The organism is Paenibacillus agaridevorans, from assembly GCF_018604145.1.
Taxonomy (GTDB): domain Bacteria; phylum Bacillota; class Bacilli; order Paenibacillales; family Paenibacillaceae; genus Pristimantibacillus; species Pristimantibacillus agaridevorans.
Map to the genome: position 1 here is coordinate 5520487 of NZ_CP075889.1, position 57671 is coordinate 5578157.

43 protein-coding genes (2 of these 43 only partly in view) are annotated in these 57671 nt (G+C 53.8%); 13 read left to right on the plus strand and 30 right to left on the minus strand.

All coding sequences use genetic code 11. The features are described from left to right. A protein-coding gene (locus tag KJW29_RS22290; RefSeq protein WP_214626250.1) for a response regulator transcription factor crosses the window boundary here: on the minus strand, positions 1–607 show its 5' portion. Its footprint begins 110 nt before the window's first position; only the first 607 of its 717 coding nucleotides appear in the window; its start codon is at positions 605–607; its stop codon lies beyond the left edge, outside the window. A gap of 124 nt (positions 608–731) precedes the next feature. Then, positions 732–4598, minus strand: a complete 3867-nt coding sequence (locus KJW29_RS22295; protein WP_246608881.1) for a response regulator — start codon at positions 4596–4598, stop codon at positions 732–734. A 267-nt stretch (positions 4599–4865) separates the two neighbouring features. Here KJW29_RS22295 and KJW29_RS22300 point away from each other — a divergent pair, with 267 nt between their 5' ends. Genes KJW29_RS22300 through KJW29_RS22310 form a run of 3 tightly spaced genes read left to right on the plus strand, consistent with a single transcriptional unit; the run spans position 4866 to position 7976 of the window. Then, on the plus strand, positions 4866–6080 hold the full coding sequence (locus KJW29_RS22300; protein ID WP_214626252.1) for a peptidylprolyl isomerase: 1215 nt from the start codon (positions 4866–4868) through the stop codon (positions 6078–6080). A gap of 58 nt (positions 6081–6138) precedes the next feature. After that, positions 6139–7071, plus strand: coding sequence for a hypothetical protein (locus KJW29_RS22305; protein ID WP_214626253.1), 933 nt, complete (start codon positions 6139–6141; stop codon positions 7069–7071). A gap of 23 nt (positions 7072–7094) precedes the next feature. After that, on the plus strand, positions 7095–7976 hold the full coding sequence (locus KJW29_RS22310) for an aldose epimerase family protein (RefSeq protein WP_214626254.1): 882 nt from the start codon (positions 7095–7097) through the stop codon (positions 7974–7976). Positions 7977–8254: 278 nt separating this feature from the next. Here KJW29_RS22310 and deoC read toward each other — a convergent pair whose 3' ends face one another. After that, on the minus strand, positions 8255–8944 hold the full coding sequence (gene deoC / locus KJW29_RS22315) for a deoxyribose-phosphate aldolase (protein WP_214626255.1): 690 nt from the start codon (positions 8942–8944) through the stop codon (positions 8255–8257). Between the two features lie 194 nt (positions 8945–9138). Between deoC and KJW29_RS22320 the strand changes: the two genes are divergently transcribed. After that, the gene (locus KJW29_RS22320) at positions 9139–9966 is read left to right on the plus strand and encodes a purine-nucleoside phosphorylase (RefSeq protein ID WP_214626256.1); all 828 of its coding nucleotides are present in this window, start codon (positions 9139–9141) and stop codon (positions 9964–9966) included. 181 nt (positions 9967–10147) lie between these two features. On the opposite strand, the gene KJW29_RS22325 is transcribed toward KJW29_RS22320, so the two are convergent. Continuing rightward, on the minus strand, positions 10148–11215 hold the full coding sequence (locus KJW29_RS22325) for a Gfo/Idh/MocA family protein (protein WP_214626257.1): 1068 nt from the start codon (positions 11213–11215) through the stop codon (positions 10148–10150). Positions 11216–11252: 37 nt separating this feature from the next. Further along, a complete protein-coding gene (locus tag KJW29_RS22330) occupies positions 11253–12020 on the minus strand; it encodes a sugar phosphate isomerase/epimerase family protein (protein WP_214626258.1) in 768 nt (255 codons plus the stop codon). Between the two features lie 146 nt (positions 12021–12166). On the opposite strand from KJW29_RS22330, the gene KJW29_RS22335 reads away from it, so the two are divergent. After that, a complete protein-coding gene (locus KJW29_RS22335; RefSeq protein WP_214626259.1) occupies positions 12167–13009 on the plus strand; it encodes an AraC family transcriptional regulator in 843 nt (280 codons plus the stop codon). A 118-nt stretch (positions 13010–13127) separates the two neighbouring features. On the opposite strand, the gene KJW29_RS22340 is transcribed toward KJW29_RS22335, so the two are convergent. Beyond that, positions 13128–13820 carry an adenine nucleotide alpha hydrolase family protein gene (locus tag KJW29_RS22340; RefSeq protein ID WP_246608882.1) on the minus strand — a complete coding sequence of 231 codons (693 nt, stop codon included), beginning with the start codon at positions 13818–13820 and terminating at the stop codon, positions 13128–13130. 237 nt (positions 13821–14057) lie between these two features. Here KJW29_RS22340 and KJW29_RS22345 point away from each other — a divergent pair, with 237 nt between their 5' ends. The 7 genes from KJW29_RS22345 to mnhG are packed head-to-tail and all read left to right on the plus strand — an operon-like array spanning position 14058 to position 19840. Then, entirely contained in the window at positions 14058–16454 is a 2397-nt protein-coding gene (locus tag KJW29_RS22345; protein WP_214626260.1) for a Na+/H+ antiporter subunit A, read from the plus strand. Continuing rightward, positions 16451–16873, plus strand: a complete 423-nt coding sequence (locus tag KJW29_RS22350) for a Na(+)/H(+) antiporter subunit B (protein ID WP_108995335.1) — start codon at positions 16451–16453, stop codon at positions 16871–16873. The genes KJW29_RS22345 and KJW29_RS22350 overlap by 4 nt, the downstream gene beginning before the upstream one ends. A 1-nt stretch (position 16874) precedes the next feature. Next, entirely contained in the window at positions 16875–17213 is a 339-nt protein-coding gene (locus tag KJW29_RS22355; RefSeq protein WP_087571939.1) for a Na(+)/H(+) antiporter subunit C, read from the plus strand. Continuing rightward, positions 17206–18681: a Na+/H+ antiporter subunit D gene (locus KJW29_RS22360; protein WP_214626261.1), complete on the plus strand. Its 1476-nt coding sequence runs from the start codon at positions 17206–17208 to the stop codon at positions 18679–18681. Before KJW29_RS22355 ends, KJW29_RS22360 begins: the two co-directional genes overlap by 8 nt. A gap of 43 nt (positions 18682–18724) precedes the next feature. After that, positions 18725–19201, plus strand: a complete 477-nt coding sequence (locus tag KJW29_RS22365) for a Na+/H+ antiporter subunit E (RefSeq protein WP_087571941.1) — start codon at positions 18725–18727, stop codon at positions 19199–19201. Then, entirely contained in the window at positions 19201–19485 is a 285-nt protein-coding gene (locus KJW29_RS22370) for a Na(+)/H(+) antiporter subunit F1 (protein WP_087571942.1), read from the plus strand. Before KJW29_RS22365 ends, KJW29_RS22370 begins: the two co-directional genes overlap by 1 nt. Then, positions 19463–19840, plus strand: coding sequence for a monovalent cation/H(+) antiporter subunit G (mnhG, locus tag KJW29_RS22375; protein ID WP_246608334.1), 378 nt, complete (start codon positions 19463–19465; stop codon positions 19838–19840). Before KJW29_RS22370 ends, mnhG begins: the two co-directional genes overlap by 23 nt. A 24-nt stretch (positions 19841–19864) precedes the next feature. On the opposite strand, the gene KJW29_RS22380 is transcribed toward mnhG, so the two are convergent. The 11 genes from KJW29_RS22380 to KJW29_RS22430 form a co-directional block, all read right to left on the minus strand. Further along, complete coding sequence (locus tag KJW29_RS22380) at positions 19865–20878, minus strand: zinc-dependent alcohol dehydrogenase (RefSeq protein WP_214626262.1); 1014 nt, start codon at positions 20876–20878, stop codon at positions 19865–19867. Positions 20879–20926: 48 nt separating this feature from the next. Next, positions 20927–23182, minus strand: a complete 2256-nt coding sequence (locus KJW29_RS22385; RefSeq protein ID WP_214626263.1) for a helix-turn-helix domain-containing protein — start codon at positions 23180–23182, stop codon at positions 20927–20929. A gap of 55 nt (positions 23183–23237) precedes the next feature. After that, complete coding sequence (locus tag KJW29_RS22390; protein ID WP_214626264.1) at positions 23238–24101, minus strand: carbohydrate ABC transporter permease; 864 nt, start codon at positions 24099–24101, stop codon at positions 23238–23240. Then, complete coding sequence (locus KJW29_RS22395; RefSeq protein ID WP_214626265.1) at positions 24095–25009, minus strand: ABC transporter permease; 915 nt, start codon at positions 25007–25009, stop codon at positions 24095–24097. The genes KJW29_RS22390 and KJW29_RS22395 overlap by 7 nt, the downstream gene beginning before the upstream one ends. Before the next feature lie 80 nt (positions 25010–25089). Continuing rightward, complete coding sequence (locus tag KJW29_RS22400) at positions 25090–26712, minus strand: extracellular solute-binding protein (RefSeq protein ID WP_214626266.1); 1623 nt, start codon at positions 26710–26712, stop codon at positions 25090–25092. A gap of 187 nt (positions 26713–26899) precedes the next feature. Then, entirely contained in the window at positions 26900–33676 is a 6777-nt protein-coding gene (locus tag KJW29_RS22405) for an immunoglobulin-like domain-containing protein (RefSeq protein WP_214626267.1), read from the minus strand. 263 nt (positions 33677–33939) lie between these two features. Further along, a complete protein-coding gene (locus KJW29_RS22410; protein ID WP_214631267.1) occupies positions 33940–35667 on the minus strand; it encodes an ABC transporter ATP-binding protein in 1728 nt (575 codons plus the stop codon). A 137-nt stretch (positions 35668–35804) separates the two neighbouring features. Next, positions 35805–36620 carry a formate dehydrogenase accessory sulfurtransferase FdhD gene (gene fdhD, locus KJW29_RS22415; RefSeq protein WP_214626268.1) on the minus strand — a complete coding sequence of 272 codons (816 nt, stop codon included), beginning with the start codon at positions 36618–36620 and terminating at the stop codon, positions 35805–35807. A gap of 23 nt (positions 36621–36643) precedes the next feature. Beyond that, complete coding sequence (locus KJW29_RS22420; protein ID WP_214626269.1) at positions 36644–39004, minus strand: FdhF/YdeP family oxidoreductase; 2361 nt, start codon at positions 39002–39004, stop codon at positions 36644–36646. 196 nt (positions 39005–39200) lie between these two features. Then, positions 39201–39698 (minus strand): translation initiation factor IF-3, encoded by a 498-nt coding sequence (gene infC, locus KJW29_RS22425; RefSeq protein WP_214626270.1) that lies wholly within the window; start codon positions 39696–39698, stop codon positions 39201–39203. Positions 39699–39750: 52 nt separating this feature from the next. Then, positions 39751–41145, minus strand: a complete 1395-nt coding sequence (locus KJW29_RS22430) for an MATE family efflux transporter (RefSeq protein ID WP_214626271.1) — start codon at positions 41143–41145, stop codon at positions 39751–39753. A 184-nt stretch (positions 41146–41329) separates the two neighbouring features. Here KJW29_RS22430 and KJW29_RS22435 point away from each other — a divergent pair, with 184 nt between their 5' ends. Next, positions 41330–42214 (plus strand): AraC family transcriptional regulator, encoded by an 885-nt coding sequence (locus KJW29_RS22435; RefSeq protein ID WP_214626272.1) that lies wholly within the window; start codon positions 41330–41332, stop codon positions 42212–42214. Between the two features lie 349 nt (positions 42215–42563). Here the strand turns inward: KJW29_RS22435 and nasC are convergent, their stop codons facing one another. From nasC to KJW29_RS22500, 13 genes are all read right to left on the minus strand, one after another. Then, entirely contained in the window at positions 42564–44681 is a 2118-nt protein-coding gene (nasC, locus tag KJW29_RS22440; protein WP_246608335.1) for an assimilatory nitrate reductase catalytic subunit NasC, read from the minus strand. Next, entirely contained in the window at positions 44674–46959 is a 2286-nt protein-coding gene (nirB, locus tag KJW29_RS22445; protein ID WP_214626273.1) for a nitrite reductase large subunit NirB, read from the minus strand. Before nirB ends, nasC begins: the two co-directional genes overlap by 8 nt. Before the next feature lie 215 nt (positions 46960–47174). Further along, entirely contained in the window at positions 47175–47846 is a 672-nt protein-coding gene (locus tag KJW29_RS22450; RefSeq protein WP_214626274.1) for an HAD family hydrolase, read from the minus strand. A gap of 60 nt (positions 47847–47906) precedes the next feature. Then, a complete protein-coding gene (locus tag KJW29_RS22455) occupies positions 47907–49196 on the minus strand; it encodes a class II aldolase/adducin family protein (protein WP_214626275.1) in 1290 nt (429 codons plus the stop codon). A 312-nt stretch (positions 49197–49508) separates the two neighbouring features. After that, on the minus strand, positions 49509–51044 hold the full coding sequence (locus tag KJW29_RS22460; RefSeq protein ID WP_281426278.1) for an MFS transporter: 1536 nt from the start codon (positions 51042–51044) through the stop codon (positions 49509–49511). An 82-nt stretch (positions 51045–51126) separates the two neighbouring features. Next, positions 51127–51795, minus strand: coding sequence for a hypothetical protein (locus KJW29_RS22465; RefSeq protein WP_214626276.1), 669 nt, complete (start codon positions 51793–51795; stop codon positions 51127–51129). Next, positions 51788–52513 (minus strand): hypothetical protein, encoded by a 726-nt coding sequence (locus KJW29_RS22470; RefSeq protein ID WP_214626277.1) that lies wholly within the window; start codon positions 52511–52513, stop codon positions 51788–51790. The genes KJW29_RS22465 and KJW29_RS22470 overlap by 8 nt, the downstream gene beginning before the upstream one ends. A 17-nt stretch (positions 52514–52530) precedes the next feature. Then, the gene (locus KJW29_RS22475) at positions 52531–53154 is read right to left on the minus strand and encodes a YhbD family protein (RefSeq protein ID WP_214626278.1); all 624 of its coding nucleotides are present in this window, start codon (positions 53152–53154) and stop codon (positions 52531–52533) included. Between the two features lie 650 nt (positions 53155–53804). Then, positions 53805–54446, minus strand: a complete 642-nt coding sequence (locus KJW29_RS22480) for a hypothetical protein (protein ID WP_246608336.1) — start codon at positions 54444–54446, stop codon at positions 53805–53807. A gap of 254 nt (positions 54447–54700) precedes the next feature. After that, a complete protein-coding gene (locus KJW29_RS22485; protein WP_214626280.1) occupies positions 54701–55774 on the minus strand; it encodes an ABC transporter substrate-binding protein in 1074 nt (357 codons plus the stop codon). Beyond that, positions 55771–56577: an ABC transporter permease gene (locus tag KJW29_RS22490; protein ID WP_214626281.1), complete on the minus strand. Its 807-nt coding sequence runs from the start codon at positions 56575–56577 to the stop codon at positions 55771–55773. Before KJW29_RS22490 ends, KJW29_RS22485 begins: the two co-directional genes overlap by 4 nt. Next, a complete protein-coding gene (locus KJW29_RS22495) occupies positions 56564–57382 on the minus strand; it encodes an ABC transporter permease (RefSeq protein ID WP_214626282.1) in 819 nt (272 codons plus the stop codon). Before KJW29_RS22495 ends, KJW29_RS22490 begins: the two co-directional genes overlap by 14 nt. Then, positions 57372–57671, minus strand: the end of a protein-coding gene (locus KJW29_RS22500) for an ABC transporter ATP-binding protein (RefSeq protein ID WP_214626283.1). Its footprint extends 924 nt past the window's final position; the window shows 300 of its 1224 coding nt (coding positions 925–1224); its start codon lies off the right edge, out of view; its stop codon occupies positions 57372–57374. Before KJW29_RS22500 ends, KJW29_RS22495 begins: the two co-directional genes overlap by 11 nt.

The following is a 57671-nucleotide window of genomic DNA, read 5'->3' on the forward strand; positions in this document are numbered from 1 at the left end:
CGTCGATGGCCCTATCGGTAACAAAAGAATCGAATCCGCGAATGGCGTTGATGAGCTCCTCCCGGCTGAATACCTTTCCCGGGTGTGCCAAGAAAAGCTTCATCAGCTCATACTCCGAGAACGTCGTCTCAACCAGCTGTCCGCGTACAAGCAACAGTCTTCGCTCGACATCGAGCTGAATCATCTCCGGCGAGGCCATACTAGGCGACTCAGCAGCCACCGCCACGGCAGATTCTCCGTAGATGACGTTCGAGCGGCGAATTAAAGCCTCCGCGCGCGCGGTCAATTCGTGCATGCTAAACGGCTTGCAGAGATAATCGTCCGCTCCCGACTTCAGCGCCTGCACTCGTTCCGAAACTTCGCTTTTCATAGACAGAATCATGATAGGCACGTTCGATGTCTTGCGTACTTCCAGGCAAACCTCTATTCCATCCACGTCGGGCAAAATCAGATCAAGCAGGATAAGGTCGGGCATCACGCTGCCAGCCAGCTGAAGCCCCTCGTCTCCCCGGAATGCTTGGCTGACTTGATAGCCTTCTTCCGTCAGATACATCGACAGCATGTTACTCATCATAACGTCATCTTCAATAACCAATACTTTATACATCGGCGTCACCCTTTAAACATATTGAAGATTTCTGTCGAGCTTATGTAGTATGTGTTACAACCTATTATAGTATCTCTACTATACATTACAGCGGGCTGACGAACAACAAAATGTTAGAAAAATGTTAGACGATTCTGTCGAATTGTTGGTCTGCATCCCGTAATCCTCTCAGAAGAAAACCCATCTTCGCTTCCAATTGATCCAGTGCGATGCCCAGCACTCCTGTATCAGTCCCTCCCGACTTCAGCAAATCGCTGACTTCGTTGACGGCATTGACGAGTTCCTCCGCCGACAAATATCCTGCGGCTCCCTTGAGCGTATGCAGCATTCTAAGCGCCTTGTCCATCTCCGACTGCCCCAGCGCCAGGCGCAGCTGATCCATGAACCGATCGTAATCAATCTTGAATTGCAAAATCATATGCCGTAAAATCGGCAGCTTCCCATTTACTCGTTCCAAAGCGCTCTCCACATTCATACCCTCGATTGGACTAAGCGTAACAGGCGGAGCGGCAGCGCTTGCAGTCTGTCTCTCCGACCAATGGGACAAGGCTTCTTCCCGCTTGCTCAGTTCGCCGCTTTTCTCGGCCAATGCCTTGCGCTCCAGCCAATAGGCCAACACTTCATGCATGCGCTCCACGGAGAGCGGCTTCGTAATGACCTCGTTCATGCCAAGCTTCAAGTAACGCTCATGATCCTTCTTCACGACATTGGCCGTTACGGCGATAACCGGGATCGAGTCGTATTCCCGCTTGCTCCGCATAATGCGAACGGCTTCCGTCCCGTCCATAATCGGCATATGGATATCCATCAGCACAAGATCCCAACGGCCCTTTTCCAGCATGCGGATCGCTTCTTCGCCATTTTCCGCCAGTTGCGCCTCATAGCCGGCATCCTTTAACATCTCCATCGCGACCATCTGATTGATCTTATTATCTTCGGCTAACAATATGTTGACTCGGCGCCGCTGTTCCTTGACAGCCTGCACGGCGTCAACCGTATCGGGAGCGGCGAGCTTCTGGCTCTTCTGTTCTGTCGCGTCCTTAAACGCGCGGAGCAGCGACGTGCGCGTGACCGGCTTGGCGATAATGGCAGCGGGGCGATTCTCGAGGGGAAGCTGCAGCAGCTCGTCTCTGCCAAAGGTAGTCGTGAGCGCTATTACGGGCACGCTCATCTCCGCCGCGACGCCATGCAAGTCAAGCCACGTCTCCGTGCCGTACATATCCGGCATCTCCATATCGGTTAACAGCAGATGAGGTCTTGCCCCCTCGCCGACGATCCGCAGCCGTTCGTACATCGTTTGCCAGCTTCCGAAGGCAATGGTCGTCAGACCCATGCTCTCCAGCAACTGCGTCCAATGTTCGCGCATTCGCCTGCTGTCCTCCAAAATCCATACCGTCTGCTCGTTGCTAAAAGGAGGCTGTTTGTCCACGCTGTCGATGCGTACGGGATCGACTCCGAATGGCAGCGTAAAGTAAAAGCGGCTTCCTGCTCCTTCGACGCTGGATACGTCCAGCGTGCCTCCCATAAGCTTTACGAGATTCTGCGAGATGACGAGGCCGAGACCCGTGCCGCCGAACTTGCGAGTCGTGGAGCTGTCGGCTTGCGTAAACGGCATAAACAGCCGTTCCACCTGATCCTTGCTCATGCCGATTCCCGTATCCGAGATCATAAAGCGAATCCAGATTTGTCCCTCGATCTCCTCTTCCTCTTCGAGCTCCAGCCTGACGATCCCCTTGCCCGTGAATTTAATCGCGTTCATGCACAGGTTTAGCAGCACTTGTTCCAGCCGCAATGAGTCCCCGATCAACGTCTGGGGAATCCGCTCCGGCGTCTGGATCATGAATTCGAACTGCTCCTTGCCGCCCAGGAATACGCTAAGCTGATTTGCAAGTCGGCTCAGCAGTTCCTCCGGCTTGAACGGGAAACGCTCGACCTCGACCTTGCCCGCTTCGATTTTGGAGAAGTCCAGCACATCGTTAATAATACGAAGCAGGGATTCCGACGACAAATGCATTTTGTCGATATAGTCCTTCTGAATAAGGGACAGATCCGTCTTGCGCATCAGGCTGGTCAAGCCAATGATGCCGTTAAGCGGCGTGCGGATCTCATGGCTCATTAAAGCGAGGAAACTGCTCTTCGCTTTGTTCGCTTCCTCCGCTTCCAGCGTGGTCCGGACAAGCTCCTCCTGAACCAGCTTCTGCTCGGATATATCTCTGGCGATGCAGGAGAAGAAGGTTTCGCCGGTATAATCATCCTCTTGCACGACGATCATCATGGATACGAACAAAAGCTCTCCGTTTACCTTTTTCATCTGCAGACTGCCGTTCCAATATCCATGCTCCAGCGCATGTTTGCTGCCTTCCATCATCTGTTCGTGCATGGAAGGGTCGACATAGGAACGAACTCGCGTCGAGTAAGCATCTTCTTCCTTAAGCCCCAACATCGCCTTCCCTGCCCGGTTGACGTAGACGATATGGCCCTCCAGATTAATGGAGGCGATCAAGTCCTGCGCGGACTCCACGATATTAAGAAGCCGGTTGCGCGCGTTCTCCACCAGCTTCCGGTCCGAGATGTCCCGCACCATGCCGACGACGCCCGTGAACTTCCCCCGCCGGTCCCTCAGTCCGCTCGAGCTCTGCAGCATAGGAATGCGGGTGCCGTCCTTATGCACAAACGTCCACTCGCGCTCATAGGAGAACTGGATATCCCTCAGCGCACGGAAGACGTCAAGTCCGGGCTTTACCTCGTGCCCCAGCTCTGCGGTGAGGCGCGAGGCTTCCCGCTCGTTTTCTTCCATATCCATAAATACCAGAGGCGTGGCATGTCCCACAAGCTCCTCCGACTTGTAGCCTAACATTTCCTCCGCCGTCTGATTCAGGTAAGTAACCCGATAATGATCATCCAGCACGATAAAGCCGTACTGATTTTGGTTAATGATGGCGCCCCATCTGTCGAACATCTCTTGCAGATGCTCCATCATCCCGTTCACGGAGTGCGCGAGCTGCCCGATCTCGTCGAACTGGGACGTATCGAGATGCTCCGCTTCGAATTCTCCGGCGGCCGCTTGCTCCGTTACGCTCAGGATCTTCTCCAGCCGTTTGACGATTTTCTCAAAATACAGGAAGAAGAAGACTCCGATAATAATCTCGGAAATCGCGATCGTCGATATGGTTCTCCACAGTATAGGAGTAAGCAGCTTCTCCATTTTGGAGAGGGGTTCCGACATCGCAATTCGCCAAGGGGTTCCATTAACCTTGGAATAGAACACCATATAATCCTCGCCGGCATCCTTGATCTGCGCTCTCCCCTCGTTCTGTTGCAGCATATCCCTTGATTTTGCCGCCAGTACCGGATCCTCCGCAATGAACTTGGGCGGATTAACAGATACTTTGGAGGAATAAATTATTTCCCCCTTGTCGTTATAGAAGCGAACAGGCGTCGTCGCCTGGGCGAAGTCGAAAAACCGGGTAAACGAAGTAAAGGGGATCGAAGCATAGATGACGCCCTCGATATTCGTCCCGCTTCCATAGACCGGCACCACGATATACGATTGATCCACGAGCGAGAATTCCGGCTTATAGGGATCCGTGATCGTAACCGTACCCTTCATGGCGGATTCAAAAAACGGCTCGCCGCTCATATCCCGGTCCGGCCCGTCGCTGCGCACAGCCATCCCGTCCGCCGCGATGAAGCCGATGGTATGATAGGCAAAGCCGCTCCTCACGAGCTCCCGCTGGAAGTAGGTTTTGCGTTCGGAGGCCGTGCCGTAGCGGACCACGTCCGTGCGGCTCATGACCATGACCTCCGCTCGCCGAATTTCCATCCAGGCTTCGATGTTATCCGCCCGAACGCCAAGTTTGCTCCCGATCCTGTCCATCTCCGATCGAAGCATGGCCTTCTTGACCGCCGAATAATTGCCCGCTCCTGCAAGCAACAAGGGGATAAACGATATGAGTACGATAAAAATCAAACCTTTGGTTCTAAGCGACATCTTATTCACTCAAATCATCCCCCATCCGAATCGGCTCCGGAGATCTCCATTATCGTCAAGCCGTTCTTTCTGTCGTGCATAGTGATCAACCGATCCCTCCGCAACGCCTTGTCAGCTATTGTCGTTTTTATTCTAACATTAGAAGCTTCCGACATGAATAGCGGATGAACTGAAAAAAAGCGCTTTTTTTATTTAAGTTTAAGGTTTTTCAGACAAGCTTTTGGTATAGTAGTTGAAGAATTGCAATTTGAAGGGAGTTTCGAGTAAATGAGCAATCAAGACGAAACACAGCCGAACGATAAGAAAACAGAGATCGGCAAAGAAAAAGAAGAACGTTATACGTACGAGACTGGGGAAGCACCTGCCGAAACGGAAGTGCTTGCCGAAGACCGCGTCGACGACGAGCTTTACGTCGAAGACGAGGATGACAACGACGCCCGTAAGGAAACCGCGGCAGCCGCTGCCGCGGTAACGGCGGCTCCAGCCGCTATGCTGGCTTCGACGCCAACGGTACAGCCTGCCCAAAAAGGCGGCCGTATGGGCTGGATTATTTTGTCCGCCGTGCTTGTGGTCGCGCTAATCGTCGTATTGGTCAAGCCTCCGTTCGGAGGCGACAGCAACGGGGCTGTCGCGACTGTCAACGGGACGAAGATTTCGAAGGAGCAGCTGTACGATTTTCTCGTTAATGCAAACGGCAAAGCCGCGCTGGACAACCTGATCGTGGAAAACCTGGTGCAGCAAGAGATGTCGGCTAACAATATCGCGTTCTCCGAACAAGATATTGACCAAGAGATGGAAGCGGTCAAGCTCCAATTCGGCACGGAAGAGGCGTTCCAATCCGCCCTTCTTCAGTACGGCTATACCGAAGACGTTCTCCGCAGCGAGATGAAATTAAGCGCCATGATCCGCAAGTCGCTGGAATCCAAAACCGAAGTAACGGACGAAGAGGTACAAGCTTACTTCGACCAGAACAAGGCGATGCTGGGTTCCACCGAGGAGCAGGTACGCGCATCCCACATTCTCGTGGATACGAAGGAAGAAGCAGACAGCATCCTTGCCGAGCTCAAGGCAGGCGCAGACTTCGCCGAGACGGCTCAAGCCAAGTCGAAGGACGGCTCCGCCGCTAACGGCGGCGACCTGAACTTCTTCGGACGCGGCCAGATGGTTGCGCCATTTGAGGAAGCAGCATTCGCGCTTGAAGTGGACGAGATCTCCGAAGTCGTAAAAAGCGACTTTGGCTTCCACATTATTAAGAAGACGGACTACAAGCCAGCGTACGAGCCTAGCTTCGAAGAGAAGAAAGCCGCTATCCATACCCTGCTTGTAGGTCAGGAAGCTCGCACGCAATCCGAAACATGGATCTCCGAGCTTCGCAACAAAGCGAAAATTACGAATACGCTGGAAGAAGAAGCTCCAGCCGCATCCGATGCTCCTGCAGCGACGGACGCGCCGCCAGCAACGGACGCGCCAGCAAAAGAGTAGTCCATAAACCCAAAAAGGGGCGTTCCGAAGTCACATTTGACTTGCGGGACGCCTCTTTTTGCTGGCAGTTGGCGCGCAGCTCGCTTATGGTCCGGCGGGCTCTGTAGCCCGATTTTCTCGGGCTATTGGCCTCGGCAGCTCCGGCGGCGCTCCTATAGCCCGATTTTCTCGGGCTATTGCGCTCGGCGGCTCCGGCGGCGCTCCAATAGCCCGATTTTCTCGGGCTATTGCGCTCGGGAGCTCCGGTGGCGCTTCAATAGCCCGATTTTCTCGGGCTATTGCGCTCGGCAGCTCCGGCAGCGCTCCAATAGCCCGATTTTCTCGGGCTATTGCGCTCGGCAGCTCCGGCGGCGCTCCAATAGCCCGATTTTCTCGGGCTATTGCGCTCGGCAGCTCCGGCGGCGCTCCTATAGCCCGATTTTTTCGGGCTATTGCGCTCGGCAGCTCCGGTGGCGCTCCTATAGCCCGATTTTCTCGGGCTATTGCGCTCGGCAGCTCCGGTAGCGCTCCTATAGCCCGATTTTCTCGGGCTATTGCGCTCGGCAGCTCCGGCGGCGCTCCTATAGCCCGATTTTCTCGGGCTATTGCGCTCGGCAGCTCCGGCGGCGCTCCTATAGCCCGATTTTCTCGGGCTATTGCGCTCGGCAGCTCCGGCGGCGCTTCAATAGCCCGATTTTCTCGGGCTATTGCGCTCGGCAGCTCCGGCAGCGCTCCTATAGCCCGATTTTCTCGGGCTATTGCGCTCGGCAGCTCCGGCAGCGCTTCAATAGCCCGATTTTCTCGGGTTACAGCTCTCAAAGTCGGGCCGCGGGGCTCTGTAACCCCTTTTTTCGAGCTATTGCTCGCCATCTCGCTCGACCTGTTCTCCTCAAAATTCCTACAAACTGCTCTCCAAGATGCCGACACGACGAAGGCTTTGTCGCAACTTTCTCGCATGGGACAGCAAAGCTTTACTCGCGCGCCGCTTTCAGGCACAATGGGAAGACACTAACATCATGCTGGAGGTATGAGCTAATGTCGCAATTCAAGGTATCTCACTATACGGATACATATGTTATTTATGAACTAGTCGAGACAAGCACGGACTCCCGCGTTCTCGTCTGTCCGGAGCGAGGCGGCATTGTCATTGGCTGCAAGCTTCTGGGCAAAGAGCTTTTTTATCTGGACAAAAAGACCTTCGAGGATCCAGCCGCTAATATTCGCGGAGGCAATCCTGTACTCTTCCCCATCTGCGGACCCTTAGAGGATTCCCAGTACAATTGGGAAGGCGAGAGCTACCGTATGGGGCAGCACGGCGTCGCGCGGAATCGGAGTTGGGATATTGTAGGCACGTCCGAAGACAACGAAGCTTCCATCACGATCCGCCTTCGTGCAGACGAGGAGACCTTGGCGTCATACCCGTTCCGTTTCGAGCTCATATTCACCTATGCGCTGGTAAATGGAGAATTGCATACTCGCCAGACCTATCGCAACATTGGCGATAATAGTCCTATGCCGTTCTATGCCGGCTTCCACCCCTACTTCGCAATAGAAGGCGGCAAGGATATCGCCTACGACACCGACGCCACACGTTATATCGATTATAACGACAATGTCGTGAAACCCTACACGGGCTCCGTGGATCTCGAACCTATGGTGGAATCGTTCTGTTTGCTGGATGCGAAGCGCAGCTCCATCTCGTTCCCTAACGGCAGCGGTTCGCGAGTGCGTCTAACCTACGATCCCCTATTCAAATACGTCGTCATTTGGTCGCTTAAGGACCGTCCGTTCGTCTGCGTGGAGCCGTGGATGGCGCAGCCGCTCGAGATGAACCGTGGCGAGGAGCTCGTGCTGCTGCTTGCTGGCGAAGAGCTTCAAGCCAATATGACGATCAGCCGCGAGAACGTGTCCAGCTAGGAAGAAACAAACCTCTGAATTGCCTGAATAGGCAACCCGGAGGTTTGTTTGCGTGAAGAATTGATGTTCGAAGCCTGCCTGCCAGCAACAGCGGACTTTTTGAACAAACCCTATTAGGGCGTGTCTGAATACTCCGAGGGGAGTAGATTTTGCCGAATTTTCGTTCCATGCAAGGAACTTTTGTGAAGGCGTTACCTAAGGCTACGTCAAGCAAAAGTGACGAAGCAGGGGGCGGAAAGGCGGTGAAAGATGCCCCTGAGCGGGTTTTCAGACACGCCCTAGTACCCTTCGCCCTTGCCGCCGGATACGATGGCCACGCTCGCGCTGGCGCCGATACGGGTAGCGCCGGAAGCGATCATCGCAAGCGCCGTCTCCAGGTCGCGAACGCCGCCGGATGCCTTGACGCCGAGATCCGGACCGACCGTCTTGCGCATGAGCGCGATGTCTTCCTGCGTCGCTCCGCCTTTGCCGAAGCCCGTGGAGGTCTTCACGAAGTCGGCGCCGGCCTTCACGCACATCTCGCACGCGACAACCTTCTCTTCGTCCGTCAGCAGCCCCGTCTCCAGAATGACCTTGAGCGGAGCCTTGCCCTTGCACGCGGCAACAACGCCTTCGACGTCGCGCCGCACATCTTCGAAGTCACCGGATTTTAACAAGCCGATATTCAGCACCATGTCGATCTCGGTCGCTCCGTCTTCAAGTGCCTGCTTCGCCTCGAACGCCTTCGAAGCCGTGCTTGTCGCGCCGAGCGGGAATCCGACGACGGTCGTCACGCCTACGCCGCTTCCTTCCAGCAGCTTGGCCGCGAGCGGCACCCAGCCGGCGTTGACGCACACCGTTGCAAATTTGTACTCTCTTGCTTCCGCACAAATTTGCTCGACTTCGCCCTTCGTTGCGTCAGCCTTCAATATCGTATGATCGATCATCGCAGCCACTTGGGCGGATGAAAGTTTTGTTTCATGACTCATGAAATGGTCCTCCAATAGTGGAATGGTTAGTTGCACGTACCCATTATACGAAGCTTTCAGGCAAACAACAACTCGCCCCCTCGCCGTACTCCCGCCTTGATTTACTTTGCCCGGTCCGATAGGCTATTATTGGAGTGGTTCGGCGCCTTGCTGAACATACTGAGTACAACCCAAGCAAGGGAGATGTGACACGCATGGACAACGTATTAGCCAAAATAAAGGAAGCATCCGCCTATATCGAAAGCAAACTCCCAGCCAAACCGCAAATCGGTCTGATCCTTGGCTCCGGACTCGGCGTAATGGCCGACGAGGTGGAGAACCCTGTCGTCATTCCGTACGGCGACATTCCTCACTTCCCCGTCTCCACGGTAGAAGGACATTCCGGAGAGCTTGTCATCGGCGATCTGGAGGGCAAAAAGGTACTTGTCATGAAGGGACGGTTCCACTATTACGAGGGCTACTCCATGAAGGAAGTCGTCTTTCCGGTCTACGTCAAGAAGGCGCTTGGCATCGGGACGCTGCTCGTCACCAATGCCGCGGGCGGCATGAACCGCGATTTCGCAGCCGGTGATCTCATGCTTATTACCGACCATATCAACAACACGGGCAGCAATCCGCTGATCGGCGGCAACGTCGCGGAGCTTGGTCCTCGCTTCCCGGACATGTCGCAAGCTTACAACCGGGAGCTGCGCGCCATCGTTGCGACCCAGGCCGAGAAGCTGGGTGTCAAGCTTCAGCAAGGCGTATACGTCGGCATCTCCGGTCCAACTTACTGCACGCCGGCCGAGCTGACGATGATGGCTCGCTGGGGCGCCGATGCCGTAGGCATGTCCACTGTGCCGGAAGTGACGGCAGCCAATTACTGCGGCGTGAAAACCGTCGGCATCACCTGCATCACCGACATGGCGATCGGCGACGAACTGGAACCTCTGACTCACGAGCAAGTGGTCAAGGTCGCAAACGAGACTCGTCCGAAATTCATCTCGCTGGTGAAGGCATCCGTCCGAGCGTTTACGGTGTAAACTTTAGCTTCAATGGGCATCTGTGCCACGCTCGCTCTTCTTCTGCGGCTCTACGCAAAGCCGCCAGGGACATCGACTCCCTGGCGGCTTGTTTTGTCTGGCTCGCTGCTTCGCGAGCCCGGCTAATCCCACTGGCGTTTCTCCGGCAACCGGTTTCCCGTTCGCCCTCAATATAGCAAATTTACAGCCTGACTTCTCTGCCGGTTTCCGCCGATTCGTAAATCGCGGCCAAAATTTTGATCATGTCCACACCCTGCTCCGGCGTGATCGTTGGTTTCGCGCGTCCCTCCAGGCAATCGACGAAATGTTTGATGTTCTCGGTATGCATCTTCACCTCGCCGGCGCCCTTAATAACCGGCACGGTATCCGTCAGTTGTCCGGCCGCTTCCGAGTAGATGCCAAGCTTGCCGCCCCGCAGGCTCGCTCCCGCCTTCGTGCCGCGCAGCTCGACGAAATTCATTTCCTCTCCAATGTTAGAGGCCCAGCTGAATTCGATCTGCAGCGTCGCGCCGTTGTCGAAGCGGATGAAGCCCGTTGCCAGATCTTCTACGTCGAAAGTGCCGTCCTCCTGACGATCGCCGAAGGAGCTATGGACAGAATCCGCAATGGTGTCGTTGGCGAACTTCGTGTACTTCGCTCCCGTGACGGATACCGGCTTCGGGTTGCCCATGATCCACGTCGCGAGATCGATGAAGTGCACGCCGAGGTCGATCAGCGGCCCGCCGCCCGACAGCTCCTTCGTCGTGAACCAGCCGCCTTTGCCCGGAATGCCCCTTCTCCGGATCCAGCCGCAGCGGCCCGTGTAGATTTCGCCCATGCCGCCTTCATCGGCCAGACGCTTCAGGAATTGCGAATTCGGGTTGAAGCGGTTGTTGCGCATAACCATCAACAGCTTGCCCGATGCGGCCGCCGCATCCGCCATCTTCTGCGCTTCGACGGGATTGACCGCGTCCGGCTTCTCGCAGAAGGTATTGTATCCCGCTTCCAATGCGGCAATCGCTATCTCCGAGTGATACAGGTTCGGCGTGCAGATATCGACGATGTCGAAGCCGCCATCGCGCAGCATGTCGCGATAATCCGTATAGACGCGGCTCACGCCCAGCTTCCCGGCAATTTCTTGCGCACGCTCTTTCCGGATATCGCATACCGCCACTACTTCTGCTTCCGGATGCTCCAGCCATGCCTCCATATGGGCCGCTTGGAAGATGCCGCCGGCTCCGATGACGCCTACTTTATATTTTGCGCTCATGTTCTGTTCCTCCCCGAATTATAAAAGAATGATTGTTTTATCGTTCAGCTCTCTGTTCCATCAAGCTCAGCAGATTGCCATAGCTCGTTCTCACGCAATCCATGGGAGCCGTCTTGCAGGAATCCTGCTCCACCACGTACCACTCAACGCCGCTAGTCTCTCCCCATTCGATGATAGGAGCAAAATCGATAACGCCCGTACCGATTGGCGCAAACGTGGCTTCCTCATCGTCCGTCATATCCTTTAAGTGTACGATGGGCATTCTGCCGCCGTAAGGCTCAAAGAAAGCAACAGGGTCGTGGCCAGCCTTCTTTAGCCAGAACACGTCGAGCTCCGCCAAAATTTCGTTGCCTGGAACAGGCTCAAGCAGGTAGGACAATGCGTCCTTGCCGTCCACCTTCGTCTCGAATTCGAACGCGTGGTTGTGGTAGCTGATCCGTATTCCACGGTCCTTGAGCTTGGCCGAGATAGCGTTCAGATCGGACCGCACTCCCTTGTAACCGCCTTCGGTCCGGATCGCCTCGGCGATGCCCGGGCATATAATGTCGATCGTGCCGAGCACTTCTGCCTCGTCCGCCACCTGATCCCCGCGTTCAAGCAATTCGTCAAGGCCAACGTGCAATCCCGCCGCCTTAAGCCCGGTCTCGTCCAAAATATCTTTAAGCGCTTTCGGATCGTGACCGTGAAAACCGGCGAATTGCACGCCTCCGTATCCAATTTGACTTATTTCACGAAGCGTTGCCGGAAAATCGCTTGCGCACTCCTCGCGCAACGTGTATAACTGAACTGCAATCTTCTCCCTCATTCTCTTCTTCCCCTTCCATCGACAATTACACCCAGTATAAAATGACGAAATAAGGAAGTGAATATCCGATTCTCCGCTTGTTGACTTATTTTGCAACGGTTATGATAGAGTCAATACTTCCTGATCCAAGAGAGGTGGTTACGCCTGTGGCCTCGCAAACGCAATCATGGACCATTCCCTTATCCGTCGGATATTCCCGACATGTCGTGCCCTTCCAAGGCTACATGAAGCACGACGATTCCGATCACCGCGTGCTCCTGCGCCTTCAAGCAAAGGGACGATGCCGCGTTTCGGTAAATGGCGTCACCTACCCCGTGGAGCCAGGCGATCTCATCCTGAGAAGACCTTGCGAAGAATACCGGCTCGATATCGAAGCGGTTTACGATGAGCAGGATGGCGTGATGCTGCCTATTGACAGCGTGGACTATTATTTGACCTGCGACGGGGAGTGGATCGAGAATTGGGCGCGGCGAAGCAAGGTTCAGGGCATCGTCCGCGTGGAGCCGATCGACGAACTGATGTCGCTCTGGAGGAAGCTGATCTATGAGAAGAGGAATTTGCACGGGGACAATTCGGAGATGATGGATGCTCTTGTCAAGGTGATATGCCTGTCCATCGATCAGCATGCGCAGAAGGCAGGGTCCGCATCACGGCCGGAACGTTATATCCCTTACCAGATTAAGCGCTACCTCGAGAAACACGCGACCGAGCCGCTTAAGCTGGATCGGGTGGCCGCCCGCTTTGGCGTCAGCGTGTCGACAGCCTCGCATTTGTTTAAGGGAACGTTCGGCCTCCCCCCCATGCGCTATGTCGTCGATATCCGGCTGGCCATCGCATCGGAGAGGCTTCTGCACAGCGACATGAATCTGGAGGATATCGCCGAAGCGTCCGGCTTCCGAAGCTATCCCTATTTCAGCCGGGCGTTCCGCTCCCGCTATAATGTCAGCCCAAGCGAATACCGTGCGCGGAACGGCCTCCAGACTCACTAGTCGGCTGCGATGTTACGGCATAATACGGCATAAAAATGGAGCTGTCCCAACAGTCAATGTTAGTCGACTTGTCGGAGCAGCTCCCAGTTCATTTTCCCTATAAGCAATTCGTTTACGGCTATTCTTTATTGCTGCACTGGGTGTTGGCGATATTGTTCGCGATATTGGCAACCGATCTCATCTGCTCTTCCATATCCTTCACGTAATCGTCCACGACCTGAACCTCGATCATGCAGTTGTTCGTCATAAATTTAAATACGCCGTTGTTAAAATCCGTTCCTAATTCTTTATAGAAAATGCCCTCGTAGACATCCTGATGCGTATGACTGAAGCTAAGCCTGTACTTCGTCTCTTCCTGCAGCAAATAAGCGCGAACGCCCTTCTCATAGAAGCCGTCGCCGTTTTTGAGCTCCCGCGAGACCGAAATAATATGAAGATCGACGAACGGAATCTCATTAAGCAAAATATTGATGAATGATCCCTTCGTAATCTCCTTCCAACGGCTCTGGGCGGTTTGTCCGAGAACAAGCTGGGTAATATTGTGTTTTCTTGCCACCTCGCCGATGACCTTGGCGATCGGGCGGCTCTCATTGTATTTGACGATAAACTGCTCGGCGCCATGCTCTTTGGCCAATTCTTTCCACTTCTCGACATAATGGATCTTTTCGATGTCCAGTTCGTCTTCAGGAAGGGGGTCCACTGTCAACACATAAAAGGGGCAGTTCAGCATGTTGGCAATTTTGCCGCCACGACGGATAAGCCTTTCACCGTTTGGTCCATAATAGACGCATACGAGTATGCTCTCATCCATTCTCCCGTTCTTCAATTTAACGATTCACCTCATCTAAGCTTCTAATACGGCAGCCGCGAATGAACATCCGAGAGGGCTCCCGTATCGAGACATTGACTACAGAGTACTGTTTTTACTTGGTTCTGTCAATGCGATTAGTGTATACTATTAGTTGGCATTACTATCTGCGCGGGTTAAAAATTGCGTACAGCCGATATGAACTATAATGAATTTAAGTACATATTAGGAGGTCACAAGTTGTCTTTGCTGCATTTTGCCGTTTTGCTGCCATTCCTCTACACCATTTTTGTGCCGTTGTTTTTCAAGAAATTGCCCCGTATCCACACGGGCTGGTTCGTGATCGTGATCCCTCTGCTTCTATTCGTTTATTTCCTGACGAATTTCCCGGTTCAGACCGACTCTCCCCCCATTGTTCATTCCGTTCCATGGATTGCTTCCGCCGGCATCCACTTCTCGTTGCATCTGGACGGTCTGGCGCTTTTATTCGCTCTTATCATTACAGGTATTGGCACTTTAGTTGTCCTTTATTCCATTTATTATATGTCGATGAAACGCGAAGCTCTCCATAACTTCTATGTTTATTTGCTTTTGTTTATGGGAGCCATGCTCGGTATCGTATTATCCGATAATCTGATGGTTATGTACGTGTTCTGGGAGGCGACCAGCGTATCGTCATTCCTGCTCATTGCCTATTGGTACCAGCGCAAAAAATCGCGTTACGGCGCGCAGAAGGCGATGCTTATTACCGTATTCGGCGGCTTCGCCATGCTTCTCGGCGCGCTGATGATCGGGACGGCCGCAGGAACATTCAGCATTCGCGAGATCATCGGCATGCGGGAGACGCTCGCGGATCATGCTCTGTTCCTCCCTGCCATGCTCCTGATTCTGCTTGGCGCGTTTACCAAGTCCGCGCAATTTCCGTTCCATATCTGGTTGCCTGACGCGATGGAAGCGCCGACTCCGATCAGCGCCTTCCTGCATTCCGCCACGATGGTCAAAGCCGGCGTCTATCTGGTTGCCCGCTTCACTCCCGTGTTCGGCGGCGATATGAACTGGTTCTGGATTATTGCGATCGTCGGTACTCTCACCCTATTCTGGGGTGCTTTCATGGCGATCCGACAGACCGACCTTAAGGCGCTTCTCGCCTATTCCACCATCAGTCAGCTAGGGCTGATCATGTCGTTGCTCGGCATCGGCTCTCTGGCGCTTAACCCGGATTTCGCGGCGGAGGCCGATTGGTTCGAAGCCGCCATTCTCGCCGCAATCTTCCATCTGTTCAACCATTCCATATTCAAAGGCTGTCTGTTCATGGTTGTAGGTATTCTGGACCACGAGACGGGCACCCGCGATATCCGCAAGCTCGGCGGACTGATGAGTCTGATGCCCGTATCTTTTACGCTGACCGTCATCGGCGGCTTGTCTATGGCCGGTCTGCCTCCGTTCAGCGGCTTCCTGAGCAAGGAGATGTTTTTTGCCGGGGTGCTGGCAGCGAACACGCATACGGAACAATGGACCTTGTGGCTGCCGATAGCGGCCTGGGTAGCCAGCATTTTCACGTTTGCCTATTGCCTGATTCTCGTATTCAAGACGTTCACGGGAACCTATCATCCGGACAGACTGGACAAAAAGCCCCATGAGGCGCCGATCGGCATGCTGATTCCGCCAATCTTGCTTGCTCTTATCGTCGTATCCGCGTTCTTCTTTCCGAATCTGCTGTCCTATAGTCTCTTCGAGCCGGCCATCCATTCGGTTCTGCCCGGACTGCGGCTGCCCGGGGAGACCTTCTATGTCAAGATTAAAGCTTGGCACGGCTTGAACACGGAGCTGTACATGACGATCGGCATAGTCGTAGTCGGCACGCTTCTGTACCGCACCTACAAGAAGTGGGGAGACGTCTACAACCTTCTTCCGCACAAGTATACGCTGGGCAGTCTCTACGACAATGGGCTGGCAGGCGCCGAGAAGCTCGCGGCCCGGATAACGAGCACCTATATGAACGGCTTCCTTCACAGCTATCTGAGCTATATCTTTGTATTTATCATCCTTCTTGTAGGCGGCTCGTTCGTACTGCTGGACGCTTTCGGCTACGACCTGTCGACCAACGCCGAGATCGGCTTGTACGAATACATTCTCGCGGGCGCAATCGCCGTATTGGCCGGCTTCGTCATCTCCGTCACCTCCAGGCTGACGGCCATCATTGCCGTGGGAGCGGTCGGTTATCTGGTCTCGCTGCTGTTCGTCATCTTTAGGGCGCCGGATCTCGCGTTGACGCAGCTCGTCGTCGAGACGATTACGACCGCGCTGTTCCTGCTGGCCTTCTACTTCCTGCCCAAGCTGAAGACGGAAGTGACGCGCATTCGGGTTAAGATATCCAATCTGCTCATCTCCGTCGGCATCGGTGCCCTGTTTACGCTAATCGGCATTGCGGCCCAAGGAAGCAATCAATTCAAGCCGGTATCCGAATACTTCCAGAATGCCTACGAGCTGTCCGGCGCCAAAAACATGGTCAACGCGATTCTGGTCGACTTCCGCGCGTTCGACACGATGCTGGAAAGCGTCGTGCTGTTCACGGCAGGCATTGGCGTTTACACGCTGATCAAACTTCGCAAGTCAAGGAAGGGGGGACAGCAGTGAAATTCCCTGACGTTATTCTGCAGACCGCAGCAAAAATACTTGTTTTTATCATCATGATTTATTCCATCTACATCCTGTTCGCGGGGCATAATAATCCAGGCGGCGGCTTTATCGGCGGTCTGATCACGGCTTCAGCGATTATGCTGCTGTATCTGGCGTTCGACGTGGAGACCGTAGGCGAAATTATTCCGTTAGACTTCAAGATCATCGGCGCCGTCGGCGTCATGCTGGCTCTGCTGACGGGGTTTGGAGCGGTGCTGTTCGGCGTGCCGTTCCTGACGCAGGTCTATCAATACGTGAATCTGCCGCTGCTCGGCAAGACGGGGCTGGGCACCGCTTTCGTGTTCGACCTGGGCGTCTATCTGGCCGTTGTCGGCACTACGGTAACAATAATTCGAAGCATTAGCGAGGACCTATAGTATGGAAATATTGATGACAATCGTCGCCGGTACGTTGTTCACCTCAGGTGTCTACCTCATTCTTAGCAAGACGCTTCTGCGCATCATTATGGGTCTGTCCCTGTTCACGCACGGCGTTCACATTATGCTGATGTCCATTAACGGCTTAAAGCGGGGCGCGGCTCCGCTGCTGGAAGAACAGGCCGCCAGCTATACCGATCCGGTGCCGCAGGCGCTTATTCTGACATCCATCGTTATCAGCTTTTCGCTAACCGCATTTTCGCTTGTGCTGGCTTACCGCACGTATAAGGAGCATGGCACCGACGATGTGGAGCGGTTAAGGGGACAAGATCATGAATAATATCGTTGTTTTGCCATTGTTTATACCGTTAATTTTGGGCGTTTCCCTGTTTTTCATCCGCAAGCATATCCGGCTCCAGCAATGGATAGCGTCTTTGGCCGCTCTTGCCACGCTCGCGGCATCGCTAATGCTGATGGGCCAGATTTCTTCGGAAGGCATACAGGTGCTTCATATGGGCGGATGGGAAGCTCCGTACGGCATTCCGCTCGTTGCGGATATGCTGGCCGCGATACTCGTCGCCGTCGCTTCGATCGTTACATTCGCTTGTCTGCTGTTCGCCTTTCATTTCATCGGGGAAGAACGGAAGAACTATTACGTGTATCCGCTGATGCTCATATTACTGTGCGGAGTAAACGGGTCGTTCCTGACGGGCGACATTTTCAACCTGTTCGTCTTCTTCGAAGTCATGCTTCTCTCGTCTTACGTGCTCCTCAGCTTAGGAGGCGGGAGAGTTCAATTGCGCGAAACCGTCAAATATATTGTCATTAATATTGTGGCATCCAGTCTATTCGTTATTGCCATTGCTTATCTGTACTCGATCACGGGCACGCTTAACCTGGCGCATATCGCGGAGCGTGTAGCCGAGAACGGCCAGAACGGCTTGACCACCACCGTCAGTCTGCTGCTGCTCACCGTATTCGGTCTGAAGGCGGGATTGTTTCTATTTTTCTGGCTGCCCGGCTCTTACAGCGCGCCCTCCGCTCCCATCGCCGCATTGTTCGCGGCGCTGCTGACCAAGGTCGGCGTCTACGTCATTATTCGGATGTTCACGCTTATCTTCAATCATCAGCCGCAAATTACGCATACGATCATCCTGTGGCTGGCCGCCCTGACCATGATATTAGGCGCGATCGGAGCCATTGCTTATTGGCGCATCAAACAAATCCTCGCTTACAATGTCGTTGTTTCGGTTGGCTTTATCCTGTTCGGAGTAGGCGTCGCCACCGATGCCTCCTTGGCGGGCTCCGTCTTCTACCTTGTCCACGATATGATCGCCAAAGCGCTGATCTTCATTCTTGGGGGAGCCGTCGTGTTCGTCGCCGGTACCGACCGGCTGCGCGAGATTAGCGGCTTGATCCGGTACCGCCCTATATTGGGCTGGCTGTTCTTCCTGTCCGCGCTGGCGCTTGCCGGCGTACCGCCGCTAAGCGGTTTTATCGGCAAATTCCTTATTTTGCAAGGCGGCGTGCAGGCCGAGCATTATATCATGGCCGCAATCAGCCTGCTGACGAGCCTCATGGTGCTCTATTCCGTTATCAAAATATTCATCAACAGCTTCTGGGGCGAATCGCTGCTAAGCGAAGGGGAGCAGAAGTCAAGCGCCCGCGGCACCCTGCTTCCTGGCTTCCTGCTCGCCGCGCTGGTCGTCGGCCTCGGACTTGGAGCGGATATCTTTATGCCTTATGTAGATCAAGCGGTTGAGCCCCTGGTGAATCCGCGAATTTATATCGACGCGGTATTATCGTAATGCGCGCCAAACAGATGCATTTCGCCGGAAGGATGTGTTCGGAATGACCCTGCAAATCTTGCTTAATCTATTGATTGCCGCCATGTGGATGATGCTTCACGATACATGGAACATGTTGACCTTCGCGATCGGCTTCGTGCTTGGCGCAATCATCTTGTTCGGGATGAGAAGATTTTTCCCTGCCCCCTTCTATGGAAGAAAGTTCTGGTTTCTTCTCAAGCTGGGCTGGCTGTTCAGCATCGAGCTGCTTGTCTCCAGCATTGTGGCCATCGAACAGATCATTCGGCCCCGGCTCAACATACAGCCTGGCGTATTCCGGATGCAGACGAGAATGAAGACCGAATGGGAGCTGTCTCTGCTCGCCAATCTTATGACGCTCACGCCGGGTTCGGTTGTTATGGAGATTGCTCCGGAGGATGGGCTGATGTACGTACACGCCATGGACGTGCCCCGGATGAAAAAGGGCATTATCCGAACGAAGGACAAGTTCGAGGATGTCATAATCGAGGTGATGCGCTAATGTTCCAAACACTGCTTATGGCGTCCATTATTATGCTTACCATTTCGATCTCGATTGCACTCTATCGGGTCATTAGAGGCCCTTCGCTGCCCGATCGGATTCTCGCGCTGGACTCCATCGGCTACAATATTATCGGCATCGTCGCCGTATTATGCATGATGCTGGACTCCAGCTCCTATCTGGAGACGATCCTGCTGATCGGCATATTGGCTTTCCTGAGTACGGTCGCGTTGTGCAAGTTTTTGGAAAGGGGCGTTGTCATTGACCGGAAGAGAAACGATTGAGTCTATCGTCGTCGTCATGGTGTTGATCGGTACGGTGCTAAGCCTGCTCAGCTCGCTCGGCTTCCTGCGTTTTCCGGATGTATATACACGTTCCCACGCGGCAACGAAGAGCATTACGCTCGGCATTTTATTTATCTTGTTAGCTACGTTCCTTTACTTTTTATTCGTCCACGAGCAAGTCAGCGTACGGCTGCTGCTCGGCATCATATTCGTCTTCCTTACGGCGCCCGTGACGGGACATCTTATCGCGAGATCCGCTTACCGTTACGGCGTCAAGCCATCCGGCGTTCAGGATGAGCTGGCTGCCGACCTGGAGAAGGCCAAGAAACGGACAACGGCAGACGACCGGACTTGAATCCGGGCGCCTGCCGTCTTTTTTTCATTGGGGCAAAATGTCATGATGACGGAACAACGTCGCGATCGCACCCGACGGCTTCAGATAGTTGTCGTATGCGGTGGCGGCCTGCTCCAGCGAATACTCATGCGTAATCAGCGGTTTCATCGAAATATGACCTTCCGCCAGCAGCCTGATATATTCCCCGATATTCCGTCCTTCCGTCCAACGGACAAACCCGTAAGGATAATCACGGTTCTCCTTCTCATATTGGCGATCGTACCGTCCCGGGCCGCCCGCCCTGGAAATAAGCACTTGGGCTTCCCGTCGGAACATCAGCTCGCGCGAAAACTCCATCGTCACATCGCCGACGATCACCACCTTGCCCCGGTCGCGAATCCATTGCAGCGAGCTATTGATCAACTCCTCGCCGCGCCCGCTTGCGCATACAAGCACCGCGTCTGCACCGCCGGCGCCCACGGCATCCTCCAGTCCACGCTCAAGCTCCTCGCGGCTGCCGAACATATGCCGCATGTCTTGGGAGCGCAACATCTCCACCCGCTCGCGATTCATATCGAACCCCGCCGTCCGATAAGCGCCGGCGCGGGCAATCTGGACAATCAGATTGCCCAACGTGCCCAGGCCGACCACAACGGCGGATTCTCCGAACCGCAGATCGGCGGTCCTAAGCGCGTGAATCGCAATGGCCCCCAGCCCGACGAATGCCGCTTCGCGAGGGTCGACACCGTCAGGCACAACCGCCGTCAAATTCGCGGGAACCGCCAACCATTCCGCATGTTTTACGTAAGGGGCGCCATAACAGGCGATGCGGTCGCCCACATTCAGTCCTTGTACGCCTTCGCCCAACGCCTCGACGACGCCAACCGCGCTATATCCCAAGACGGCCTGCTGCGCGTTTGCCAGCTTAACGCATCCGATCTCCGTGCCGGGACTGATGGCGGAATATTCCGTCCTGACCAGCACATGTCCTTCGCCGGGCGTCGGTTTGTCCAGCTCCGCCAACAAAATTTGGCCGTTTTGCGTTGCCACAGCCTTCACGTTCGATTCCTCCCCGAAATACTGACCCGTATGTTGTTCGTTTTCATGTCACAGATCAACCTGTTTGCGGTAATCGGTTGGCGATACGCCCATATATTTTTTGAACGTAATCGTAAATGACGATAGGTTGGAATAACCCGTCTTTTCCGCAATTTCCGTAACAGAAGCATTCGTTGTTTTCAACAATTCTCTGGCATGCGACAGTCGTACCTTATTCAAGTACTCCACATAATTGACGCCAAAGCTTTTTTTGAAAAAATACGAGAAATATTTCGGCGTTGTTTCCATTACCTCTGCAATATGATCGAGGTACAAATCTTTCATATAATTAAGCTCAATATATTGCGAAATATGCACCGCATTCAGCTTGTTTTTCTGAGCGCCCTTGCTCTGCATGGAAAAATATTGCGCCGCCCGGATCAACGCTTTCTCCATCTGCTTGCTGTCTGCCTGCTGTTCGATTTGTCCCAGAAAGCTTCTCTCCAGTTCATGCAATTCCTTGGGCGCATCGGCCAGCCCTCCGGCAAAATTAATCAAATAGAAAAATATCGTTTTGGCGATATGAACCAGCTGGTAATAATGAACATTGCGATCCACATTTTCTTGAATCGTCTGCCCAATAATCGCGGCGCTCTCCTCCATCTTGCCGGCCAATATGCAATTGGAGAGCTTCTCCAGCTTCTCGAACGGCAGATAGACATTCCATACGGAACGTATCGTTTCTGTATCAAGCACAACGGAATGATCATTGACATGGCGATGCAAGGAAACGTTATTGACTTCAACAAATGCCGCTCTGCAATTATTCATTTCAGACGCATACAAGCGGCTGACGGAGGCACGATTCGTATAATGTCCCAATTCGCTGTCTTTAAGCTTCGTGATCATGATACGCAAACGTCTCAGCAGCGCTCCTCGCTCGCTTTCCGCATTTTGGCCGATCAATGCAATAAAACCGGAATACGCGTAAACGACGATTCCCGCCAAACCTTCCTGCTCCAGACTGCTTTGCAACAACTCTTCAATATCCTCAACAGGTTTCGCCTGCTCGGCAGACCCATTCCCGACAAAATCAACTTCAAATTTGACCATCACAAAATATTTCTCACTGAAAAGCCGGGTATAATGCCGCTGTATTTGGAAATCGAATTTTTTATGATGCAGTTGGCCGTCCCATGCTTGCAGCAGCGTATTTCTGCGCATCTCCGCATCGTAATGCGATATTTGATCGCGATAAACTTCGTTTTCGCTTTGCAGCTTGACAATCCCGCTGTATATTTTGCGGAAATCATCGCCTTTGCTGCGGTCTCCGCCCAGCAGACGAATGATCTTCTTAACCGGCCGATGCATATAAATGCTGGTAAATACAGAAATAATGACTGCGCTTACCGCTGCCAGCAGCATAATCAAATAATTGGCTCGCTCGACAGCGCCCAAATTTTGAAAGCGGAACGGGACTTTTTCGATATAAATATAATGATTGTAGTCGGAATAATAGAAGTTGTATTCGTAATCCTCGCGAGTCCATGATCCTTCCGCTTGCAAGTTAATGCCTTTTTCATTCAAAATATCAACCAGATCGAGCGGCTTGCCTGTGCTGTAGATCATGTTGCGTTCCTGGTCCAGCATCGTCAAGGTCGATCCCGGTATCATCGGCTGCCGATTGACGCGCTGCATTAACGCATCGCTGTCTATAATGACCATAATATCTTTATTGGACGTACTCATCTTGTTGTCCGCTACAGCGACGATCAGCTTGACGTGCCTGGTCTGTTGATTGGTTTCCTGAAGGATCTCATACTCCTCCGTAGGAAAAAGCTTGAATGGATGCTGCGTTTTCGAATAAGCTCTCCAATAATCGGCATTATAAGCTTCGTGCTTATACTTATGATTAAAGAGCAGATCGAAGTCGATCGTACCTCTGGACGTTACCGCCATATTGGAGGAGTCATCGAACACGACAACTTCTTCGATATAATCAACCGTTGAAACCAAAGTGCTGAGATTTTTCACCAGCTCTTGCACTTTCATCATTTTGGAACGGTTGTTAAGCGCCGGGGCCAAAGTGTCATGAGGCGGCAGACGATGGATCGAGTATATAATATTGTTCACGTTTCGAAAGCTATCGTCGAACGATTGCACGATTGATTGTACGACAAGACCGTTATTCTCCGACACCTTGCCATAAATATCCGATATCAGATTGCGATAGATGTAATAGGTGGATACAAACATAATGACGATCACCAACAGACTGGAGATGAATACCTGCAACATACCCAAATTTGTAAACCATCGTCTCACAAGCAGTCAGCTTCCTCTCATTATGCATGTATCCCTCTTGTGCAAGCGATATAGACTACCCTTTCTCCGAACCAAGCATAACGCCTTTGGCAAAATACTTCTGTGCAAACGGATAAATAATCAGCACCGGAATCATCGACAATACAATAGTGGCGTTCTTCATCGCTTGCGGCGCCAGCGCCGAGGCGTCCACCAGATTTGAATCGTTTCCATCTCTAAAAATCAGCATATCCCTTAACACAACCTGCAGCGGGTACAACGTCTGATCGTTCAAATAAATCATCGGCAAGAAAAAGCTGTTCCAATGCCCGATAAAATAAAACAGACCAATCGATGCAATCGCCGGCTTGGACAAAGGCAGCATAATATGGAACAGAATCCGCAATTCCGACGCGCCGTCGATTAAAGCGGCTTCACGAAGCTGATTGGACATATTCTCATAAAATGTTTTCAGAATGAGCAATTCAAAGGTCCAGATCGCATTAGGCAGCACAATCGCCCAAACCGAATCAATCAGCCCCAATCGCTCTACAATCAGAAAGTTGGGAATAATGCCCGGCTGCAGAAACATGGTCAGGACAATCGCGATCATAAAAAATTTCCGGCCAAAAAAATCGGATCTTGAAAGCGGATACGCAGCAATCGACGTCATAAGCAAATTGATAAAGGTGCCCAGCGTCGTGTAGAACACCGTGTTCAAGTAAGCTCGCGGTATTTTATTATCCATCAATACCTTCTGGTAAGCGTCGAAATTAATGCCCTCCGGCCATAAGAAAATATCTCCCCGAATAACGCTGGCCGTATCGCTTATCGAGATGGAGGCGATATATACAATCGGGTACACCGTTACAATCCCGACGCATAGCAGCAGCAACGTATTAAATATCGTAAAAACGCTAATCCGGCGTTGTCCTACCATAGGCCTCTGCCTCCCAATCTCTTGCTGATCAGATGGGCAAACAGCAGCATAACCATGGCGATTACCGCTTCGAACATGCCAACCGCCGCACCGTAGCTATAATTGGATTCGAGCAAACCTTTCCGGTATACAAAGGTGGAAAATACATCCGCGACATTATAAGTCATAGGATTGTACAGCAACAACACTTTTTCATAGCCTACCCGAATCATCGAACCTGTTTTTAATATAAACATAATGAGCACGGTGGGCAATATGCCCGGAATCGTAACATTCCACATCATGCGAAACCTGCCCGCTCCATCCACTCTTGCCGCTTCATATATAGTCGGATTAATGCCGGCAATGGCTGCCAAATACAAGATGGCTTCATAACCCGTGTTGGTCCATATTTCGGACAGGACATAGATGGGCCGGAACCAGCCGGAATCGATCAGAAAATATTTGCTTTCAAATCCAAACAGCATCAATCCTTTGTTTATCAAACCTTGCGTTGGCGACAAAAAATCGATCATCATGCTGCTAATAATGACAACGGATAGAAAGGTAGGCAAATAACTTGCCGTTTGAATCGATTTTTTGAATTTAACCGAGCGCACTTCATTAAGCAATATCGCCAGCAAAATCGGAAACGGAAAGCTGAACACCAGCGACAGAAAACCCAGCAGGAACGTATTGCGGAACAACTGCAGAAATTCCCGGCTGTCAAAAAATTTAATAAAATGCTTGAACCCCACCCACTCGCTGCCGAGTATGCCCTGGAATACGTTGTAATCTTTAAAGGCGATAATCAAACCATACAACGGACCATAACGAAAAATAATATAAAACAACAAGCAAGGCAAAAAAATCATCAGTAGCTGCTTGTCGCGGGAAGCGTGTTTAAATGCCTTGCGCACATAAGCCATGGCAGCGTCCTCCTACATCTACAAAGTAAGCGCCCGATGAATAAATAACCGAGCGCCCTGACTTGATGCTCACAATGCGTTTATTTACTTGCCGCTCCATAACGTTTCTGTGCTTCATTATAAACGGCTGCAAGCTTGGATGCGCCCAACTTCTCGGCGTATTCCTTCCACTCCTCCCAATCCGCGTCGCCATACGCCGGATCGAGAACATAGTTGGCGTTAAACTCCTCCGCCGCTTTTTGCAGCATCGTCTGCAGCTCCACGATTTCCGCCGTTTCTGCATCCGTGAAATTAAGCACCGGATCGAGCGGTTCGAACGATTGGGCAGCAAGCATCGTATCTTGCGCCTCCTGTTCTTTCTCGGTGAAGTTGTAATATACGCTTCTGCGGTCAGGCCGCAGTGTCGCCCCTTCCAGCCATAATCCATATTCATTGGCCAACACATTAATATCGACCAGAGGTACGTCCGTCAACTCAGGGTAGACAGCCTTGTCGTGTTCCAGTGTAAATACTTCTCCCTCCACGCCCATGGACATCAAGGTGCCGCCCGAAGGACTGGACATATAGTCAAGCAATTTCAAAGCAATTTCCGTATTGGCATTGTTGGCAACTGCTATATTCAATTCATTGTTAATCGGGCTTAATGTGCGAATATTGCCTGTCGGACCAACCGGATTGCCATATCGTAAATCATAGGACGGGTTTTTGCTGCTGATCTGGTTATAAAACAAATCAAGACGGCCAATCCAGTCAAAGGTAACAAATGCTTTATCCGTCGTCATCTTGGAGGTCCAGGAATCGGAGGTGTCCGTCAAAAATTCCGGATCCAGCAAACCTTCATTCAACAGCTTCTTAAGGAAATCGATCATTTCCTTATTGGCAGGCTGTATGGGGGCAAATTTCCATTCTGCAGCAGCTTCATCGTAATACATCGGATAACTTTCGCCCCCGATTCCCCATCCGTACGCGTAATCCTTAAATAAATTTGCAGTTGTTTTGGACGCAAGCGGATAGCTTTGCGGGTAATGTTCCTTCAAAGCTTTCAAAGCTTGATAGAACTCCTCCGTGTTCGTCCATAACGGAATATGATGTTGGTCGAAAATATCCTTGCGATACAAGAAGCCATGGTTGACATCGCGATTCATATTATAGATCGGCCAAGTGTACATGGTGCTTTGTTCATCGCCGTAGGATTGCTTAACCCAGCTATTCTCCTCCAGATACAGCTTGGTGAAATTCGGGAGCTGATCCGCATAGTCGGTAATAGCCGCAACCGCTTTCTGTTTGCCCAGCTTCTTGACCTCGGCAAGCGGAAGCCCATGGAAAATATCGGGCAGCTTACCCGATCCAAGCGTCACCCGCAGCTTCTCCTGGAACGTTGCTTTCGAATAAGATTGAAAATCCACATGAATGCCTGTACGTTTCTCGATCTCCTTGACAATAAATTTATCCGCTACCGGATTTTCGCTGACAACCATCCATGTAATCGTTGTTGGCTTATCGACAAGCGGAAGCGTTAATCCGCCCGTATCTCCATAATCGGGAGCTGCCGCTTCAGAAGCTGGTGGAGCGCTTGTGTCGGCACTTGGACTCGGGTTTGCAGAGTTGGAAGCCCCCTGCTCCTCTCCCTTGCCTGCGCATGCTGCCAACAATGTCATAAGCATCGCGATTGCGACTGCCAAGACTAATCCTTTCTTGCTCATCTTTTGTTTCCTCCCTTTCATATTGTGAAGCTGTCGTCCGACACTTTTTATATTAGGAAAACGCTTTAATTTCGTAAATATGAGGAAATCGTGAAGGTCACAATCCCGGCCTTCCAGCCCTCTTCTCGCCCCAAAACCCTTGTAAATCAAGGCCTCAGGGCGAGTGGAAATAATATAACAGTGGAAATTATGAGAATGCGATAAAATCTGCTTTGCTTAACAAACGCTTGATCATAACAACCATCTCTGCTCTTGTCAGCTTGCCCTTTGGATCCAGCTGGCTGCCGGACTTGCCCTGGACAAGTCCATTCTTGACAGCAATAGCCATGGACGAAGCAGCCCAATCCAGCTGCCCGGAATCGACGAAAGGAGCAAGGCGCTCGGCTTGCTGTTGTTCGCTAGTCGTCGTATCCATGCCGATATAAGTCATGGCTCTGACAAGCATCATCACAATTTCCGCACGGGTAATGACGGCATCAGGACGGAATGCTCCATCTGTATAACCCTGGATAAGACCAGTACCGGTTGCCGCGCCTACTGCTGACGAATACCAGCTGTCTGACTGTACATCGCTGAAACGGTCCGGCGCAGCAGTCTCCGGCAAACTGAGCGCACGCGCAATCAAAGCCGCGAATTCAGCGCGCGTCACCTGTTGATCCGGAGCAAACCTGTCACTGCCAATACCATTGACGAGTAATTTGTTAGCCAGCAAGAGAATATCTTCCTCGGCCCAATGCCCTGATATATCATTGAAGCTTCTGTTGCTTGTTGCAACGGTATAGATAATGCCCGTCCCGGTATGCTTGATCAATGCCAGTTTTTGACCGTTTCTGATTGCGAATGAAGTCGGAGCGAAACCCGGATGCTTCGTATCTCCATTGAAAAATACACCTGTTGTACGTTCATTAGCAACATCACTGTCCAACAGAAAAATTCCGTTTACACTGCGATTATCTATTGCCAAGTGTTTGACCGTTCCGTTCTCATCCACCGATTGTATGCTGAAGCTGACTGCGGGAGCAATCTGTACAGCTCCTGCTTGTTGCAGCGCCAAGCGCAAAGCCGCAGCAGCCTGATCCGATAATGGCTCTACCATAAATCGCACATTCGCCCCATTCGGCACTTGCCCTAGTTGCTCAAGCCAGTCCTGCCGTTGCAACTGCGACAGAGTCAATTCGAAAGAAACGTTCAGATTCGAAACAACAACACGCTGTTCTCCTTCCTGCCCTTGCAGCGTATTCCGCAAATCGGATACTTTCATATCGGTATAAGTGTCCGTTATATTGACTTCAATAACAGAATTTCCCGCCGTCGGCTTCTCCTCCGGGTTTACCGGGAACAGAGTGCCGGCTGGAGGCGTATCTCCATCTCCGCTTCCCCCGCCTGCTTCAGAAACTGCGGCTACTGTAAGCTGGAACCGCTGCTTTCTCTCTATGCCTTCCAATTGAAGTATGGCTACGAGTTCCACTGTGACGTCGCCCACATTGGAAGCAGGACGCACAACGACGCCATTATTGCCAATATACTCAGGATGACTCGATTGCCAGCCGACAAGCGCCCCGTTCACCCCCGTTGCCGCCAATACAAGATCGGAAGTTATATGCCCGGCGTGATCGCTGCCAGAGTAGCCGATCAAATCGCTCCCCTTATCCGCTTCCAGCTTCGCAGTAACGAGTCCGCTGTCCAGCACATCATTGCTGTCGGGATAGGTGTACCTTACAATTCCGGTGAAATCGGAGAAGTAGATGTTCCCGATAGAGTCCTTCTCTATAAAAATGGAGCCGCCTGTACGAAGGATCTCCACTTCCATGGTTTCCGGATTAATGCGGAAAAATTTCCCCGTCGTATTTCCATAAATATAGCCGTCATCGCCAAGCATCAATTGACCGCCATATACAACGGCTGATGTTTTGGCTGCATAATTAATTTCCGGGAACAGGTTTTGATTGTAAATGATATTGCCGCTGCTTGGGTCATAGATAAAAATATGGCCTTCGTCCATTCCCCATATTTTTCCGCTTCCATCGGTTATAAGAGAAGTAATGACTCGCTTTTCTGCAGCTACTTCCATCTCGAACAGCTTCTCGCCGGCAGCGACATCGTAGGCAAAAAACTTCGCCGAAGTCTCCGTAGGATCTATGCCAAGACCGCCCCATACCGAAGTTCCGCCATACAGGATGCCATCGGCATATTCCAGCGCCACTACACTTTGATTCTGAACAATATTGCGTTTCACTACAGGAGGCGCGCCTGTCGCCGGGTTATAGATCGCAATCACTCCGCCTAGCATCCCATAATCCGGAACCGTGCCGACAAAAACAAGTCCGTCTCCGGCCGCCATTCCAAACGGTCTGTCCTGTTGATACTGGCTATTTAACTCAAACACTCTTCTCGGATTATTGCCTCCCAGATGAATATCCCATGGCAAGGAAGGATCATATTCCATCAGATTGGCATGCGTATAAGTGCCGAAGTAGGTTTTGCCTCCAAGCGCCACGCCGTTCTCGATCTGCGCCAAACCTTCACGCATAAACGGCTGGCCGCTCAGCGGATAATAAACTCCTGTGCCTCCGCCCAAATGGTTGCCCGTATAAATGCCGCCGTCCGAACCAAGCAGAATGCTTCTTGCACCTTCGCTGGACGAAGGCAATTCGGCTGGTCCGCTTCTCAGCTGTCCTGTCTGCAAATTATAAACAAATGTGCCCGTCTTGCCTCGGTAAACGGAACCCATGCCAACCAGCGAGTAGCCCGGATAATCTTCCTGGTTTCCCATTTGCACAACGGACAAGGTCATCGGCGTTACTCCGGTCATGACAGGGGCACCCCCCGGATCCAACACTAATCCTTGTGTTTTGGAAGCAATGTCGTAATAATGAAGCTTTTGGTCGGCACTTATAAAATAAATTTTCCCGTTCGCTTCATTGGATACAACATAGCTGTCCTGCAAGATGTCGTCTACCTCAACCGATACCGTACCATCTTGATGTTTGGCGATATCCAACACCATAATGCTGGCGCTCGGTGTAGTAGTTGCGAACAATTTGCCCCCTGTATACTTCAAGTGGTACACAAATGTTTTGTCAGTCAAATATTGTTCCAGCAATGACTGCGTCTGCCCTGTCGCCAAATCATAACGCACCAGCTTGGCATGACTGCCTATGCCCGCATACAATGCATCATTTTCCAGATCGACCGCCAGCCCGCGCACGTACTCTTCTTCGTTATCAAATCGTTGGCCGGCCCCATGCGGACTCACTGTCGTAAATCCTTCGCCCGGTGTATATTTGAACACATAAGCGCTATTATAAGTGCCGCCATAGATGACGCCATTCCCGCCATCAGCCATGCTGAACGGCGAGCTTTGACCCGGAACGGCAATTCCCAGATCAATCAATTGTGCCGCACCAGGCACATATTTGTATATTCTTCCTTCGGTGTAGGCCCCCACGTATATATTGCCGTCAGAACCCGCTATTACAGCAAAGGAACCTTGCGTCGTTCTCATCGGAATTTTCAAGATCGTCTCGCCGCTTTCCAGATCAACGCCCACAAAATGGGTATTTTCCAGAGAAGCATCCGCCATTACCGAATAAGCAATATCCTTTCCATCCACCGTCTTGCCGTAAGCCGAGCTTTGAATCAACTGCAGGCGGATTGGCACGCCCAAGTACGTATACTCCTTGGATATATACGTCTCATCGAACCAGACCGTACTGTTGCTTTCAACGGACAGCATCAATGCGGCATAGCTTGCTCCTTCCGGAACTTCGTATTTAACGCCGAGATTGGTCCATCCTTGTTGCGGTGTATCCACGCTTGCTTGCTCGGTATGAAGCAAATTTTGCTGCTTGTCATAAAACCGAAGAGAAATATTAGCGGTCCCCGCCTCCAGGTACACTTTGGAAAATGCAGAAAACCTCTCTCCCGGAACCGCAAACATTTTCTCTCCTTCAATAACAGGTACGGCGCCCGACTGCGCATGTACCTTCAAGGACGATTCACCGCTAAAAACGACAGTGTGATCAATCGTTGCTTGCCCATCCCCGGTGCTAATCAGCCATCCGGAAGCTCCATTTTCAAACCCGCGATTATCTTGCTTAAAATCATTGCCCGACACCTTTACCTCATCGACAATAAATCGTGCTGCTTCAGACGAATCCGCCCATAGGATGACTCTCAGATGATGCGTACCTGCCGGCGCAGTCGTTCTCACCCATAAATCCTGCCATGAGCCTGGGCCTGCTTCAACCAAAGCACCTTCGCTCATCACAAAATTGCCGGCCGAATCATAAAATCTTAGCTCCAGACGCGCGCTGCCTGTTTGAATATGAACTTTGGCGCTTGCTGTGTACTCCATCTTTTGCTCGGCTCGAACAGCCGAGCTTTGTACCACAACTGCTGCGCCTCCTTCGTTATTGATTTCAAGCCCATTGCCCGCATATCCTTGACTCGTAATCGCAACGGAATTAGGATTTCCGGCAAGCTGCGCCCATTCGGACATCCCGTCGCCAAAACCGGGATTCAACAAGTCCGCTCCAACCGTTGCCGATCCAACAACTGCCGCTGCAACCGTCAATGGGAAATGGACCGTTTGCGAATACATCCCCCGCGTCACCAGCGCAGTCAATACAACCTCCACAGCTTCACTGGACCGGTTCACAGCCCCGTTTCTGGAAATCACATTTTCCCGGTTCGAACTCCATCGTATAATCGTTTGGTGCCCGCCAATAACAGACAAGCCCACATGACCAGTGACATTTGTTTCCGTATCTCCGCCAATAAAGCCAATAGACAGCGCCGCCGCATCTGCGGCAACAGCGTCACTGTCGGACATAGCTGTATTGTCAGCAGGCAGAGCGGCGTCAAGCTTTATATCATCCAGCCATACTTTTCCGATGTAGGTAGAGGTCGTCCCTACGCCTGTGCTAACATAACGCGTCTCCGCCGGAGCAACCGCAACAATCGTCAGCGGTGTCCAGTTGTTGGCCGAGCTATTGTTGTAAGGTCCGCCTACCGATTTGGTTTCTATTAAATTATGGCCTTTATCGTAAAAATAAAGATAGAAATAAGCGGAGCTGCTTTTTCTTTCCAGCTGATAGATTTGTGCGGATGCCGTATACGTAATGCCTGGCGCCGCCAGTTCCTTTCCCCCTTCAATGGTATACGTTTGCGCCGCACTGTGGTCATCTACAAACAAACTGTATTGACCGGAGTAGGCTCTGGTTGTCACCGTATCTACGGCCGACTGCGCCCCCACCTTCATATTCCAGCCCGTTAATCCTTGCTCAAAGTCTGCATTGACGATCGGTATTTGTACATGAGTCATCGTTGTTCCCGATGCTTTGACCGTTAAATGGAAGCTGCGTGCAACCGTCTGGCCCCCCGCCGTTAAAGCAGCGGTCAATGTTACGCCCACATCCCCTGTGCCGAGTGTCGGTCTTGCGACCGTGCCATCAGATGCGATATATTCCTCATGGCTGGATTGCCAGACGATGTTGGAATATTGGCCTTGTGTCGGCAAAACCAGGTTTCCGGTTACAGATTGCTCCGAATCTCCTTCTGTAAATTGTATCTCCAATGCTTGTCTGTCCAACTCCAGAATTTCAGTGTCTCTGTAGCTTGTCAGCTTAACATCGTCAAAATAGCTTGTGCCTACATTGCTTGCCCCGATATATAGCAACACGGATACATATTTTGTGCCGGCCGGTGCAGTGTCGGCAACTTGCAGCGTTTGCCACTTGTTGCGGACGCTGGACGAAGCGGAGGCTTGATGGAGCCGAATCCCGTTCCCGTCATAAAATCTCATATAAATAGCTGCAGAGCTACTTTCAATAAACAACTCGGATGAGGCCGTATAATGCAGCCCTTCGCCTGCCTCGATCTGATCGCTTTCCATTCCCAGCGCTGCCGTAGAACTGGTATCTTGCAGCCTCAAGCTGTAATTGCCGTTGGACTTTTGTATCGTATCAAGCGCAACATCGGCAGCTGCGCCTGCGATACGAGTCCAGCCCGTTAAATCGCCCGTTTCAAAACCGGCGTTGGTTATCGTTCCCGGATAGCTCATAACGGTCAAATCAAAGGATTTGGTTAGCGTGACACTCCCCGCTTGAATAGAGGCAGTCAATGTGGCTGGATGGTCACCGGCCAACGACGAAGGTCTTGACACATGGCCGCCTGGAGATATCCTATCCGGATGGCTGGAAATCCACGTTATAGCGGATCCCGCAGCGCCCGATACCGGGAGGACGACATTGCTCTTCACTGTATCCGCCGTTTCTCCCTGTGCAAATTCGATTTGCAGCGCGTCTCTGTCACTGGTGGCATTGGCAAGATCCGTCTCTTCATTGCCTCCTCCTCCCGGTTCTTCCTCCGCTTCTTCCTCCAAACTTATCGCATCATACCAAGCACCTGCGCTGACATATGCGCCAGTTGTGCCGATTTTAACGTTAACCGCCGCGGTCCCGACCGGGGCTGCTGCACTCACTGTCAGAGCCTGCCAAACATTATTGGAGGCAGATGCCGAAGTCTCAATAATAGGCGTTACTGGAATTTCAACATCAGCTTCATCATAAAATACAAGGCTCAACTTGGCGTATCCAGCCGCTCTCCCGGTCTGATAAAATTGAGCCTGCGCCGTATACTCTTTACCGGCTGCGGCGGCGGCCTTTTCGCTGACCAGCATATAACCGCTTGAGTTGTTATCCGTTATTTTCAGACTTTTAGTTCCTTCCTTTACATAGGCTGCCGTCGTATCGATCGTTACCGCGGCAGATGCCCCCGAAACCTGCGTCCATCCCTGTTTCCCGTCTTCAAAGCCCGGATTGGTTAATTCCAACGTTAAAGATGCTGCGCTTGCTCTTGCGTTTGGCGATGCCAAATGACCGGCCAAAGAAAACAGCAATGTCATGCAAAGTCCAATCGACATAAATTTGTACAGCCCATTTTTTGTCCGTCGACTACTCATCCGCGTATCTCCCCCGTCTCAAATTTTGTATTGCAAAACCAATGGTATGAAAGCGTTTTAAAAATGTAAATGCGGCATTTTCAATGTTTGTCTTTTTTCGCACCGTCCACCCTTAAACCGCGCTAACCGTTGATTTCTCCCTCTTTTCAGGACATGGAAAATATATAAATCGCGAAAAGGAAAAAGCGATGTAGAAAAAAACCTCATGCCAAAAGGCATGAGGTTTTTGGATTACAGCTTGCGTTTATCAAAGCGATATAAGGCTAGGTTGTGCGGGCAGGACCGAATTGCGCTTCGTGCAGCCGGCTGTAGATGCCGCCTGCTGCAACCAGCTCATCATGACGTCCTTGCTCGCTGATGCCATCTTCCGTGACGACGATGATCCGGTCGGCGTTTTTGATCGTCGCCAGCCTGTGCGCGATGACCAAAGTCGTGCGGCCAACGGACAATTCCGACAGCGACTGCTGGATCGCTTGCTCCGTCTCGGTGTCGAGCGCGGAAGTCGCTTCGTCGAGGATCAGGATCGGCGGGTTCTTGAGGAACATCCGCGCGATAGCCAAACGCTGCTTCTGTCCGCCGGACAGCTTGACGCCGCGTTCGCCGACGACCGTATCCAGACCGTCCGGCAACGAACCGATGAACGCCTCCAGCTTCGCCCGGCGCGCCGCTTCCATAATCGCCTCGTCGCTTGCGCCCAGCTTGCCGTAAGCGATGTTCTCGCGAATCGTGCCCGCGAACAGGAAGACGTCCTGCTGCACGATGCCGATGCTCTTGCGCAGCGACTCCAGCTTCAGATCGCGTATATCGTGTCCGTCGACGGTAATGCGGCCGCCGGAAATTTCATAGAATCGCGGCAGCAAGCTGCATAACGTTGTTTTGCCCGCTCCTGACGGTCCTACGAATGCAATGGTCTCCCCGGCGGTAATGGAAAGATTAATGCCGTCAAGCACCTTGGCTTCGCCTTCGTAACCGAAATCCACATTCTCGTAACGAATATCGCCGCGAAGACGGTCCACTTCTTTGGCATCGGGTCGATCCGCCACGTCCGGTTCGGTATCCATCAGCTGAGCGTAACGTTTGAAGCCTGCGATGCCCTTCGGGTAGCTCTCGATAACGGCGTTAATTTTTTCGATGGGCTTAAAGAAAATGTTCGTCAACAAAATGAACGTGAGGAAGTCGGCGTAGGACATGCCATCCGTAATGACATAATAAGCGCCCGCGATCAGCACGAACAGCGATACGATACGCATCAGCATGTAGGACACGGAAGCGTTCATGCCGATGATTTTGTACGAAATGAGCTTCGCCTCGCGGAATCGCAGGTTGTTGCCTTTGAACAGCTTTCCTTCATGTTTCTCGTTCGCGAACGCTTGAACGACGCGAATGCCGCCAACCGTATCCTCGACGCGCGCGTTGAAGTCCGCCATGTCGCTGAAGAGGCGATTCGCCGCTTTCGTCATGCGACCGTTGAAATAAAGCACGAGCCAGATAATGATCGGCACGATAATGAACGTCATGATCGCCAGCATCGGGTGGATGTACAGCATGATGCCGAATGCGCCGACCAGCGTCATCGCCGCGATGAACATATCCTCGGGACCGTGATGCGCCACCTCGCCAATCTCGAACAAGTCGTTCGTAAGACGCGAGATGAGATGGCCCGTCTTCGTGTTGTCGAAGAAGCGGAATGACAGTTTCTGCACATGATCGAACAGCGCGCGGCGCATATCCGTCTCGATATTGATGCCGAGCATGTGTCCCCAGTAGGTGACGATATAGCTGAGGAACGTGTTGATGACATAAATAAGCAACAGCACCGCGCTCGCCGATACGATCAACCCCCAGTTCTCATCCGGGAGCAGTTCCCTGACGACGTGGCCAACGGCCAGAGGGAAGGCTAACTCCAATATAGCCAGCAGAACCGCGCAGCTGAAATCAAGGAAAAACAACTTTTTGTAAGGCTTGTAATACGAAAAAAAACGACGCAGCATGGTATTCTCCTGTTCTTCTGTATTGAATCCTCCGTCCATGGCTGACGCCTCTAGCCGGGTTACTCCTTAAATTGCAATGGTCTTGATAAAGGTTTTCAATAACCTCTTTAGCATTTTCACCTAACGCTTGTCGTGTGTCAAGGTAATCCATGACTTATAATCAAACGTTCCCGGTGCGTATATACGCTAAATCTCCGTCCCCGGATGAATCCGATGCAAGTGATGCCTAACTCGTCCGCAAGCCTGAGCGCGAGATCGGTCGGGGCGGACTTGCTGAGCAGCAAGCCGCAGCCCATCTTGGCCGCCTTGAGCACGACCTCCGACGACAGCCTGCCGCTGAACGCGATAAGCTTATCTCCCATCCTCGCGCCATGGAGCATGCTGTAGCCGTACAGCTTGTCGAGCGCGTTGTGCCTTCCGATGTCCGTACGCACCGCAAGCAGCTCGTCCGGCGTGCATAACGCCGCATTATGGACGCCACCCGTGCTGATGAAGTCCGCCGAACTCTCCTGCAACGCGGCCATCAGCAACCATACCTGCTCATCCGTCACCGTCATCCGCGTCATAATCGTCCTGGCCGTCAACATATCCCCGTGGTAATAAAACTGCCGCCCCTTCCCGCAGCAGGAGCCGATAAATCGCTTGGACGAACGCTCCCGGCCGATCGACGGTTCTCCGTCCAGCACGACGTACGCATAGCCGCGATCTCCATCGATCGTCAGCTTCTTTACCTGCGAGGCGCTTCGAATCGCGCCTTCGGAAGCGAGGAAACCGTACACCAGCTCCTCCTGATGCGTAGGGGAACAAACCAACGTGCCGAATTCATCGCCGTTCAGCACGACCGTCAACGCGTATTCGCTTGCGATCTCATCCTCCAGCTCGCGAGGGATGCCGTCTTCGCCGACATGGAGCGTCTGCCACTTCGTCACGTTGCCGCGTCCGCCGTCATCCATTCCCGTCACCTCCGCTACTTCGCTTATTCCGGTACGTCCGTCTCCAGCTCCTCTACCCGCTTCTCCACGTACTTGGCATCCTTGAGCGCATGGAAGGTATCCGCCCGCTCCACCGCAACCGACGCATTGTATTCCGGAATACCTGCAAACGGCTCGTATTGACCGGCGGCGAACAACACATTGCCTTCCGGCCAGAACAGCTCGATATTGCCGGGAGCGACCGGCGCAAGCTTGGCCCGGCCATGGAACACGCCGCCCCGGTTGTAAACGACGATAGCTTCCCCTGCCCGAATGGAAAGCGCTCCGGCATCTTCGGGATGGATCAGCACATCGTACCTGTCCGCGCCGTTAAAGCTGTCCTTCTCTCCATAAATCATGGAGTTGAACTGCTTGCCGCGCCTTGTCGTCGCGTAGAATCGCCCTTCCGCCTTGCGCAGCTCAGGCAGCTCGACAGGTATCAGCTTCGCCTTGCCGTCCGGCGTCGGACATTCGCCGTCCTCGCACAGCCATGCTCCTCCCCATTGAAACACGTCCCCGCGCTTGCCGAGGCGTTCGATGCCGCGATAGTATGGCGCCGCCAGCGCGATCTCCGCCCGAATCGCGGCCGCGTCCCGGAACCGGACGGCAGACGCCTCCGCCCCTTCCGGACGAACCCGCGCCGCCAGCTCGCCGAAAATATCCCACTCGGCGCGAGCCTCAGCGATCCGAGGCCCTTGGATCTCCGGCGAATAATAGACCATCCTCTCGGTCGACGTCGACGTGCCTCCTCCCGGCTGCTCGTATCTGGTCATGGCGGGCAGGAGGATGACCTCCTCCGCGGCATCCAGCAGCGCCGAGCTGTTAAGTACGATATCCTGGTGGACGCGCAGCTCCACCGCCTCCAGACTGGCCTTCACGGAGGCGGGATCCGGCATGGTCTCCAGGAAGTTGCCGCCCGACGTGTAGAACAGCTTGAGCTTGCGCTCATGCCCTTCCGGCAGCAATGCGTTCTCCAGCGAGACGCCGACGATGTCGCCTTGCCAGTCCGGGAGCTTAAAGCCCCATAGCCGCTCCAGCCGCTCGGCGTCCTCCGGCGAGAATTCGCCTCCCGGCAGGCTAAACGGATCCGCGCCCATCTCGCCGGAGCCCTGCACCCCGCTGTGTCCGCGAATGGGCATAAGACCGCAATGCTCCCTCCCCAGAAATCCCCGCAACAGCGCAAGATTCGCCACCTGCGAAATATTGTCCGTCCCGAATCGATGCTGCGTCAGCCCCATGCTCCATACGAATACGCCGGTGCGGGCTTCCGCCAACAGCGCGGCAAACTCGCGAATCCGCTCTCGCGACAGCCCGGAGGAGGACTCCAGCAGTTCCCACGGCTGCTGCTGCACATGAGCCCTGAGCTCCTCGTAACCATGAGCGTGACGCTCCACGAATGCATGATCAACCGCGGAGCCGGGGCGCTCCTCCTCCATCCGGAACCACGTCTTTATAACGCCGTGCATAAACGCAATATCCCCGCCGATGTTCACCTGATAGAAATCGTCGGCGAGCTTCGTCCCGAACATCGCCGATTCCGGAATGGACGGGATCCAGTAGCCATCCATCGCGGGTTCTCTATAGGGGTTGATGACGATAATCCGCGTCCCCCGGCGTTTCGCTGCGTACATATATTTGGTCGAGACGGGTTGATTGTTCGCAGCCACGCTTCCCCAGAAGACAAGCACATCTGAGCCGATCCAGTCCTTGTAGCTGCATGTCGAAGCGCCGACTCCGATAGAGCGCTTCAGTGCGGTTTTCGAAGGCGAATGGCAGATGCGCGAAGCGTTGTCGATATTGTTCGTGCCGATCCACCTGGTTGCTTTCGCCGCCGCGTAATACGTCTCGTTCGTAATGCCGCGGCCCGTCAAATAGAAAGCGATCGACTTCGGGTCCACGGAGCGTGCCTTATCCGCTATGCGAGTGAGCGCTTCGTCCCACGAGAGTCGGCGGAACCTCGTCTCTCCCCGCTCGCGAACGACGGGATAAGGCAGCCGTCCCAGCCGGCGCAATTCGGCGCTGCTGAGCTTGCGCAGCTCCTCGATGTCGGCATGCAGCAACCTCTCCGATATGGCACGCATCGTATTTAAACGCAGCACGTTCAAGCGCGTCGTGCATAGATGCGGTCCTTCCAGCGTCTGGTCGTACAAACCGGAGACGCCAAGCGCGCAGCCGTCGCAGACGCCCTGAGTCAATATTCTGTAAGCGTATGCAAGATTGTCCCGATTATCCCACGCCGCCTTCATCGTATCACGGATATGATGCGGCTTCGTTAATCCCAGCCCAAATGGCCGCTTGCTGACCCACAGCTTGGTGTCCGGCCGCATAGGCAGCTTGATTCGTCCGGTATGCTGCGTCCTCCCCATCCTCTCGCCCTCCTGTCTTTACGTCCCAAAAGCAAAAGGACCGTCTGCGCGAATGATGACACCAGCGATTGGTTTGCTCATTCCATGACGGTCCTGATTCTGGTTGCGCCTTGCTTGCGGTCAGTGTAACAAGAAATCGGCTTGCGGGCAATCCCCAGTTCGCGGCCGCTATGCAGCAAACTTCGTCCCCCGGTAGTTATGCCGGCAGCATCTCCACCGCAGCTTGCTTGCCGCTGAGCTGAATGCCCGTCGCTTTCTTCCCGCTCCCCGACAAGTCGGCTACCAAACGTTCTAGCAGCGCCTTCGCCTTTGGCCCCTCCTTGCCGGAGATCTTGACGACGAGCAGCACCCGGTTGCCGGAATCCAGCAGCTTGGCCGCCTGCCTCAGCTTCGTATCGTAATCATGATCCTCGATGTCCGGCGTCAAACGAAGCTCTTTGACCTTGCCGGAGCCTTCCTTCAAGCGGCTCTCCTTGTTCTCTTGATCCCGCTGCGCCTTAGCCGAGCCGCGGCTAACCAGCTTGCAGGGCGGGGGACTGCTCATCAGCGACGTGCAGACGAGATCCGCCTTGGCCTCCTTGGCGAGCGCGAGCGCCTCCTGGCGGGACAGCACGCCGAGAGACTCCCCGTTTAACCCCGTCAGCAATACCTCAGAGCTTTTTATTTGTTCATTTATTAATAGTTTTCCGGACATAACGCGTTCATTCCTTTCCGTGCTTGCATAAGAGAAGTGGGCTCTCCCTGCATTATACGTCAAGGGCGCCTTTTTGACGAACGCCCCGGATAGGCTTTACCTCGACAGCCATGTCGCCGCCGGCTTCCCGCAGCTTCTTCCGCCCCCGCCAGCGCATAAACGACAGCGCTCCTCGGAGATATTCATCCATAATCATCGCAACGTAGATGCCCGTCAGCCCCCAGCCCAGCCCGATGCCGAACCAATAGGAAACCCCGGTGGCAATGACGGATAACGAGCTTAGCGAGATCCACATCGTGTACTTTGTATCGCCAACGGCGTTCAACGAGTTCTGAAGCGCCATGTTGACCATTTTGCCCGGCTGCAGAAGGATGTTAAGACCCAGAAGCGAAACGCCGAACGCGACGATGGTGCTATCTTGCGTGAACAAGCCAAGTACCGGCTTGCCGATCGCATAGATGACTAGGGCGTTTACGAAGACAAGTCCCAGACCGATCGCCAGCCCCCGATACGCCGTTCTGTATGCCTCTTGCATACGGCCTGCCCCGAACAGATGGGCGATCTGGATTTGCAGTGCCAATGCGATGGAATATCCCAGCATAAAGCAGAACGATTCCAGCGTGTTCATATACGTCCGCGCCGCCAGTTCCGCCGCGCCGATCATGGCAATATAGGAGAATATCGCCATCTGGGAGAACACCCAGCACGACATATTGACGCCCAGCGGCCAGCCGATGCGCATGATTTCGCCGAACAATCCGCGATCGAACAGCTTGAAGTCACGGAGCGCGATGCGGCGTTCGAATGTATGCAGGAACATATAGAGCAGCACCAATACGGCCAGCAGACGGCAGATAACGGTGGAGAGCGCCACGCCAAGCAGACCCAGCTTCGGGAAGCCCCACACTCCGAAAATAAACGCGTAATTCAGCGCAACGTGAACGACGTTCATTCCGATGGCGATATACATAGGTCCTTTCGTATTGCCGGTGTTGCGGATAGCCGTGCTGAGCGACGACATCAGCGCGACCAGCACCATGCCTCCGCCGACGATCGACACATACGTTTCCGCCAAAGGAAGCAGCTCGCCTGGCAGCTGGAGCCAGGCCGATATCTCCTTCGGATACAAATAAAGCACGACGCTGAGCAACAGTCCCAGCCCGCCGCTGACGGTCAGCGACATGATGCCGATTTTCCTTGCATCCTCGCCTTTCCTTGCCCCCAGCTTCTGAGCGATCAGAATGCCGGCTCCGCTTGCTACCGTCACGAACAACGTCATGACCGCCGAAAATAATTGATTCGAAAACCCCACTACGGCAACCGCATCGTCCGAGATGCGGCTGACCATCAGCGTATCTGCCGCTCCAAGCAGAAACTGCAGGAACAGCTCGATGAAAATAGGCCAGGCGAGCGCCCATAATGTTAGTTTTTTGGCAGTATGATCCATGTTACAGCCTCCCGCCGGGGAGCTGCATAGCAGCCCCTCATGTAGCTTGATGTCTTCTTGCATTATAGTTGGTATACTGAAAAAAAGGGTTCATAATTTCAACCGAAACTTTCAATATTCCAACCTGCTGTTTAGGAGGTTTACCGCAATAGGAGAATTGCCACGTTAGGAGGATTTCCGCATTATGAGTATTATCGAATTTACGGTTCCGCCGTTGCCGCATTACATAATAGGAGGACATGCCGACATGCCGCCAGGGCGAAAGCATCCCGCACGCAGAGCCATCGGCGTATTCGATCTAATCGTCGTAATCAAGGGAAGCCTCTATCTGGGCGAAGAAGATCGCCATTACGAAGTGAGTGCCGGCCATGTGCTGATCCTGCGCCCGGATGCGGAACATTATCCGACGCGAGCTTGCGAGGAGGACACGGAATATTATTGGGCGCATTTCCACACGCTTGGAGGCTGGTCCGTAGCGGAGGATATGCTCGCCTCTGCGAGAATGAGCGATTCCGCTGAGCCCGTGCCCGTCGCCGAACAATTCGCGCCGCGCCTGTTCGTCAAGCGTATTCCTCAATTCGCCAAAGCCGTCAAGCTGACCGTGCTGGAAAATAAGCTGCAGCAGCTGTCACAGATGAGCATCAATGATCATATTCACGGCGTCCGCTGGAAGCAGCAGCTCCTCTTCCAGGAGGTTATCGACCTGCTGTCTGCTTCGGTCGAAGCCGGATCGCCGACACCCGCCCTCGCGTGCGCCGAGAAAGCCGCCTCCTACCTCCGGCATCATTACCGGGAGGACATAACCGCGCAGTCGCTCGGCGAGAGCATCAACTTCCACCCCGTCTACATCGCGCGCTGCATGAAACGCGAATTCGGCTGCTCGCCGTTCGACTACCTGCTGCGCTTCCGCATCCAGCAGGCCAAGCTGCTTCTGCTGCAGACGGATCTGCCCGTCTCGCGCATCGCCGAGGAGGTCGGCTTCAATCAGTCTGCCTACTTCGCGACTTGCTTCGCCAAGTTCGAGGGGCTGTCGCCGCGCCAATACCGCCAGCGGTTCTCGCTGAATTAGCTTTAGTTCGCCAAATTGGGAGGCAAGGGGCACGGGTATGATTTTTCGAGTACATTGCCACGGTTTGGGGCTACTGCGGCGTATCCTGTATGATTTTTCGAACACATTGCCACGGTTTGGGGCTACTGCGGCGTATCCTGTATGATTTTTCGATTACATTGCTACGGTTTGGGGCTAATGTGGCGTATCCTGTATGATTTTTTGAACACGCACACTACTTTGCGGTTGCGAAAAAAACACTATCCCCCTTCAAAAGAGTCGTAGAACTCCCATGAAATCGGTAGTGTTTTTGTTGAACCTTATTAACATTCAGCCGGATATATTGTGACTCGACTGCCCCGCCCCTTACCTAATACATCGGCTCCACGCGCACCGCGCATACCTTGAAGCCCGGCATCCGGCAGGTGGGATCGAGCGCTTCGTGCGTCAGCTTGTTCACGCTTTGCGTGTCGCCCCAATGCATGGGGACGAACACCGTGTCTTGGCGGATCGCGGAGGAGTACCGGCTGCGCAGGAAGATGCTGCCTCTGCGCGATGTCACCGTGACGAGCTCTCCGTCGCCGATTCTCAGCTTGCGCGCCGTTGCCGGGTGCAGCTCGACAAAGGATTCCACGTCACGCGAAGCCAACGAAGGACTGCGGCGCGTCTGCACGCCGGTCAAGTAATGCGTCAGCACCCTGCCCGTCGTCAGATACAAAGGGAATTTCCCATCCGTCATCTCCTTGGGAAAATGGTTCTCTACCGCTACCATCTCCGCTTTGCCGTCTGCATGGGCGAACCTTTCCTCGAACAGCCGCCGCTCTCCGGGATGGTCCTCGGACGGACACGGCCAGTATACGCCTTCTTCGCGTCTCAGACGGTCATACGTAATGCCGTAATAGTCGGCAATGCCGCCCTTGCTCGCGAGGCGCAGCTCCTCGAATATATCCTCGGCCTTGTCGTACTGGAACCAGCGATCCCTGCCCAGCAAGCGGGCAATGTCGCAGAGCACCTGCCAGTCATGGCGCGTCTCCCCCGGCGCGGGCCGCATCGCCTCCCGAAGCAGAACCCGGCCCTCCAAATTCGTCATCGTGCCCTCGTTCTCCAGATATGCCGTAACCGGCAGCAGCAAATCCGCCATTCGCCCCGTTTCCGAGACGAACATGTCCGCCACGATCAGGAAATCCAGCTTCTCGATCGCCTCCTGGACGAAGTTGGCGTTGGGATTGGAGACGACGGGGTTGGAGCCCATGAGGAACAGAGTCCGGATCTCCCCGGCATGCACCTTCTCCATCATCTCGTAAGCGGAGACGCCTTTGCCCGGAAGCTCATCCGGCTCGATGCCCCACACGCCAGCCACGTAAGCACGGTGCTCGGGGTTGTCGATCATCCGGTATCCGGGCAACTGGTCGGCCTTCTGACCATGCTCGCGCCCGCCCTGGCCGTTGGCTTGGCCGGTGACCGCTCCATATCCGCAGCCTTTACGGCCGATCTTGCCCGTCGCGAGTACTAGGTTAAGCAGATTGCGCACCGACATATAGCCGTCCGTCTGCTGCTCGACTCCCCGCGCTGTAAATACCATGCCCGTGACCGCTTCGCCGAAAGCCTTTCCCGCCGCGCGAATCTCGTCTTCGCTTACGCCCGTCATGTCCGCGATCTCCGCCATATCCATGCTTTCAAGGTGGCGAAGCACGTCGGAGAATCCTCTTGTCCGCCGCTCGACAAAAGCTTTGTCGACCAACCCCGCCTCGACGACCGCCTTCAACATACCATTCGTGAGGGCTGAGTCCATCCCCGGCTTCACCTTAAGATGCAGATCGGCTAGCTTGGCCGTGGCCGTCTCACGGGGATCGATGACGATGAGATAAGCGCCGTTCTCCTTCGCCCTCGTGAAGTAAGGCATAAGAGTAGGCTGGCATTCCGCGATGTTGGTGCCCGACAGAATAATGCAGCGGGCATGCTCGATATCGGAGAGAGCATTCGTCAGGCCACGATCGATGCCGAACGTCTTGTTGCCTGCCGACGCCGCCGCGGACATGCAGAACCGCCCGTTGTAGTCGATATGCTTCGACTGAAGCGCCACCCGCGTGAACTTGCCGAGCAGGTATGCCGTTTCGTTGGTCAGAGATCCGCCTCCGTACACGCCGATGCTGTCGCGTCCGTATTGACTTCGTGCCGCCGCGAAACACTCTTCGATGATGGAATAGGCTTCCGCCCAAGATACCCGCATCATCTTGCCATTCTTCCTCGCCATGGGGTACAGCAAGCGATCCCCCGTCAGCGCATGCTGGTATGCATTCATTCCCTTTACGCAGAGACGGCCCTCTGAAGCCGCGTTAGGCAATGCCGTAATCGTATAAGCGGCCTCGCCGGCCGCCTTTCTTTCCTCGACGACCTGCATTTTGCATTGCACGCTGCAGAATGGGCATTGCGTCTTCATTACGAATGGCGATTCGCCGCCCTCCGTTATCTCCATGACGTTATTCATCCGCGAACACCTCCGCCATCTCGTACTCCGGCGCGAAGCCGGCCGTTACAGCCAATCCAAGCTCCGCCAGCAGCAATTGCCGGCTGGATGGATGGAGCAGCCGTTCCCGAACGCCCACAAGGCCGAGCCCGGTTAGCCATTCGCCGACAGGCTGCCCGTAATTGGCCGACATTCGGTACCATTGCAGCAAAGCCAGACTGATCTCGAGCGCGTCCTCATCCTTCAACTGGGAGAGCAGCAGCTCGCCTTGCCTGACAACGGCCCCTCCTCCGGCACCCGCGGTACGGCGTCCATCGCTGCCTCCGGCATAGAGCTCCCAGCCGCCGGGGGCTCCGGCCAATCCGAGATCCTTGGCAAGCGTTCCCGCGAGATGCAACGGACCTGCCGATACGCCAACTGCTAGATTCGTTGGGAAAACCACGCCAGCGAGGCTGCTCTCCAATGCCTCGCTCATCGCAACGGAATCCCTGAGCGCCGCACGTTCGGCGTGCAGTCCAGGGCTGGCTTCGATTCGCGCAGAACCGTCGCCGGGAGACCCGGCGCAATGCCAGTACGGCTTGATGACCGCCCCTCTTCCCGCACCCGCGAGCGCCGAGTAGTAGCGGACGGCGGGAACGCAGACGCCGCACCCCTCGGTCGTGCTCCAGCCCAGCCTTCCGAGCGCAGTCCCGACGGACTCCGCACGAGCCGATCCGGCAGCATCTGCTGCAGTCCCTTCGGCCGTGCTCCAGCCCAGCCTTCCGAGCGCAGTCCCGACGGACTCCGCATGAGCCGGTCCGGCAGCATCTGCTGCAGTCGCATGGATGGCTTCCCGGAGCTCCTCGTGGCTCATGTCGGTGCAGCCGCATACGGGCCGTTTCCGCGCGCCCCTTTCCGCGCCGTTCGCCAGCGCGTAGGCGATAATGGCTTCCACCACAGGTTTGCACCCGCCGCAAGAGCTCGACGCTCGCGTGCAGTCGCGCACTTCCGGCAGCGTCCTTAGCCCTTGCTCGCAGACGGCGGACATCAACGCGCCTTTCGTCACGCCGTTGCAGGAACAGACCGTCTCGGCGTCCGGCATCGTCGCCGCGTATTCAACGCCGAAGGCGACCCCGCCGGACTCCGTTACATTCAGCACGGACACATCCGCGCCGCGCTGAATGTAACGGAGCAGCCCGTTGCCCTGCGAAGTATCGCCGAACAGAACCGCTCCGGCAATGCGGTTGCCTTCCAGCGTTATTTTGCTATAGGTGCGCCGAAGTCCGTCATACTTCATGATCGATACCGTATCGGCCGATTCCCTGATCTCTCCCGCCGAAAATACGTCGACTCCGGATACCTTCAGCTGCGAATATAGCGTAGAGCCCGCATACCCCTCCGTCTCCCTGCCGCAGATCGCCTTGGCGAGCACCTTGCCTTGCTCGTACAGCGGAGCGACAAGTCCGTACGCGATACCCCGATGCTCCGCGCATTCTCCGACCGCATAGATGCCGGGAACGTTCGTCTCCATGTAGTCGTCGACGACGACGGCCCGATTCGTCTCGATGCCGCTCGCCGCCGCCAGCTTCACGTTGGGACGAATGCCAACGGCGAAGACAACAAGATCCGTCTCGATCCGCGAGCCGTCCCTGAATTGAAGACCTTCTACCCGTTTCCTTCCCAAAATACGCTCCGATTGTTTCTCCAGCAGGAAGCGCATTCCTTGCCCTTCGAGCTCCTTGCGCAGCATCTCCGACGCGGTGCGGTCGAGCTGTCTCTCCATAATATAGCCGTGAATATGGACGACCGACACATCCATGCCCAGATTCAGCAAGCCGCGCGCCGCCTCCAGACCGAGCAGGCCGCCTCCGATGACGACAGCCCGCTTGAACGTGCGGGATGCTTCCATTAATGCATTGCAATCCTTAATATTCCGAAAAGCCAGCACGCCCGGTTTGTCCGCGCCCGGCAGCGGCAGCATAAACGGATCCGACCCCGTCGCGAGAATCAGCTTGTCGTAGTCCACTTCGCGGCCCGCGGAGGTCCTCACTCTCCGGCGGCCCGTATCGATGGCGACAGCTTCTTCTCCCTTATGCAGCACGATGCCGCGCTCCTCGTACCAGGATTGGGTATTCATCGTAATGTCTTCGATCGAGGTGTTTCCTTGGAGCACCTTGGATAATAAGATTCGATTATAGTTGGTATGCGGCTCGCTGCCAATAATCGTAATGTCGAACCGATCCGGCTCCAGAGCCAGTATCTCTTCGACGCATCGGACGCCCGCCATGCCGTTTCCAATCAGAACGAGTCGGCTCTTCATGGATGAACACTCCCCACATCGTAGATATAGTAACAACCCGTGTTATATATATCCCGATATCACACTACCCCATCTATAATGTCATATTACGTGACATATATATTTTAACTTTAAAGGATGGAAGGGGAAATGACAATAGTTGTGTAATTATTCATTACACAACTATTGGGGCATAACATGTTTCATCACCCGATAAGCGTTGGCCTTATTGCCATTCATTCTTTCGAGAACACGCCTTCCGTAAGCCGCTTGAAGTCGAAGTCCGACAGCGACTCCGCCCGGTAGCAGCGATCCGACGGGTCGAAAGACAACAGCTTGGTCAGCGTATTCGGCACGATCACGCAGTGCATCCCCGCCGCGACCGCCGCCCGCGCTCCGTTAGGCGAATCCTCGATTGCGACTGCTTCGTCCGCCCGTACGCCAAGCGCTTCAATCGCGCTAAGATACAGCTCCGGATCGGGTTTCACCCGACTCACGTCATCTGCCGACCGGATAACCTCGAAATATTCGCGGATGTCCAACTTGGCCAAATATTTATCGATCCAGGCACGATCGGAACTGGATGCGAGACCGATGCGCAGCCCCGCTTCCTTGGCCATCTTCAAATATTCCCGGATGCCCGCCCGCACTTCCTCCATATTCATTCTGGCCGTATGGTCTGCACGGATTCGATTCCGAAACTCCGCTACATCGATGGCCAGCCCCAGCTCTGTCGCAAGGTATTCGTACGGGTTGAACAGATGCAAGCTCGTGCCGAGACATTGCGAATACTGCTCGACGTCAAGGTCGACGCCATGTTCTTTGTAAGCATCCCGAAAGGCATAATACCATGCCGTCTCCGTATCGATGATCGTTCCGTCAAAGTCAAAAATAATCGCTTTAATCATTTCTTTCCCCTTTCCGTTGATAAATGCTACCTTATCGACAGGCTTGGCCTTTAGCAGGAGCTACTGCAAGTTGAACGCGACCTCCAGATCGCGGATACAAGAATCGTCGATGTGAACAATGTCGCCTAACGCGCGGGCCGCAAGCACGGATTTCGCGCTGTATTCGGCAACCTCCAGCCGGTCGAATGCCTCAAGCAGACTTTTACCCGTTACGATCACGCAGTTATTCTCGACGATGGCCAGCGGCGTACTGACATTTAACAATCGGGCGGTTTGCTCCGGATCGCGATAGACGGCGTCGAACGGCAGCTTCGGCGTGCCTCGCAACAAAATATAGCTTTCCGGAATCGTTCGGGAATCGAAAGCAAGCTCCGTTACGGCAAACGCCATGATATGAGGCGGGTGCGCGATCAATACGGCGTTGACGTGGGGCTGGCTTTCGTAGATCGCCTTATGCAACAGAACGGATTTGCTGGGCACCTTTCCTTCTTCCGTTTTGCCATCCTTGATCGTAATCAAATCGGAAGGCTCCATATAGTTGCGATCCAGCCCATAAGGCGTAATGACAAAATCGTTGCCCTCCGTTCTACGGGAGAACGTGCCCTGCGTGCTGGTAAACAGCCGTTGATCATAAGAACGTCGAATGAAATCGCTCATTTCTTTCCGGGCTCCGTTTTCCAGCGTTGTTCTGCCCTGAGGCTTATAACTTTCGTATGCGACATCGCCTTTGCTCCGCACCATCTCGTAATTTTCGTCCGTGAGCAGCTTCGGTTCCCCGATCCGCCGGGCTTCGATTTCAAGCCGTGCGCAAAAATCCAAAGTCTCGAACATTTGAAACGCCTTAAACTGATTGTCCGCTCCTATGACGACGCCATGATTTTCCAACATAACGGTATCGTATCCCTTGACGAATACGTCCGCGATTTTTCGCCCCAGCTCTTCGCTGCCGGGAAGGGCGTATTCGGCCATGCCGATCGGACCGCATATTCGACGTTCGTTCGGAAGCAGGCGCGTGTCGGGAATTCGGCGAACGATGCTAAAGGATACGAGCGCCGGGGGATGGGCATGAATGATGGCTTTCAGATCCGGCCGCGACTTGTAGATCAGATTGTGAAACGGAAACTCGCTGGACGGTCTGTGCACGCCCTCTATCGTGCCGTCCGCTTTGACGCATACCATATCCCTGGCGGTAAGCGAGCCTTTATCTATACCGGCGGGGGTGATCCAGATATCCCCTTTATCGTCCTTGATAGACAGGTTGCCGCCCGACGTAGTCGTCATTCCGTATTTGTAAATACGCTCCATAAACAGAAGGAGTTGGTCTCCCGGATGCATGTATTCCTGTTTCATTGCAATCGCCTCACATTTCCGTTTGTTTTTGTTTTTATTTGATTTCTTTTATTATACCGCAAATTTAATGGCGGGAAGTGAGATTTTTGTCACAGACATGCAGATTAAATCATCTGAAGGTAATGCGAAGACCCCAAAAGCGTTAAGTCACCATTAGCTTGTATTGTGAAGCTCCCTTATTATATGCCCGCAAGTATTAGAGTCGCATCCATTCCTAATACAACGTAAAAGTCCGCCCTTGACGACGAGCAAGCCCCGAAGGCCCGCACGCCGCCAATGGCGGACTGGTTGCAGCATGTATTCCCCGATGCGTTAGTGGCCTCCGGAATGGGCGCGATCGCCCTCCGCTACCGCCGAAGGATCTAGCTTGCTTCTGCCCATAAAGAACGACCCAAGCAGCGCCAGAGCAGCCGGAACAATCGCGATGGCGAACGTTAACGTAATCGACGAGGAGAGAGCGGACACAATCGTATCCAGCACCTCGGTCGGCATCTCGGCTCGTTTCTCCGGGGCCAGCAGTTCCCTGGGATCGCCGCCGACGGCAGGACCGCCCGTGGCGCCGCCAAATGCTTCATTCAATCGGCTGGAGAAGTAGTTGCTCTGAAGAATACCGAATACGGTAATGCCTACGGTCATCCCCAGCGAACGGATGAAGTTGAGGGTAGAGCTCGCCGTGCCGCGCTGACGAATGGAGACGCCATGAATGGCCGCATTGCTGAGCACCGAGAACGAAGCGCCAATGCCCAGACCGAGCAGAATCATGTACAGCGTCACCTGCAGCTTGCCTGACTCCGGAGACAGCGTCGTGACGAGCACCGTGCCTGTGACAAGCAGGATCAGCGTAGAGACCATGACGTTTCGATACGGTATTTTCGTCATGAGCACGCCTCCGAGCGTAGCCGTCACGACGGAGCCGAGCATCATAGGCAGCAGCACGAGCCCTGAGTTCGTCGCCGTTCCGCCGAGCACGCCCTGTATGAAGATCGGGATATAGACCGATGCCACGATGAAGGCCGCCCCGCTGAAAAACGCGACGATAATGCTTGTCGAATACAGACGATTCCGGAACAGCGAATACGAGATGATAGGCTCCTTGGCCTTCGTCTCCACATACAGGAACACGATCAGCAACAGCACGCATGCCGCAAACATGCCGATAATTTGCCACGAGTCCCATGCAAAGGTTTTGCCGCCCAGCTCCAGCGCGAACATAAGAGCCACGACGGAACCGATCAGGGTAACGGCACCCGTCCAGTCGATCGGTTGTTTGGAATGCTCCAGCGATTCCTTGTAGAAAAACGCGATCATGCAGAGGGACAGAAGTCCAAGCGGCAGGTTGATGTAGAACACCCACTCCCACGCGATATGATCCGTAATATAGGCGCCCAAGAGCGGCCCGAAAATGCTCGACATGCCGAACACGGCTCCGAACAGGCCTCCCAGCTTGCCGCGGGATTCAAGCGGCACCGCATCGAACATAATCGTGAACGAAGTCGGCACCATTGCGCCTGCCCCGATGCCTTGCACGGCGCGGAACAATGCCAGCTCCTCAATCGAAGAAGCCGTGCCGCATAAAGCGGAGCCGATCATGAAGACGATAATGCCGAAGACGAAAAACCGCTTCCGTCCATACATATCGGATAACTTGCCGAAGATCGGCATGCCCGCCATTTCGGCAATCATGTAGGCGGAGGTTACCCATACGAATTTGTCCAGCCCGCCTAGCTCGCCGACGATGTTGCCCATCGCCGTGGCGACGATCGTATTGTCCATCGAAGCCATAAGGATGCCGAGCAGGAGGCCGGCGATAACGATGCCGAGATTTTTGTTTTTTACCGTTGCAGTCACGCTTCACGCAACCTTTCTTTATTCAAATGAGGGATGATTGACGAAACTCGCACTTCCTATTGTATCCATCGTTATCATGCTTTTATAACCTTTCGGCCGGTCCCGTCTTCGACTTCGCGTGCGCCTCGAAGCTTTGCCGGTATTCGATTCTGCCAATCTCGCAGCCAGGTCCTACCTTGACTGTATTGCCTCTTACCAAATCCGCGCGCGTATATTCGATATACACCTTATCCCCTTCGATTAAAGCAGCAGAAAGCCTCGTTTCGACAGATGGCTGCACCAAGCTTTTAAGGCCCAACCCTCTGCTCCTGCGCACGACAATGGTGCCGCCCACAATCTCCCCCACTTGGGAGGGCCCGTATAATCGAATGGTCGTACGCTCGGCGTTAACGACGCTTGCCGTCTCGACGGCGCCCCGAATATCCAGCTTCTCCGCTTCGATCGGGCCGCCGGAATGAAGCATTCCCGACAGGACAATCTCCTCGCCCCTGATGCCGGTCACAGTCCGAAGCTCTCCCATTCCTCCGAGTATCCCGCCTCTTAACGAGCCGTCCACCTGCAATTCGCCCGTAAACTTCAGCCTGCCGGCTTTCAGATCCCCTTGCAACTTGGCCGTCCCCGTCAATGACAGCTGGCTGCAAGCAACATGCCCCATCAGCTTGGCGTCACCTGTAATGCGGATCTTTCCGAATATTCCTCCGGCCATTTCGGAAGTGCCGACAAGTCTCAAATCCTGAACATGCTCATTCACCGAGTTTCTCCTCCTTCTCGACGATGCTGTCGGGGTGAACCGTCAATCGTGTCTTGAATTCGGCCTTGCCGATTCTGCAGCCCTTGCCGATGACAATCTGTCCTCCTCGCACGACCGCCGCATGCGTGTACTCCAGCCGAACGATATCGCCTTCGATGACTTCGGCGTCCAGCCTGGATTCGGCGCTTGGCATCGCCCAACTCCAAAGCCAGCCCCAACCGCTGCCGCCAAGTCTGCTGACGATGACGGTCTCACCGCCGATCTCTCGTATTTTGCTCGCCTTGTGCGCAAGTCCCAGCTCGATCGTCCCTGCGTTTAGCAGCCCTTCCGACTTCACGACGCCTCTGCCGATAAACGTCTCGGCTTCGATGTCTCCGCCTGCCGTCAACATGCCGTCGAGCTTCACGCTATCGGCTTCGATCCGTCCACCAACCTTGCACATGCCATCGAGCAACGTTGTTCTGGCTATAAGCGCTCCTTCCACGGACAACTTGCCTTCGCTTCGCAACTCGGGGGTATAGACGTTGCCTTCGATCGTCGTAACACCGCTGGAACGGATGCCGTACAAAGCGCTTAGATGGCCTGCTACCTTAGTGACGCCGTCAATCTGTACATTCCCATATTCGCCTCCGCTCGCCTTGCCAAATCCGCTCATCGTCAAATTCGGCAACTCGCCCCTGCGCTCGAAGTCCTTCGTCTCGAGGTTCTTCGTCTCCATGCATTCGCCTCCTTCTCTTATTGCAGTTTGCTCTTCAGTTGCTCCGCCGCCTCCTGCATGCTTAACCTCCGCACCATCTTAACCCCTTCGTCAAAATACAATGCGGACGTTGCCGTTACCAGAACGAACGACGCCATGCCCATCTTACGGGTAAACACCAAATCGCATGGCTCACCGTTAAACTTGGGATAATGCTCCTCAAGCGCAGCCAGCAAAACATCTCCTTCCTCCAAGCCCATCTCTCCTGCTCGAAGCAACATATCCACAGTGAATAACTTCAGCATCCGGTCGAACGGATACATTGTTCCCGCCTCGTCCCGGTTCATATAACGTTGAGCCGATATCAACGAAACAATGTTACGTTCAATCATACCATCCTTACCGAGCTCTGCATCAATAGGACCGTTCACTAACCTGCTCGCAAGCTCGTCGAGAGACAAGTCGTCCTTCAGATTTAGCACTTTATCAATGCGAGCCAATATAAGCTCCTTTGGGAAAAACGTCTCCTGGCCCGTAAACACGGCCTTCCGAATAAACCATTCCTCTGGAATGAGCCCCTTCCGTTTCCAACGATACAGCTGCCCGTACGATATGCCTGTCGCGTCCAGCAGCTCCTTCTTCGATATAAGCTCCCTCTCCACGCACGCACCTCCTTATCACGATAATCATCGTAACATAACATTGTTACGTAGTAAAGATGGAGTAAATAGATCCACAGTGGTGCAACCAGGGAGTGTGGGCAACTTGCTTTGTGGGATTCATCCACAATGCGATTCATCCACAGGTCGAGGCTGATGCGCTGGGGATCAGTCACAGGAACAGGGATGTATACACAGAGTAACTGGGGATCCGTCATATGGATAGGGATGTATACACAGAGCAACTGGGGATAGTGGGTATGAGTAGTCCCGCCCCAGTGGTATCCACATGGGGATACACACAATGCACCGACCATACTGCTGTTACGTCGGATCAGTATGAAATTTCATACACAATGCGCCGGACACACTGCATTTACACCGGATCAGTTTGAAATTTCATACACAATTCGTCGGCCACACTACATTTACGCTGGATCAGTATGAAATTTCATACACAATGCGCTGGCCACACTGCAATCACGCCCGATCAGTATGAAATTTCATACACAATGCGCCGACCACACTGCAATCGATCACGTCCGGTATGTGTATAGGAATGAGTCATCGCCGATTACAGCCACGAAGCAGCCTCTGATATGTCAATGCCCTCTCGCAGGTTCTCCCCACATGCCTGCTCCACTGCTCCAAATTTATATCAAGTCCGGGCTTTGCATAGTGCCGATATACTCGTAGTACATCACCCGTTGCGATTCTCCTCTCGTCACGGCTCTGAACTTGCCCTTTTCGACTAATCTGCGGCAATATTTGATGACTGTCATGTTGTGAAGTTCAAGTTGCCTGGCTGCCTCCTTCGGGCGGATCAATCTATTGTGACGTATCGCTATGCGCATGAGCTCGCGCTCCATTCTGTCATACTGTCTCTCGACCGTCCCCGTGCTCCCATTCATTGCAGCCAAATACGGAGTCAGAATATGCCTCAGCATGGACAAGATAAAGGAAGGATTCTCCTTTAGCTCATCCAGAGCAATGCTATATACCCTGCAATCCTGCGATTGCAAAAACAATTCCCTGTTCAAATCCAGCCTATACTTGGTACGATCCGTGCCATGCGAACCGTAATCCATAATTTCAAACACGATTCGCGCATCGCCGGCCAACCACATGAAATCCAAAAAATAGGATTTGCCACGCCCATCCTTCACCTCATACTCCGGATGGAGCCCATGAAAATGACCCGCAAGCGGCCACCAAACCTGCTCAACAAATATTTTGTTTCCAAAGCCGTGCCCACGTTTTAATGCGTCCAGCCGTTCTCCTTTTCTACGCTTCAAATGATACGAGATCCACTTCTCATGTTCATAAGAAAAACCCGCAACCACATTCATCGCCAACCTTTCAGGTTATTTAGCATGCTAGTAGAGGCTACTCGTGATTTGATTCAAGCACGCTGGTCCTGCTGCAAAATTCACGAAAAAAGCCCCGTCTCCTTGATCCAAGGAAACGGGGCATTCTTTGCCTCCGGCAACGCTATGGAATTTACTTTGCCACAAAACATGAAGCTGCGCAACCATATAACAATGGCTCGCTACTTCCGATGCATCTTGAACTCCAGAAACAGCTCGTTGTAGTGGGACAACATGCGCGGGCCGAGGTTGTCATACACCTCGAGGCGGTCCGTCAACTCCTTGTCCGGGTAGAAACGCTCGTCACCCGAGATATCCTCCGGCAGCAGCGCCAACGCCTCCTTGTTCGGAGTCGAGTAGCCGACGTATTCCGTGTTTTGCGCCGCCACTTCGGGGTCAAGCATAAAGTTGATGAACGCGTGCGCACCCTCCAGGTTGCTTGCCGTCTTCGGTATGACCATGTTGTCGAACCAAAGGTTGGATCCCTCCCGCGGTACGACGTAATCGAGGTCCTCGTTCTCGTCCATGATCTCCGAGGCGTCGCCCGACCAGACAAGGCCGGCTGCGGCCTCCTCGTTCGCGATCAGCATCTTGATCTCGTCGCCGACGATCGCCTTCACGTTCGGAGTCAGCTCCGACAACTTCGCGAGAGCCTCTTGCAGATGCTCCTCGTTCGTATCGTTCAGCGAATAGCCGAGGCTGTTAAGCCCCATCCCCATCACCTCGCGCGCGCCGTCCAGCAGGAAGATATTGTTGCGCAGGCTTTCGTCCCACAGGTCGTCCCAGCTTTCGAAGGTCAGGTCGCCCACCATGTTAGGGTTGTAGATAATGCCGACCGTCCCCCAGAAGTACGGCACGGAATAAGCATTGTCCGGGTCGAACGACAGATTCATGAAATCGGGATCGATATGCTTAAGATTCGGCAGCTTGGCATGGTCGATTTTGAGCAGCAGGTCGTCTTCTTTCATTTTGCTGATGGCGTATTCCGAAGGGACGGCCACGTCGAACGTGGTGCCGCCTTGTTTGATCTTGGTCATCATCGCTTCGTTGGAATCGAACGTCTGGTAGATGACCTTGATGCCGCTCTCCTTCTCGAACTGCTTGATCAGTTCAGGGTCGATATAGTCTCCCCAGTTGTAGATCGTCAGCGTATTGCCTCCGGAGTAGCCTTCGCTTGAATTCAACGCAGCCACCGCGTACATCAGTCCGAACGCCACGATGAATACCAGCAGGAACGTGCGCACTAAACCGCTCATGCCCGCTCCTCCCTTCCAGCCGGACGACCGCTCCGGCGATTAATGAAGTAGTAGCCGATAACCAGCAGAATCGTGAACAGGAAGATCAGCGTCGACAAGGCATTGATCGACAGCGACACGCCTTGGCGTGCCCGCGAGTAGATCTCGACCGACAACGTCGAGAAGCCGTTCCCCGTCACGAAAAACGTGACCGCGAAGTCGTCGAGCGAATAAGTTAACGCCATAAAAAATCCGGCGAATATGCCCGGTTTGATATACGGCAAAATAACGCGCGTCAGCACCTCCCAGGAGCTCGCGCCAAGATCGCGCGCCGCGTCGAGCAGCGTGCCGCTCATCTCTTGCAGCTTCGGCAGCACCATGATGACGACGATCGGAATGCTGAACGCGATATGCGACAGCAACACCGACACGAAGCCGAGCTGGATGCCCGCAATCGTAAACAGAATGAGGAAGCTCGCCCCGATAATGACGTCCGGGCTGACGATCAACACGTTGTTGAGCGTGAGCAGCGTTCCTTTGGGCCGGTTGCTGCGGATGTAATGAATGGCAATGGCTCCGAACACGCCAATGATTGTCGAGATTGCCGAGGACAGCAGCGCGATGATAAATGTATTGAGCACGATGATGAGCAATCGCGTGTCCTGGAACACTTCCCCGTAGAATTCCCAAGTAAAGCCTTCAAACTCCCGCATGGAACCGCCGCTGTTAAACGAATAAAACATCAGGTAGAAGATCGGCGCGTACAAGATGGCGAACACGACGATCAGGTACAGGTTGGAGAGCTTCCAGCTATTTTTTCGCAATGTCGATCAGCCCTCGCTTTCTGTTGCCGGTTAGCAGCATCAAGAGCGCCATGGCAATGATGAGGAAAACCGCGATCGTCGCCCCCATGCCCCAATCCTGCGTCACGAGAAAATGCTGCTCGATCGCCGTACCGAGCGTAATAACGCGGTTGCCCGCGATGAGGCGCGTAATCATAAACAATGACAACGCCGGAATGAAGACGGCCATGCAGCCCGCCTTGACGCCGTCCAGCGTCAGCGGGAAGATGACCCGGCGGAACGTCGTCCATGCCGAAGCTCCGAGATCGCGCGCCGCGTAGACGAGAGTAGGGTTCATTTTCTCCAGGGCATTAAAGATAGGCAGCACCATAAACGGAATAAAAATATACACCGACACAAACACAAAGCTGAAGTCCGTAAACAACAACTGCTTCGTACCGATCCCGGTCAACTCCAGCACGGCGTTGACAAAACCGTAGGTGCCGAACAGGCCGATGAAGGCGTACGCCTTGAGCAGCAGGTTAATCCAGCTCGGCAGTATGATAAGCAGCAGCCATAACCCTTTGTGCTTCGTCCGCGTCAGCAGATAAGCCGTCGGGTATGCGACCAGCAGCGAAAAAAACGTGATGAGGAAAGCGTACCAGAATGAGCTGAGCGTCATTTTCAGATATACTGGCGTAAAAAACTTCTGGTAGTTGTCAAACGTGAACTCGCCCTCCACATTAAAAAAGGAGTAATACACGATGAGCAAGATCGGCGCGACGACGAACAGAACGATCCAGAGCAGGTAGGGAACAAGATAAAAATTGCGCGCTCTAGCTTCCATGACGACCAGCCCCGCCTTCTCCACTTCGATTGTCCTGCTTCATACCGGCAGCAGACTGGCTTGCCGGGGCTGGTGGCGCTCCTTGCCCAAACTTCTTGTCGGCGCTCCCTCCCTGCTCGTCGTCCTCATACGACTCCAGCCGTTTGTCGAACTCCTCCTCCGTCTCGCCCAGACGCATAACGTGGATCGCCTCCGGTTCGAAGGTCAGGCCGATCCGTTCGCCTACCGTCGCCTTGCGCGTGGAGTGGACCAGCCACTCGTTGCCGGCATCGTCGTAGGTGCTGATCTC

Excerpts from the sequence above, each read along its gene's own strand:
- KJW29_RS22360 (WP_214626261.1), top strand. The coding sequence starts at position 17,206 with ATGAATAATATCGTTGTTTTGCCATTGTTTATACCGTTAATTTTGGGC.
- fdhD (WP_214626268.1), bottom strand. The coding sequence starts at position 36,620 with ATGGATGACGGCGGACGCGGCAACGTGACGAAGTGGCAGACGCTCCAT.
- KJW29_RS22340 (WP_246608882.1), bottom strand. The coding sequence starts at position 13,820 with ATGGATGAGAGCATACTCGTATGCGTCTATTATGGACCAAACGGTGAA.
- nasC (WP_246608335.1), bottom strand. The coding sequence starts at position 44,681 with ATGAATAACGTCATGGAGATAACGGAGGGCGGCGAATCGCCATTCGTA.
- KJW29_RS22365 (WP_087571941.1), top strand. The coding sequence starts at position 18,725 with ATGACCCTGCAAATCTTGCTTAATCTATTGATTGCCGCCATGTGGATG.
- KJW29_RS22405 (WP_214626267.1), bottom strand. The coding sequence starts at position 33,676 with ATGAGTAGTCGACGGACAAAAAATGGGCTGTACAAATTTATGTCGATT.
- KJW29_RS22400 (WP_214626266.1), bottom strand. The coding sequence starts at position 26,712 with ATGAGCAAGAAAGGATTAGTCTTGGCAGTCGCAATCGCGATGCTTATG.
- KJW29_RS22455 (WP_214626275.1), bottom strand. The coding sequence starts at position 49,196 with ATGAAACAGGAATACATGCATCCGGGAGACCAACTCCTTCTGTTTATG.
- KJW29_RS22390 (WP_214626264.1), bottom strand. The coding sequence starts at position 24,101 with ATGGTAGGACAACGCCGGATTAGCGTTTTTACGATATTTAATACGTTG.
- deoC (WP_214626255.1), bottom strand. The coding sequence starts at position 8,944 with ATGAGTCATGAAACAAAACTTTCATCCGCCCAAGTGGCTGCGATGATC.
- KJW29_RS22410 (WP_214631267.1), bottom strand. The coding sequence starts at position 35,667 with ATGCTGCGTCGTTTTTTTTCGTATTACAAGCCTTACAAAAAGTTGTTT.
- KJW29_RS22470 (WP_214626277.1), bottom strand. The coding sequence starts at position 52,513 with ATGGAGACGAAGAACCTCGAGACGAAGGACTTCGAGCGCAGGGGCGAG.
- KJW29_RS22325 (WP_214626257.1), bottom strand. The coding sequence starts at position 11,215 with ATGAGCGCAAAATATAAAGTAGGCGTCATCGGAGCCGGCGGCATCTTC.
- KJW29_RS22395 (WP_214626265.1), bottom strand. The coding sequence starts at position 25,009 with ATGGCTTATGTGCGCAAGGCATTTAAACACGCTTCCCGCGACAAGCAG.
- KJW29_RS22495 (WP_214626282.1), bottom strand. The coding sequence starts at position 57,382 with ATGGAAGCTAGAGCGCGCAATTTTTATCTTGTTCCCTACCTGCTCTGG.
- KJW29_RS22485 (WP_214626280.1), bottom strand. The coding sequence starts at position 55,774 with ATGAGCGGTTTAGTGCGCACGTTCCTGCTGGTATTCATCGTGGCGTTC.
- KJW29_RS22450 (WP_214626274.1), bottom strand. The coding sequence starts at position 47,846 with ATGATTAAAGCGATTATTTTTGACTTTGACGGAACGATCATCGATACG.
- infC (WP_214626270.1), bottom strand. The coding sequence starts at position 39,698 with ATGTCCGGAAAACTATTAATAAATGAACAAATAAAAAGCTCTGAGGTA.
- KJW29_RS22430 (WP_214626271.1), bottom strand. The coding sequence starts at position 41,145 with ATGGATCATACTGCCAAAAAACTAACATTATGGGCGCTCGCCTGGCCT.
- KJW29_RS22355 (WP_087571939.1), top strand. The coding sequence starts at position 16,875 with ATGGAAATATTGATGACAATCGTCGCCGGTACGTTGTTCACCTCAGGT.
- KJW29_RS22370 (WP_087571942.1), top strand. The coding sequence starts at position 19,201 with ATGTTCCAAACACTGCTTATGGCGTCCATTATTATGCTTACCATTTCG.
- KJW29_RS22320 (WP_214626256.1), top strand. The coding sequence starts at position 9,139 with ATGGACAACGTATTAGCCAAAATAAAGGAAGCATCCGCCTATATCGAA.
- nirB (WP_214626273.1), bottom strand. The coding sequence starts at position 46,959 with ATGAAGAGCCGACTCGTTCTGATTGGAAACGGCATGGCGGGCGTCCGA.
- KJW29_RS22420 (WP_214626269.1), bottom strand. The coding sequence starts at position 39,004 with ATGGGGAGGACGCAGCATACCGGACGAATCAAGCTGCCTATGCGGCCG.
- KJW29_RS22295 (WP_246608881.1), bottom strand. The coding sequence starts at position 4,598 with ATGTCGCTTAGAACCAAAGGTTTGATTTTTATCGTACTCATATCGTTT.
- KJW29_RS22330 (WP_214626258.1), bottom strand. The coding sequence starts at position 12,020 with ATGAGGGAGAAGATTGCAGTTCAGTTATACACGTTGCGCGAGGAGTGC.
- KJW29_RS22310 (WP_214626254.1), top strand. The coding sequence starts at position 7,095 with ATGTCGCAATTCAAGGTATCTCACTATACGGATACATATGTTATTTAT.
- KJW29_RS22435 (WP_214626272.1), top strand. The coding sequence starts at position 41,330 with ATGAGTATTATCGAATTTACGGTTCCGCCGTTGCCGCATTACATAATA.
- KJW29_RS22300 (WP_214626252.1), top strand. The coding sequence starts at position 4,866 with ATGAGCAATCAAGACGAAACACAGCCGAACGATAAGAAAACAGAGATC.